The sequence below is a fragment of the Pseudomonadota bacterium genome (genome assembly GCA_016927275.1).
GTDB lineage: Bacteria > UBA10199 > UBA10199 > 2-02-FULL-44-16 > JAAZCA01 > JAFGMW01.
The window spans coordinates 1-52,560 of record JAFGMW010000094.1 but is presented as its reverse complement, the minus strand read 5'-3'; the positions used below and the strand labels follow the sequence as shown (position 1 = coordinate 52,560).

Below are 52,560 nucleotides of genomic sequence, written 5' to 3'. Positions count from 1 at the left end.
TGCTGAGGTCCTCTGCCATTTCGACCGACTGCTTGTAGCAATTCAGCTTTTCGTGAAACATTTTAAACCTCCCTTGAGTTGGTTTTTTGCGTTGCCCTCCACCCTCTTTGAGAGGGCAACGAAAAAACCAACTTCACAGGAGGAGTTATGAATCACGAAAAGCTGGATTGCTTCAGGCAGTTGATGGCGCTGGCAGAGGACCTTGCAAAGAGGGTCGCCAAGTGGCCGAGGGGAAACGGGTTCCTGGCCGATCAGCTCAACCGGGCGATGTCATCGGCTGTCCTAAACCTCGCCGAGGGCAACGGCAAACGTGCGTACGGCCGGGAGCGCCGCCGCTTCTTTCAAATCGCGCTCGGGTCGCTCGCCGAAACCAGCGCAGCGCTCGATCTGGCGCGCGCCTTCGGGCTCATGCCCGCAGTCCAACAGGAAGCCCTCAAATCGCGCCTCAAGCTCGCCTACGTCAAGATCGAGGCTCTTCCATGAGCCCCGATTTTTTCTCTCAGCTCAGAGCTCTGAGCTCTCAATCTGTTCTCTCAATCTGGATCTGTGATCTGAGCTCGCAGTTGAACTGCGATGGTGAGGCGATGGTAAAGCGATGGAAAGACGATGATGCTGCGATGGTACTGCGATTATTTTCCTCTGAGCCTGCTAAATTCCGCAGTTAGTTTAGGCACTACCTCAAACAGATCCCCCACCAATCCGTAGTCCGCGATGCGGAAGATCGGGGCGTTGGGATCGGAGTTGATCGCGAGAATCTTTTCCGAGGTCTGCATGCCCACCAGATGCTGGATCGCGCCGGAGATGCCGATCGCGATGTAGAGCTTCGGGCAGACCGTGCGGCCGGTCTGGCCCACCTGGTGCGCGTATGGAACCCAGCCCTCGTCGACCACGGTGCGCGAGGCTCCGACAGCGGCCCCCAGGACCTCCGCCAGGTCGCGGACGAGCCTGAAGTCCTCACGCTTTCCGAGCCCCCTGCCGCCGGCCACGACGATCTCCGCATCAGCTATGTTCCCGGCACCCTTGAGCTCCATCACGGTCCTGACGATTTCGATGTCGGATGAGAGGACCTTCTCAGGGGGATGCTCCTCGACGAGCTCGCCTTTTCTCGCAGGATCGGAGGGCAGGATCTTCATCACGTGGGGCCTCACCGTAGCCATCTGCGGACGTGAGCACGTGCACATGATCTGCGCCATGATGTTGCCGCCGAACGCCGGGCGGACCTGGACGAGGTTGCCGTCGTCGTCTATCGAGAGCTTCGTGCAGTCGGCGGTCAACCCTGTGCCGAGCATCGCCGCCACCCTGGGTATGAACGAGCGACCCTGAGCCGTGGCCCCCGCCAGCACGACCTCCGGCCTGTGGCGCGCCACCAGCCAGACCAGCGCAGACGCGTATGCGTCGTCGCGGAATGCCGAGAGCCTGGGCGAATCGATCGCGTAGACCCTGTCCGCGCCGTGAGCGAACAGCAGGCCGGCACACGAGGCGGCGCCTCCCCCCATCACGACGGCGGAAAGGCCGCACCCGCACGCGTCGGCGAGCCCCCGGCCGCAGCCGAGCAGCTCGAACGAGACGCGGTGCAGGCTGCCGGCCCTGCGCTCGCAGTAGACCCACACCCCGCTGTGGCCCGAGAGGCTGGCGCGGTCGCAGACCTTCGGCTTGTCGAAGACGATCGCGTCGACCGGGCAGACCTTCGCGCAGGCCCCGCAGAGGATGCAGGTCTCGTAGTCGATGACCGCCTTGCCGGCGTGCATCTCAATGGCCTCGACCGGGCACTCGTGCACGCAGATGCCGCAGCCGGTGCACTTCGCCTTTATGACCTCGATGCCCATATCTCCGAGAGGTCGGGCGCAAGGGCCCTGACCGCCTTTCCTATGTTCTCGTCCGTCGCCGGCACAGGACGCGCCCCTTCCCTGTGGGCCGGCGCGAATATGCGGTCCACCCAGGTGGGCGAGCCGTCGAGGCCTATCGCCGCCTCGTCGCAGCCGATGTCCTCCGGCCCCCAGACCGGTATCTGCGCGCGGCGCGCCCTCACCTTCCCGGAGAAGGAGGCGTAGCGCGGGACGTTCGCCTCCTTCACGACCGATATGAGGCAGGGCAGCCGCGTCTCCACCACCTCGTGGCCCTCCTCGGTGATGCGCCAGGCAACGATCCGCTCCTTCGATATCTCGGCTATCCTGTTCACGAAGATTATCTGCGGGATTCCGAGCCTCACCGCTATGCCCGGCCCCACCTGCGCGGTGTCGCCGTCCGCCGCCTGCTTGCCGCAGACCACGATGTCGAACTTGCCGATCCTCTTGATCGCCTGGGAGAGCGCGTAGCTCGTCGCCAACGTGTCGCTGCCCGCGAAGGCGCGGTGCGAGATCAGCGCCGCGTCGTCGGCGCCCATGGCCAGCGCCTCCTCCAGCGCGGCCCGCGCCTGCGGCGGTCCCATCGTGATGACGGTCACCCTGCCGCTGCCGAACCTCTCCTTGATGCGCAGCCCCTCCTCTATCGCGAAGGCGTCGAAGGGGTTGAGCACGGCGCGGACGCCGTCGCGCACCAGCGTCTTGGTCTGCGGATCGACCTTCACGTCGGTGGTGTCGGGCACCTGTTTCACGCAGACCACGATCTCCATCACATCCCCTTGTAGTTGGGCCCGCCGCCGCCCTCGGGCGGGGTCCAGGTGACTATCCTGTAGGGGTCCTTCACGTCGCAGGTCTTGCAGTGCAGGCAGTTGGCCGGATTGAGGTGCAGCCTCTTTACGCCGTCCGCCTCCTCCACCATCTCGAAGACGTTGGCGGGGCAGAACCGCTGGCAGGGGTTTCCGTACTCGGTCCTGCATATCCCGTTGCAGATGGAGATGTCCTCTATCTTCAGGTGGCAGGGCTGGTCCTCCTCGTGCTTGGTGCCGGAGGCGAAGACGCAGGTCAGCTTGTCGAAGGTGATCCTGTTGTCCGGCTTGAACTCAGCGGGCGAATCGCCCCCTCTGCCCGACATCTTGCGCATGCAGAGCGCGTCCTCCGCCACCCTGAAGCGGCGGACGATCCCCCTCCCGCAGGTGACGAACTGGAGCGCGGCGTGGATCATGCCCGGTATCAGCCCGCGGTGAAAGCCCTGGTGGAAGTTGCGGGCGCGCCACATCGCCTTTCCCACCCAGCTCTTCTTGAGCCTGGCCTCGTACGAGGAGAGCATCGACTCCGAGGGGTCGTCGGCGGCCAGCGCCTCGCAGATCGTCTCCGCGGCGCACATCCCCGACTTCATCGCGAGGTCGATCCCCTTGAGCTTCATGGCGTCGAGTATCCCCGCCGCCTCGCCCGCGATTATGAAACCGTCGCCGTACGGGCGCGGCATGGCGAACCACCCGCCCTCCGCGATCGTCTTCGCGCCGTACGAGACGAGCCTCCCCCCCTCGAGCGTGCGCGAGACGTACGGATGCTCCTTGAGGCGCTGCAGGAGCTCGAACGGGTGGATGGAGCCCCTCCTGTAGTCGAGCCCGACCACCAGCCCCACCGCGACGAGCCTGTCGCGAACGTGGTAGATGAAGCTGCCGCCGAAGGTGTCGAGTGCGAGCGGCCAGCCCATGGTGTTTATGACCGTGCCCTTGTGGAAACGATCCTCTCGGACCTCCCAGAGCTCCTTGAGCCCCACCGCGTAACCCTGCGGGGTGCAGCCTGCGTCGAGCCCCTTTGCGGCGACGAGCCGCTTGGTGAGATGCCCGCGCGCCCCCTCTCCAAGCACCACGACCCTGGCCCCCACGTCGGTCGGCGGCAGGGCGTTTTGCTTCGGGCGGCCCTCCTTGTCGAACCCCTTGCCCTTGAGCCTCACGCCTATGACCGCGCCGCGCGAGTCGAAGATCAGCTCGTCGGCCGCCTCCCCCGTGAAGATCTCCACCCCCTCGCGCTCCGCCTGCCTTCCAAGCCACTTCACGAACTCCGCGAGCGACATCAGGTACTTGCCGCGGTTGGACATGGGAGGGGGGACGATGGGCACCGGGATCCGGCGGCGCTCGGTGAGAAACGAGAGAGACTCGTGCCTGACCCTGGGGCCGAGCGGGGGATCGAGGTCGCGAAAGTCAGGCAGGAGCTCATCGAGGGCGCGCGCGTCGAATGTGGCGCCGGAGAGGCTCTGGTCGCCGAGGTTCGGCGCCTTCTCGATCACGGCCACCGATATGCCGGAGAGCGCCGGATTGGATTTCGCCAGCCTCTTGAGCATGAGCGCCCCGGCGAGCGAGGCGGGGCCTGCGCCAACGAATATCGCGTCGAACGAGATGTGCATGAAATCCTATAGGCCACTCAAGTGCCCACTAAGTCAAGGGATTCCATCGCCAGACCGGCCTTGTTAAAGAACGTTGTCTTCTGCTATTCTGCACAGATCATGGAGTACGACAGGCCGACCGAGATCTACAAAATCGACCCGGACAAAGGCCCTGGCCGCAGGATACTGGGCATGCGCAGGGGCGCATTCATCGCCATTGCGGCCGGCCTGGCCCTCATCGCCGCCATCGTCTTCATAAGGCAGAGCTTCATGGGGGACACCCGCGAGGAAGCGGCCTCTCAGGCCAGGGACAAGGTGCGCCGGAGGGACATCTCCGCGCTCATCGAAGCGGCGATGCAGAACCCGAACTCGGCCGGAGCGCGCTACGACCTTGCGAAGGCCCTTGCCGATGCCGGAAGGCACGAGGAGGCGATAGAGGAGTACAAGAAGGCGCTCAACCTCGACCGCAAGTTTGAGAGGGCACACATGGGCATGGGCCTCTCCTACGAGGAGCTCGGCCTGTTCGACGACGCGATCAAGGCGTACCGTGAGGCGCTGCGGACGAATTCCGGCAACGCCGAGGCGCAATATCGCATGGGTGTCTCGCTGGCCAACCTCGGCCGGGACAAGGAGGCGATCTCCTACTTCGCCCGGGCCATAACCATGGACCCCACCTACGCTGGCAGACCCAGCGCCCCGGAGACAGCGGCGAGGGGCACGCCGGAATCGAGGCCCGGGGATACCGGCGAAGCGGCAGCCCCGGAGGCGGGCCCCGAGGCCCCGCCGCCTGAAGCGGAGACCGAAGGGGAGGAGGAGACAGCACCCCCCGTCACGGGCAGGCTTGAGGACGAGTTCGCGATGCCGAAAGATGTGATGGACCAGTTCGGAGAGTCGATCCTCTACAGCTCCGATTCAGCGGCGGTGAACATCGGGCTCGGCACCCTGTTCAACTCCCTGGGACAATACCCGATGGCCATACAGTCGTTCGCAAAGGCGGTCGAGCTAGAGCCCGCAAACGCGGCGGCCCACCTGGGGCTGGGGCTCGCCCACCTCGGCGCCGGCGACCGGCCCGCCGCGGTCGCGCAGTACAACATCCTCACGGCCCTGGACCCCGCGAGCGCGGCAAAACTCCTGGATGCGCTGAATAAATAAATGGCCATCTCTTAAAAAAAAACAGGGGTTTTGCGCTCCCAACGGGACTCGAACCCGTGTCTTAGCCTTGAGAGGGCTATGTCCTAAACCGCTAGACGATGGGAGCGCAAAACCCCTTAATTGAGCCGCAGGCACTAGCAAATTCACCCTGGTGAGGCAAGCCCTTATTCTCTTGTATTTATGCGAATATGGGTTATCTAGGGGCCATGAGCATCGCCGGGAACATGCCGGCCCTGCTGCTTGTGGGGCCAACCGGTTCCGGGAAATCGCCACTCGGGGCGATGCTGGAAAAGCGCACAGGATGGGTCCATTTCGACTTCGGCCACGAGCTGCGCGCGGTCGTGCGCGGCGCTGCGGACCACGGCCTCACGGACGAAGAGGTCGAGTACGTCTCCGGGCTCATCTCCAGGCACGAGCTCTTCCCCGACGAGGCGTTCCCGATCGTCAAGAAGATCGTGGGCTCGTTCGTGAAGAAGAACGGCGGGGCGCCGGGCGTGATACTCAACGGCCTGCCCAGGCACCTGGGCCAGGCCCGAGACATCGCGGACCTGGTGGAGGTGAAGAAGGTGGCGGTGCTCAACTGCACCCCGCGCGAGGCGGCGGCCAGGGTTGCCCGCCGCTCCATGGGCCTCACGGGCGACCACTTCGGCAGGCCGGACGACACGCACGAGGCGGTCCTCAAGAAGCTCGGCACTTTCGCAAACGAGACGGTCCCGATGATCGAGCACTACCGCAGCGCAGGCACAAACATCATCGACGTCATAGTGGAGAGCGGCACCACCGAGGCGGGCATCGCCTCGCAGATACTGGAATGGTTCTGATCAGATCCCGCTCGCTATCAGCCCGCCTATGATCGCGCCGTAGATCGTGGACATGAAGGGGTTCTTCGTTATCGGGCAGACGCCGGTCGAACAGCCGATCAGCCTGTACATAACGATGTAACCGAAGGCCGCGCCTGCGATCGCGCCTATCGCCAGCCTCAGCGCCATTTTTGGTCCTTTCTTCACTTGCCCCGCCTCGCGGACCTCTTGTGGAACAGCAGGAGCACTCCGCATATTATGAGGGCGGCGGGCAGAAGAGGGAGGTTTATCGCGTATATCTCACCCACCCCGGCCAACACGAAGACCGTGCCGATGATGAGCCAGAACATCGAGACCGTGACCCCAGCGACAAGCCTCACCACGGCGCCGCCCAGTATTATCGCCCCGACCCCCAGCGCGCCCATCCCGCGGGGGATCGTCTTGAAGAGAAGGATGGCGCCGATCCAGATGAAGAAGAGCCCCCAGCAGACCGCGTCGATGCGCGCGCCCGCCGCGCTCCTTGTGTGAAGCGCCCTCTCGTCGTTTTCCATGGCCACCTCCGGCAGGACGAAGCTACCAGAGGCCGCGGCCCAGTCAAGGCCGAAGGCGGGCGATGGGGCTTGCGCGATCGGCCCCTGTCGCATAAGAAGCCCTGTCAAAGGGACAGGATCGCATGAGGCTCTCGACCGCAACTGTCATATCGCTGATCGCCCACGTGGCGCTCCTTGCCGCGCTCGCAGCGGCCTGGGGGTTCTTCGCAGCCGCGCCGTCGGCAGGGCCCGGCGATGCGGTGAGCGTCTGGATCGAGGCCCCCGAGGGATCGAGGGCTCGGGCGCAGGGCGCAGCATCCCCGAATGCGCGCCCCTCCCCTCGAGACGCGATGGCCGATCCCGCGTCACCGGCGGGGCCAGAGGACCGGAGCAAGGGCGGCGCGCACGCGGCATCCGATGGCGCGGGCGGCGGAGAGGCGGTCGGCGTTGCCGGGGCGGAGGGCGGCAGGGGAAAGGGCGGCGACGCGCTGCTCGCGAAGATATGGCGGAGGATCGACTCTGCGAAATACTACCCGGCGGCCGCGCGCCGCCGCGGGATATCGGGCGAGCCGAGGGTCACCTTCCAGATAGGCGAGGACGGGGGCGTGGTATGGGCCAGGCTCGCCGGCTCCTCAGGCGAGGCGATGCTCGACGAGGCGGCGGTCGCGACGGTCAGGCGCGCGGCCCCTCTGCCCTACTACCCTGCGCCGATAACGCTGGCGGTGAAGTACTCGATGGATGAATGAAGGAGGAAGAGGGATCTCAGGGCAGCACGGAGCATCGCCAAGACGGGACGCTTCGACGGCGCTTTTCTCGCTATCCCTCGTCGCCTCAGACGCCGGCTCCTCGGGGGCTTTCGTCGGCCGGAAAATTATAGGGCTGCTGAACCCGGCCTCCCTGCCTGCCGGCAGGCAGGCTCGAGCCACGCTGCGAAAAGCGCCGTCGAAGCGTCCCGTCTGCAGGCTTCAAAGGATTGCCCAAGCAGCGCCAGGGATAAAATGACATCTGCATTCGACAAGCTCAGCATCGGCAGCCTTCGGCTGAGAAACAACCTGATCGCAGCGCCGCTGGCCGGCCTGTCGTCGCTTCCCTACCGGATGCTCGCGATGGAGTGCGGCTGCGCGCTCGCCATCTCCGAGATGGTGGCCGCCGAGGGCGTGGTGAGGGCGCAGGAGAAGACGCGCCGCTACTTCGCCAACGACGCCTCCGTTCGCCCCTTCGGCCTCCAGATCTTCGGCGCGCGTCCCGCCGCGGTATTCGACGCCATAAGGGCGCTCGAGGGCGAGGCGTTCGACCTCGTCGACATCAACATGGGCTGCCCTGTGAAGAAGGTGGTCTCAAAGGGCGCAGGCGCGGCCCTCATGAAGACGCCCGCGCTCGCGGCGGAGATCGTATCCGCAGCGAGAAAGGCGACGGGGCTCCCCGTCACCGTGAAGATGCGCTCGGGCTGGGACGAGTGCTCGATCAACTGCGCCGAGATCGCGCGCATCGCCGAGGCGGAGGGCGCAGACGCGGTGTTCGTGCACGCGAGGACCCGCTCCCAGCTCTACTCCGGCCGTGCGGACTGGGGCGTGATAGCCACGGTGAAGGAAGCGGTCTCGATACCGGTGATCGGAAACGGCGATGTGCGCACGCGCGAAGACGCCCTTCGCATGATCTCGGAGACCGGCTGCGACGGCGTGATGATCGGCCGCGCCGCGATCGGCAACCCGTGGATATTCAGGGGCATCCTGGAGCCCGGCTACGCCGGCCCATCGGCCCCGGAGCGCGGGGTCCAGGCGGCGCGCCACCTCGAGATGCTCTGCTCGTTCGTGGGCGAAAAGAGGGGCGTCATGATGATGCGCCAGGTGCTGCCGTGGTACGGGAAGGGAATGCACGGGGTGCGAAGATTCCTCAATCAGGCCAACGGGATCACAGATGCATCCGATCTAAAACAACTGATCTCACACTTCTTCGCTTCTAGCTTCTAGCTTCTGCCTTACCCAGCATCTCAAACAGCGCCGGCATCGATATCCCGATCACGTTCGTGAAGCAGCCCTCCACCCGATTCACGAGGCACGCGCCCTTTCCCTGGATGGCGTAGGCGCCGGCCCTGCCCTGCCACTCGCCGGAAGCGATGTACCAGTCGATCATCCCGGCCGGCATCTTTACGAACTCGACCTTCGTCACCGTGACCTTCGCGTCGAGGGTCGCGGCCGCGAGATCCCTCACCGCGATCGCGCTCGCCACCTCGTGCGCGCGGCCGGAGAGCTTGCGCAGTATCGCGCGGGCATGCGCCTCGTCCGATGGCTTTCCTATTATCTCCCCTCCGAGCCCTATCGCCGTGTCCACGGCGACGACTACGCAGTCGAGCGAGGGTGGAACTGCCGCCTCCGCCTTGGCGCGGGCCAGCCTCTCCACATAGGCGAATAAGCCCTCGCCCGGGAGCGCCGCCTCGTCGATCGAGACGATCTGGGTGTCGAACTCAAACCCCGCGTCGGCCACGAGCCTGCGCCTGGCCGGTGAGGCGGTGGCCAGGAGCAGCGGCCTTCTGAAATCGATCAGCGCCATGAGCGGATAATGCCTGCTGGAGGCGACGAGCGCAAGGGGCTGGAGGAGAGCGCCAAAACACCTCAAATCACTTGGCATATGGCTCATCTTGAAATATCTATCAGTTTCTATGGGGGGCAAGGGCAAATACGTCTTATTCGCCGCTGCGCTGATCGCGACTGCGGCGCTCACCACCGTCGCATTTCACCTCTTCAACCAGGCTGGCATAGACTACGCAAAGGGCCACAGATTCATCGAACAGAGGATGCCCCAGGAAGCGCTCCCCTACCTCGCAAAGGCGGTCTCCCTGCGGCCAGGCTTCAGGAAGGCCCTTCAGGAGCTGGGGCTTGCCGCGCTCTGGACAGGAAACTACGGCGTGGCACGGAAGATCTTCGAGGCGCTCCTTGCCGTCGACCCTCACAACCGCTTCGCGGTCAGGGGGCTGGCCGACATAATGGCCTGGACAGGGCAGCGCGAGGAGGCGATCGAGGCGTATAGGCAGATACTCTCCAGGCATCCGAAGGATTTCCCGACCATGCGCTCCCTCGCCGACGCCCTCTACTGGGAAAAACGTTACGACGAGGCAATACCGCTTTATCGCTCGTACCTCATCTTCGAGCCGACCCATCAGGAGGCGATCTCCAATCTGGCCCACTCGCTCGCAAAGGCGGGGCAAGAGGATGAGGCGAGGGAGCTCCTGGCCGATCTCGATAGGCGCTTCCCGGATGATCCGCGGGCCCTCAAGGCGATAGGCAGATACCATCTCGAGGGCAGTCAGTTCGACAAGGCCGAGACCTACTACCGCCGGGCGCTCCGGATCGACCCCTCGGACCTGGAAGCGCGCGTGAGGCTCGCCGACTGCATGGTAGGCGGGGGCGACTGGGAAGCGGCGCTGGCGCAGATGGACGAGGCGGTGTCGATCAGGCCGGACGACGCAGGCGTGAGGGTTGCGCGCGCCAACGTGATCCTGTGGTCGGGCGACTTCGAGGCGGCCCGCGCCGCCTTCTCCGAGATCCTGGAGCGATGGCCTAACGACGCGTCCGCGGTCGCAGGTATGGCCAACTCCCTGCAGTGGCAGGGAAAGATTGCCGATGCGATCCCTTATCTTGAAAAGCTGGTCGAGTGGGACTACGCGGGCACAAAGAGCGCACTTGAGCTTGCCGCCGCGTATGCTGCGGTGGGCAGAAACGAGGATGCGGCAGCGATCTACCGGGAGACCCTCACGCACGAGGCCCCCTCTCCGGAGGAGATGGCGGAGGCCTCGCAGGCGTTCTTCGCCATCGGCGACGCTCAGAAGGCGAAAGAGCTGGCAACGGCGACGATGGAGAAAGATCCCGAAAACCTCGCGGCCGGCATGGTCCTGTTCAACCTGGCGCTCCGAGAGAGGAACCTCGCCCGCGCCGAGGAGATAATAAGGGGCCTGGTGGCTGCATATCCCGGGAACTCGGCGCTCAGGGAGAAATTGGCGCAGGTGCTCACCTGGAGGGGCAAACCGGCCGAAGCGGAGAGGCAGTACAGGATACTGCTGGGGAAGTGACGCATGACGAGACGATTCAACAGTAGATCGGCCCTGGCCGCATCGGCTCTGATGCTCTTCTGCGCCCTCTGGTCCGCCTCATCCTGGGCCGGCCACAGGGAGAGCCTGCTGGGGCTCGCGCGCGTGCTCTCCCACCAGAAGAAGTACGAGGAGTCGCGCGCGCGCTACGACGAATATCTGGCCAGATACCCGGGCGACATGCAGGCGCATCTCGAGGCGGGCGAGCTGGCATTCTGGTCCGGAGACTACGACGCCGCGCTGGCGCATTACGAAAAAGTGCTGTCCGACAAAAGGCTCGGGCCAAAGGCCGAATCAAAGGCGGCAGAGGTGCTGCTCATCAAAGGGGAGTTCAAGCGCTCTCAGGAGCTGTATGCCAGAGTCCTCGAGAGCGACCCCTCAGACATCGACGCCAGGGTCAGGGTCGCGGAGCTCCTCTCGTACGAGAAGCGCTACGGCGAGTCAGTCGCGCAGTACGACGCTGCGATCGAGCAGGAGCCGGGCAACCTTCGCGCCATGCGCGGCCGCGCCGACGTCCTCTCCTGGGCAGGCCGCTACGACGAATCGATCGCCGCATACGACGGGATCCTCGAGGCCGATTACGATCCGGACGCGGCAAGGCAGAAGGCGCGCGTGCTGGGCTGGGCCAAGCGCTACGGCGAGTCGCTCGCCGCATACCGCGAGGCGGCAGACAGGACCGGGATGGAGGCCATAGGGCTCGAGGGGCGGGCCAAGGACGCATTTTGGAACTCGTGGCCGATCGACGCGATCTCGCTCTACCGGGAGCTCCTCGAGATCGAGCCTGGCAACGCGGAGGCGCGCTTCGATCTCGGCCAGACGGAGGGCTATGAGCGCATGTGGCCCGAGGCCTCATCCGATTTCTCGACCATGCTGGACGAGATGCCCGGCCACTTCAGGGCGCGCGACAGCCTCTCGCGTGCAGAGACCCTCTGGAAGAAACGGGTGCTCATCCCGGAATTCCACTGGTTCAGGGCAAAGAGCGGCTCCAGGGACACCGACATCGATCGCTACACAGCGGGCCTCTCCTTCAGGCAGCCCATCGGCTCTTCGCTCGGAATAGATGCCGGCTACTATTTCGACCTCTTCAGGTTCGAGAACGCCGGCTCCATACCGAGGAGCCAGGGCAAGATAGGCCTCGACTTCTCCCTGGGCCCAAGGTTCTGGGGCGAGGGGCTCTATCTGCCCACCGGATATCCCTCGGACTCTAGGATGAGCCACCTCTGGAGCGGGAGGGCCTCGGTCAGGGCGCTGGATCAGCTGGTCCTCACAGCGTTCACAGAGCGCGACGACCTCTACAACCAGAGGATCGTCTTCGACAAGAGGCTGCGCCAGACAGACGTCGGAGGGCAGATCGAATCGAGGCTCCACCGCAGGGTGACCGCATACGCCGGTTACCGCTATCGGATGGTGAGCGACTCAAACAGGCAGAACTCGGCAGGGGTGGAGGGGCTGTTCTATTTTTCCTACGAGCCCAGGAGGCTCACCCTGGACCTTCGGTTCGACTGGCAGGACTGGAAGAGAACGGTCACCGACTACTGGTCGCCGGAGAATTTCTGGCACATGTCCGCGACGCTGCACTGGAGGCACTATCTCAATCCTGACGGCATGTACTACGGGGCGCTCAACACATACTACGGCTTCAAGTACCGCTTCCAGATCGACAGGGACAAGAGGCCCTTCAACGGAGGGGCCTTCGAGTTCCACCGCGACTGGAGCCATAGTCTCGAGACGGGAGTCGAGGCGTTCGGCAACTACAGCAGCGTCTACTGGGACCTGGGGGCCATGGCCTCCATGGCGATACGATTTTAGCTCCGGGCTGAAAGGATTCGGGTGAAAAAGCTTCTCACATCGCTCGCATTCCTGGCCGCTATGATTGCGATCATAGTCTATGCGATAGTGCGCATCGCGTTCACGATGATCCTTGCGCCGGAGCACGTCTGGACCGAGCAGCTCTTCGCAGGCATGCTGCTGGCCGGGGAGATGTTCATCCTCGTGCACGCCCTTGGCTACGCGGCTGCGCTCCTTCGGAGCTCGACCGGCAGACAGGCGGATCTCGGCCGACACCACCCCCTCACATTTCCCCCCCCGGCGGTCGCGGTGCTGGTGGCCGCAAGGCACGAGCCGAAGGAGGTGCTGGAGCAGACCTTCCGGAGCCTGGTCAATTTGAGCTACCCGAACAAGACGGTCTATTTCCTGGACGACTCCTCCGACGAAAAATACATGCGCGAGGCCGAGGAGCTGTGCGAAAAGTTCAACCTTACGCTCTTCAGGCGCAGCGAGCGCCGCGGCGCGAAGGCCGGGATAGTGAACGACTGCCTGAGTGCCCTGGACCAGAGATATGTCGCCATATTCGACGCCGACCAGCGCCCGATCCAGGGTTTCCTCACCACGATCATACCGATGCTCGAATCGGACGAGGGGCTGGCATTCGTCCAGACCCCCCAGTACTACTCGAACATGGAGGAGAGCCACGTTGCAAAGGGCGCCACGTATCAGCAGTCGGTATTCTACGAATACATCTGCGAAGCCAAGGGCTCGAACCAGTCCATGTTCTGCTGCGGGACCAACGTGGCGTTCAGGCGCGAGGCGCTGCTCTCGGTCGGGGGATTCGACGAGAGCGTGGTGACTGAGGACTTCGCCACCTCGCTCAAGCTCCACACAGCCGGGTGGAGATCGCTCTATTACAACCACGTGAGCACGTTCGGCATGGGGCCTCAGATGCTGGCCGCCTACTTCAAGCAGCAGGATCGCTGGGCCCGGGGCACCGTGGGCGTGCTGCGCAGGGTGGTCGCGCAATTCATAAGGAGCCCGGCCAGCCTCTCGATCGGACAGTGGTGGGAGTACCTGCTCTCCAGCAGCTATTACCTCATCGGGCTGGCATTTCTCTTCCTCATGGCGTGCCCGATCGCATACATCTTCTTCAACGTGCCCTCGTTCTTCATCCACATGGACATCTACTTCAGCGTGTTCATCCCCTACATCACCCTCTCGCTGGCGGTGTTCTTCTTCACCCTGAGGGCGCGGAGCTACAGGCTGAAACAGCTCTTCATCGGCCAGCTGCTCACGTACATATCGATCCCCGTCTACGTCAGGGCCACTCTCCTCGGCCTCGCCGGAGTGCAGGGAAAGTTCGGCATCACGCTCAAGGGCAAGGGCACGCGGATGTCGTTCCTCTCGCTCTGGCCGCAGATCGTCATCATGTTTCTCAACTTCGCGGCGCTCGCATGGGGTATAAACAGGTTCTTTTATGAGCGCGACCTCTCTGTGCTGGTCAACTGCTTCTGGGTGACCTATCATTTCCTGGTGATGAACGCGATCTTCTACTTCAACGAGGAACTGCATCTCGAAGTGGATGGGGCGGCTTCATGAAGACGACCTCCCTCATCCTCCTCGCGTCGCTGGCCCTCGCCTCGTGCGTCAAGGGAGGATCGTGCACATGCGGGCGGCAGGGCCTTGACGTCCGTGGCGCAGCCCTCATGGACGACTCGACGCTCTGGGACCCGGCCAGGGTCGCGCCGGACATGGACTCCATCGAGGAGCGCGACTGGGCCTTCACCGCGCTGGGCGGAATGAACACGGCCAGGCTCGCCGTGAAGGCGGACTATTTCATGGGCCACGAAGGCGAGGTGAGGGAGCAGGGCTTCGAATTCCTGGAGAGACAGCTGGCATTCGCTGAGAAATACCGCTTGCGGGTGGTCCTGGACATGCACATCCCACCCGGTGGAGCGATCCAGGACTACCGGGTGACGCCGGGGAGCGAGGCCTTCTGGCATGATGAGGCGCTGAAGTTAAGATTCGTCGCGACATGGGCCGAGATCGCGCGAAGGTTTGCAAAGGACCGCAGGATATGGGCCTTCGAGTTAATGAACGAACCCTCGGGCGGGCCCGATCAGTACTGGGAGCTGATGGAGGATACGATCGAGGCGATACGCGCGGTCGATCCCGTTCACCTCATAATCCTGCAGCCCGACAGGGACTGGAGGGTCCGCAAGCTCCGGGATGACAAGCTCGCCTTCAGCTTCCACTTCTACAGCCCAATTGAATTCACGCACCAGGGGGTCGCGGACAACCCGCGATTCAGGGACATCTCCGGAGTCCGCTACCCCGGAGAGGCCGCGGACCACAGCGGCGAGAAACACTTCTATGGCCCGGGCGTTATAATGGAGGAACTCTCCTATGCGGCGGGCGTCGCGCGCAAGACAGGCGTTCCCGTGATCATAGGCGAGTTCGGCCTGTCGACAGCGGCCGACGAGGAGAGCGCAGGCCGATGGATCGCGGACGTGCTGGGAGCGGGCCGGGAGCTGGGACTTGACGGCTACCTCTATTGGCGCGAGATATACAGGGGAGGGGCCGACATATCAAAGGCTGGCCATGCGACCATGGCTGTGATAGACGATGGGTCATACGAGAGCAGCGCACAGTTTTTCGGGATCAGGCCCAGCCTCGCTGCCGAGGATCCCGGATTCGATTTTGCCGGTTTCTACCGAGAGTTCGGAGGGGGGAGATGAAAAAGAGAGATCTTCTGAATTTCATCGACAAGGCGATCGAGGTGGAGGACAAGATGGCCGAGCACATGGCGGACAACGTGGCATCTGCGCTGCAGTGGTACGAATGCACCGAGCCGGAGCGGAGGAATATCAAGGCCATGCTCTCCATGATATCCTCAGAGTCCAGGTCTCACAGCCAGACCCTCTCCGCCCTCAGACTCAAGATCGAAAACGACGGCAAGGAAGAGTACTGATGGGAGAAAAGATATGTTCACTTCACAGGACTTTTTGAACTTCTTCACGGAGATGGAGTCGACCGAGAGGAACATGAGCGACATGTACTCCGCGCTGCTCCGCTCCATATCCGACCCCGAGGTCAGGCAGGTCATATCATCCCTCTACGAGGCCGAGGTGAAGCACTCGAGGGTGGTCGGCGAGATCCGTCGGATGACAATCGACAAATCGCTCAAGACCGGCTGACGGCCGCAATCGCGCCGGCTTCCCCTTCCCTTTTGCACCATCACATGGACGGCAGAGCGTTTCAGTTGACCTGCGAAAGGCCCCGCGATAGGCTCTGCCGCCCTCCGCGAAGTGCGGGGATCCAAAGGAGCCGGACATGAAATTCGAACTCGGACCCAGGCGCGGCATATACATCGACATCGCAGCGGAGATGAAAAACTCGCCTCCCCCGCTCCCCGAGAGGGATCTCGCCGCGTTCGAGGAGTTCGATCTCATCTATCGCACCCTCTGCGCCCTTCTCTACAACTACGTGCCCATGTCGGGCCATCCGGGAGGCTCCATATCGTCGGGCCGCTTCGTTGCGGCGCTGCTCTTCGACGGGATGGACTACGACCTGTCGGACCCCGACAGGGACGACGCGGACGTCGTATCCTACGCCGCGGGCCACAAGGCGCTCGGGCTCTACGCGATGTGGGCGCTGCGCAACGAGATCGCGCGCACAGCGGCGCCGGAGCTGCTCCCCAGGGACGAGCGCCGGCAGCTCCGCATCGAGGACCTGCTCGGTTTCAGAAGGAACCCCATCACCGACACCCCTCTGTTCAGAAGGCACAAGTCAAAGCACCTCGACGGCCACCCCACCCCCGCGACCCCGTTCGTGAGGCTCTCCACCGGCGCCTCGGGCGTGGGCGTGGCGAGCTCCGTCGGGCTCGCCTTCGCCGCGGCGGACTACTACGGAAGCCGCGCCCCCAGAATCCACATCGTGGAGGGCGAGGGGGGGCTGACGCCGGGCCGCTCGGCAGAGTCGCTCGCCGCGGCCGGGACCTCGTCGATCGCCAACGCGGTCCTCCATGTGGACTGGAACCAGTCCTCCATCGATTCGGACCGGGTCTGCCGCGAAGGCGACAAGCCGGGCGACTACGTCCAGTGGACACCTGCCGAGCTGTGCTATCTCAACGACTGGAACGTGATCTACGTCGACGACGGCATGGACTTCCAGCAGATCGCGTCCGCGCAGCGCAGGGCGAGGACGATAGAAAACAGGCAGCCGACCGCGATCGTCTATCGCACGGTCAAGGGGTGGAAGTACGGCATGGAGGGCAGGGCGTCGCACGGCGCGGGCCACAAGCTCTGCTCCGACGGGTTCTACAACGCGCTCGCCCAGCTCATGGGAGACGCGGCGGACAGGTTCCCGAGCTGCGCGCCCGGGGAGATCAGGTGCAAAAAGCCCGGATGCGAGAACGAGATCATGGAGGATTGCTTCTGGAACGCCCTGGGCCTCATCAGGGGCGAGCTGGCGAAGTGCAAATCGGCCCCGGAGGTCATCGCGCGGCGCCTGCGCGAGGCGAAGTCGAGGCTCGATGGCATCGCGCGCAGGCCCAGGAGCGGCGCGCCCGACATAGAGGCCGTGTTCACCGCCTCTGAAAACTGGACGAACGGGGTGCCCCCGGCGCTCGCGCTGAAGCCGGGACAGTCCACCACGCTCAGGGCCGAGCTGGGCAGGGTGCTCAACCACTACAACCGGCTCTCCAGGGGGGCGATCTTCGCGGCCGCGGCCGACCTCGTCGGCTCCACCAACACGAACATGGCGACCGAGGGCTTCGGGCAGGGCTACTTCAACGCCTCGACCAACGGCTCGTCACGCCTGCTCTCGATCGGCGGGATCTGCGAGGACGCGATAGGGGGGGTCGCATCGGGCATCTCCAGCTTCGGCCGGCACATGGGAGCTGCCTACTCCTACGGCGCGTTCATGGCGCCGCTCGGCCACATAGCCGCGAGGCTGCACTCCATCGCGAACCAGGCGCGGCGCGACTCGACCGGCGCCGCATACAGGCCGATGATAGTCGTGTGCGCTCACGCGGGCCTCAAGACCGGCGAGGACGGTCCCACTCACGCCGACCCGCAGGCGCTGCAGCTCTTCCAGGAGAATTTCCCCCGCGGCACGATGATCACGCTCACGCCGTGGGGCCCGGACGAGCTCTGGCCTCTGGTCTCCGCAGCACTCGCCAGGCGGCCCGCGGTCATAGCGCCGTTCGTGACCAGGCCCAACGAGGCGGTCCCGGACCGCGAGGGGCTCTCCATCGCCGACTCCCGCCTGACCGCCCAGGGCCTCTATATGCTGAGGAGACCGAAGGGCAAGGCCCAGGGAACGGTCGTGCTCCAGGGAAGCGACGTGGCCTACGAGTTCGTGAACGGGGCGCTTGCCATGCTCGACCGCGAGGGGGTGCAGCTCAACGTCTACTATGTCTCGAGCGCGGAGCTCTTCGAGATGCTTCCCCACTCGGAACAGCGGCGCGTATTCCCGGATGAGCACGCCCAGGACGCGATGGGCATCACCGGCTTCACCATGCCCACCATGTACCGCTGGGTGAAGGGGGAGTTCGGGAGGGGGATGTCGCTGTCGCCGTTCTCGAAGGGGCGCTACATGGGAAGCGGCCAGGCCTCCTTCGTGCTGGCCGAGGCGGGCCTCGACGGAGAGAGCCAGTTCAAGGCCGTGATGAAGTACCTGAAAGAAAAAGGCAGCATCAGCTCTGTGTGAACTCCCGCTGGTAGATCCGAAGCGACGCGAGGAACACGGCGAGCAGCACCGGGCCGAAGATCGCGCCTATGGGTCCGAAGGCCCTGATCCCGCCCAGCAGCGCCACGAAGAGGAGCACGGGGTGCACGTTTATCCTGCCCCGCATGACCAGCGGCCTGAGAAAGTTGTCCACACTCGAGACGATCAGCAACCCGTACAGCAGAAACGCCGCCGCAGCCTCCCATCGTCCCATGATCACGAGCGCTATGCAGGCGCCTGTGTAGATGAATGCGGCGCCGATGATGGGTATGAAGGCTACGAGCGCCGCGATCATGCCCCACATCGCCGGGTTCTGAAAGTCGGCGGCCCAGAACCCGACCCCCATGAGGATGCCCTGCACGATCGCGGTGCCGATCATTCCGAACAACAGCGCCGAGATCATCACCCTTATCTCGCGCGATATCTCCTTCTGATGCACGGCCGATATCGGCAGGATCTTCAGCATCCACGAGAATATCCTGCTCCCCTCCGCGAAGAACACGACCAGGAATATGGCGATCAGCACGAGGTTGACCGCAATGGAGGCGGTGGAGGAGAGGACCTGAGGCGAGTACTGGTACAGGAAATTGGCGATGCCCTTGAGCCCCTCTATGAGCATCTCGCGGAGGTTCACGACCAGCTCCTCGCCGCCGGGCAGCAAGGCGAGCCGCTCGTTTATCGCCACGCCGGCACCGTCGATGTATTGACCCAGGTGCCCGGCCTGGATCTGCTGGGCCAGCCTCATCGCAAATCCCACGAGCTTCACGCTGAGCATGCCCACCATCGCCGCCAGCGGGATGAGCACCACCGCGAAGCACAGCAGGGTTGCCAGCCCCGCGGCCGCGTACCGCCTGCGCCTCACGAGCCGCTCCAGCCTCTGGTACAGAGGATAGAAGATGATCGACACGATGCACGCCACGAACGCCGGGATCATGAGCGGCGATGCCATGTAAAGAAACGCGGCGACGAGCGCCATGAAGAATACGATGAATGCCGCCCGCGTGCCCTTTGGTGTCATAGCTCCCCCTTTTCAGCGGCAAAATAGCACAGCACGTGCGGCCAAGTCGAGGGTTTGACATGCGGGCCGAAACGTCCCATAAATCCGGCTCCCGGAGGAAAGATGAGAAAGAGCGCCGTCGCCATCTGCCTGTCCCTTTCGCTCTCGACCGCGGCCGCGGCCGCTCAAATCCAGTCGCGCTACTTCCTGCACGGCGACGGCAAGCTCAGCCTCGCCTCCGGCAAGGGGCCCGCCGCATTCCACGGCAGATACCGCAACCCCGACGGCACATACTCGGAAGATGCGATGAGGAGGATAAACGCGATCTTCTCCGCCCGCTGGGGCGACCCGGTCCTCGGCGTGTCGCCGAGGCTCATCGAGTTCATAGATTACCTGCAGGACCGCTTCGACCCGAACGCGCTCGTCACCATAACGTCCGGCTTCCGGAGCCCTGAGCACAACACGCGCCTGAGGGACAGGGTGGCGCTCGCGGCGAGGGCGAGCCTCCACCAGTACGGCATGGCTGCGGACCTCTGGATCAAGGGGGTGCCATCCAAGTGCATCTGGGAGGCGATCAGGGACGATGGCCTGGGTGGGGCCGGCTACTACCACGGCAGGAACGTACACGTCGACGTGGGGCCTGCCCGCTTCTGGGACGAGACATCCTCCGGCGTGGACACCGACGCCTCCCTCAACAACAGGCTCATAGGCCTGGTCGCGGACCGCGACATCTACCTTCCGGGCGAGCAGATCGAGCTCCGATTCATCCGCATGACCGCGTTCCCCATAGGCCTCAGGCCAGAGATGAGGCTCGAGGCGCAGGACAAAAAGGGGCGATGGAAAAAGGCGGAGGAGTTCTCCCCTGCGATAGCGGCCGAGGGCAAACCCTGCGTCAGCATGGCCTCGGTGAGGGACATGGCCGGGATCGGATGGCCCCTCCCTGAGCGGCTGGGGCCTGGCCGCTACCGCGCGGTCGCTTCGTTCTGCGACAACGACTACGAAGGGATGCCCTCCGAGGTCGCGAGCCCCGAATTCGAGGTGAGGGCAAGATGAGAAGATGCCGGACCGCAGCGTGCGGCATCCTCTGGATGGTCTCGGCGCAGCTGCTCTTCGCCGCGAGCTGGGCGGTGATCAAAACCCTGGGCAGATCCCTTCCCGTTATGGAGCTCGTGTTCTTCAGGGGGCTGGCCTCCGTCATCATAATAACGTCGTACATGAAGCTGAGGGGCATGAGCCTCAGGGGCCAAAACCACACGGCGCTGTTTTTGCGCGCCCTGTTCGGCTTCGTGGCCATGGCCCTGTCCTTCTACTCCATGACAAAGATGAAGATCGGAGACGCCTCCACCCTCTTCAACACCCTGCCCATCTTCGTGGCCCTGCTCGCGCCAGCGTTCCTGGGCGAGAGGTTTTCCCTCGGCAAGCTCGCGCTCGTGGTCGTCGCATTCGGGGGGATCGGCCTCATCCTCAAGCCCGACACCTCGCTCTTCGAGGGGGCGGCCGCCTACGCACTCATGGCCGGTTTCCTCGGCGCGCTGGCGATGCTGTGCGTGCGCAGGATGGCAGCCTCCGACTCCTCGCTCGTCATCACCCTCTACTTCACGGGGTTCACCGCGCTCTGCTCGGCGCCGTTCGCGTTCAGCCGATTCAAGGCGCCGACGCTCGAGCAGTGGGGGTTGATCGCCTTCATAGGGGTCGCGCTGACGTTCGGGCAGATACTGATGGTGCACGCGTACAAGCTCGGGAACGCCTCCACGATCGCGCCGTTCAGCTACGCATCGGTGATCGCCGCCTACTTCCTGGGCCTTCTGCTCTTCAGCGAGGTCCCCGACCTGTGGTCGGCCATGGGCGCGGCCCTGGTCGTGGGCAGCGGCATAGGGATCATGTTCACAGCGCCCACCACTGAGGAACGAGAGGAGATGCGCTCCGCAAAGGTGACCTAGCGGTCCGCATCTCAGTATTCCCGTTGATTATCAAGAGATTATTGCGGCCAATCACCTCCTTTACATCGGCGCGCCCCTGTGAACGATATACGCCGATAATCGTAATCCACACCATGGAGGGAAGCTATGGACTGCAGGAAATTCATCGAAGAGCAGATAGGCGTCATCAGGAACGATGTGGGAGACGGGGTCGCGATCAATGCCCTCTCGGGCGGGGTCGACTCCTCGGTGCTGACCGTGCTCGCGCACCGGGCGCTGGGCGACCGCCTCAAGACCGTGTTCGTCGACAACGCGCTCATGCGCGAGGGGGAGCCGCAGGCGGTGGTCGAGACCTTCGCAGAGATGAACATCCCCGTGAGGCTCGTGGACAGCCGCAGGGAGTTCCTCGCGGCGCTCAAGGGGCTCACCGATCCGGAGGAGAAGCGCTGCGCGATAACAGCGACCTTCTACAAGGACGTGTTCGGAAGGCTCGTGAAGGAGAGCGGGGCCAAGTACCTGCTGCACGGGACCATCCTCACCGACATCGAGGAGACCGTGGCGGGCATCAAGCGCCAGCACAACATCCTGGAGCAGCTCGGCATCGACCCCGAGAGGGAGTATGGATACAGGGTGATCGAGCCTCTCAAGGCGCTGCGCAAGGACGGGGTGCGCGAGGTGGGAAAGGCCCTGGGGCTCCCGGAGCCGGTGTTTGCGCGCATCCCGTTCCCGGGGCCGGCGCTCGCGGCCAGGATCGTGGGCGAGGTGACCAAGGAGAGGCTCGCGGTGGTCAGGCGCGCGACGACCATAGTGGAGAATGAGCTCAAGGACACCGGCGCGTTCCAGTACCTGGCTGCGCTGCTCACCGACAAGGCCACGGGAATACGCAACGGAAGGCGCGAGTACGGCGACATCGTCGTCGTGCGCTGCATTGAGAGCAGGGACGCGAGGGAGGCGACCGCCACGAGGCTGCCGTGGGAGAAGCTCGAGAGGATCTGCAGGGCGATAGTCGACATCCCGGGCGTCAACCGCTGCCTCTACGACCTCACGCCCAAGCCGCCAGCGACCGTCGAGTACATCTGAAGCGGCACTGCGACACATGCACGGACAGAGGATCCCCCGGCGTCGCCGGGGGATCTTTTGCATGTACTTCGAATAAATATCTCCGCCCGCGCATTATAATGCGAAAAAGTTCTTCAAAATGCATATTCGTCATTTCCCGGCGGTGTCGTCCTTGACTTCGGCCTTCAAAGTGCGATAAATGCTGCGTCTGCTGTCAGACCCTTTACGGAACCTGTGCACGCCGCAAAGCCGTGAGGTCGACATGATGGCTCGACCGAAGAAACCGTATCGCCAGCTTGATATCGGGATCGCGACAGCGATTTTTTTCACGTTCATCTGATCCCAAGAGACGCAGAAAGACAGGCCGCGAGGCCTGTTTTTTTTCTTAGTTATCTCAACGACGGGGGAGTGGAGCGGTGTCGGGAGGATTGAATGTCCCTTCCTGTCAGATTCGTCCCTCCTGTCTTTTCCGCCGTGTTCACCACGCGCGGGAACATCCCTGTCCCCTCAGCACATACCACCTTCTCATCGGGCGACATGGTTCGCGACGCGTTCGCCATCCCCTCCGAAGACGTCCACGCCCGCAGGCTCGAGATGAGGATTGCGGGGATCTCCGAAGCTCCGAGGTTCGAGCTCGCCCTCATGAAGAAGAGGTTCGAGCAGGCCCGCCAGGCCCGAAGCTCGGGCAATCTCGAGGATGCGTTTCGGAACTACCGGGAAACGCTCATCGCCCTGGAGAGCCCATTCGAGCACCTCAAGGACGACGCCCCTCTCTACCGCCACATCCCGTCAGGCGACGGCCTCTTCAAGGAGGCGCTCTTCGAGACCGCGGTCCTCTCGGGTCCCGAAGAGGTCCCGGAGATGCTCAACCGCCTCACCCGATTCATCGAGGAGATCAGGGAATCGGAGGGCACCCTCTCGGACATTGCGCGCGCCACAATGATCAAGGCGTACAAGATCATGCAGCACACCATGTCCGCAGGCCAGCCCAAGGGCGCCCTCCTCAAGGAGGCGTACGAGATGGTCCAGCGCGTCCGCTCAGATGCGGGCGCAGGCGACGATCCCGATACCTCCTTCTACGCCGGGCTCCTGTCCGTTGAGCTTCTGGCGCGCTCGATCGCAATGGCGCACAACCGGCGCGACTTCCACGAGCGCAACCTGCTCATAGAGCGACAGAGGGAGACGATAAAGGATGTGCTCTCAGATCACCTCACCGACGACCGCAACGAAGCGATCGCGAGCTACATAGCGGATTCGGCCATCCTCCTTGCCAGGCTGGGGCTGTGGGGCCCCTCGCTGCGGAGTGCGCGCACCCTGACCACACGGCAGTTCGCCTGCACCGCGGGCACGAGGAGGGTGCTGACCGACCCCATGTTCGAACCGTTCATCGACAGCTCAAGGGTCCTGTCCCCCTCTGAGGTCAAGTTCCGCTCCAGCAAGGGTTCCTACATGAAGAGGCTCCAGGCCGCCCTGGCGCTCGCCCACTCGAAGGGCATAAAGGAATCTATCTTCGCGGGCCTCTTCGGCCTGGCGGCCGGATTCGGCGCATCGGCGCTCTTCGGCATGGGAGGCGAATCGACCGTGGCGGCCGCCGTCGCAGGCGCCGCCCTGTTGACCAGCATCAACCGGTTCAGGAACGGCTGGAACTCCCTGGAGGCCAGATACGCCGCAAAGACCGGGATATTCGACAGGACCGCCCCCGAGTCTGCGCTGGACGCCTCGCGCCTCATCCTCTGGGGCGGCCTCAACGCGGCCACATGGTTGCTGCCTGCTGCTGTGCTGAACTCGGGGCCGGAAAGCATCCATACATTCGGCGATACAATACAGGCGATCGTCACCGCATACTCCCAGCTGGGAGCGATGGCAGCAGACGGGTTCCATTCCATCGCCGGCCAGTCGCTGAATGCCCTGAATTCGATCACGCCTGAACAGGCTCTGCAGACCGCCTATCAAACCCTCATATCGGCGTCCGCTGCGCTGGCGGCGTCGAGCGCGCTCAGCAAAGAGCTGCGGGAATCACTGGGAAGGCTGTCGCTGCTGTTCGTGCCCGGCGCCTCGATGTTTCTGGCCGACGCGACGGCGTCGGTCGCGGGCATGCCACCGGACTGCGCGCTTGATCTGGCCTACGGCACCTATCTGAAGGCCACGGCGGCATTCCTCTCCGCCAACCTCATCTTTCCATCCCTGCGGCGCAGCCTCTCCGGATTCACCGCTGTCTTCCTGCCGGGGGGGCTGATGCTCTCGGCGGAGATCGGCATGCACATCCTCGGCCAAAATGCCGGGTCTTTTCCCGACAAATTCGACAGCTACCTATATGCTGACAGGATACAACGGGCATCGATCATCGCGGGCGGCATGCTCATGATGCAGTTGACCGCCGGCCTCGTCCCCTTGAGGCGTTCCTCACCGGCCAGGAATCCGCTCCTAGCGACTGTTTCCGCCATGAACCCGTCCAGAAACCCGCACATCTACATGTTGCCTTTGACCGCGGCCGTGGTCGGAGCCGGCATCATGTCGCCGATCGGGGGGCTGGCTCAGGGTGTCGTACGGGCCGATAGCGTCGCCGAGTGCCTCGTGCAGGGGGTGGCGATCTCGCTGGGATTGATCCCAGTGACCCTAACCGTGGGAGGACTCCTCAACGGCTTCATTCCCCTGAGGTCCAGGATCAGGGAGTCGTGGCAGGACTCCAGGGGTCTTTCGGTCCCGCGAGGCCTGCTGGAAATGGGAATGGGATATCTCGACTCGTTCAGGGTCCCCTATGTCAAAAACAGGCTCCTGAGAAAGTTCACGATGGATCTTCCGGCGGCATCGCTCCGGGCGCTCCTCGGCTGGGACACCAACAGCGGACAGCTGATAGACTCGTCGATGAGCTTCTTGTCTGGGAACGCCATGGCCACATCCACATGGCCCGAGTCTTCGGCCACGGTGTGGGAGAGGGAGGCCATCGTCCGCAACATCGGCAATCTGACTTCCGGCCTAGATCTCGCCGCAGCCGCCGGCAGGGAAGCGAAGCGCGAGGAAGAGGTGCAGAACCGGGACGATGCGATGAATGAGATGTACGCCTTTTTCAGCAAGGCGGGACAGGTTACTCACGTCCTCCACCCCTTCATGGCCCACAAGTCTCTTTCGGACAGGCTGTGGCCCGTTTACGCGGTCAGCAGATCGTTCAGGCAACCCTCCTATCCTCAGATGCCCAACGTCGACTTCTACGCTAGCCTCCATGATCTCCTGATGGATGCCAAAGACAAGGAGCTCACCGCAAAGGATCTGGGATCGCTTCTCGACTTCGTCGAGCATCAGGCCAGGGACCCGAACCGATACGAGGCGATGAGGCCGATAGTCAAGACGCTCGCCCTCTCCAGGAACAGCAGGCGGTTCGGAAAGAGTCTGCAGATTTTTTTCGAAGAGAACCAATGGATAGCCGAGGTTATGAACGTGAACCTGGAAAAATACAAGCCGTACAACGAAAGGCTCAGGAGGCTCTCCAGGAGGGCGTTCAAGAACCGCGTCAGGAAGCGATTCGACAAATACGAGCAGAGGGTGGCAAGCCACGGCAGACAGGGGCTCCTGAAGGTGCAGTTCGAAGGCCTCTTTCTGGCCGACAGCGAGGTGATGGGAAAAACGGGAGCATAGTTCCTGTTCTGATGCGACATCGGTCAGGAGGAATAAATGCACAGGCCGATAACAGCTCAAAGCATCCTGCCGGTGAATACGGCTGCATCGCCTGCATTTTTCATTTCACCGGGGTCGATCGCCGCGAACTGCCCGTACGCGCGCTCACTTGAAGACCTCGCCCGGAGTTCCCCCGCAAGGATGGCCCGCACAAGCTCCGTCACAGACGATTCGTTTGATCCGGTGGAGATGTCTTTCAGGACGCGATTTGAAAGGCGGTTCGGCGCCTCAAAGATCACAGCCGGGCAGCGATTTGCCGAAAGCGTCCGGCTTTCCCGGGAGATGAAAGCCCGAATGGAGCAGGTCCGGGATCTTATCGACAGCGCGAGAAAAGCCCGAAACGATTTTGAGTTCGATGCCGCAGCTCGCAGCTACCGTCTGGCCCTGTACGAGCTTCACACCGCTATCGACGCTGCCCCTTTTTCCACGCCGCTTTACCAGCACATAAACGACGGCGCCATACTGGTCACCGAGGCAGTCCTCGAATCGTCGAACCTGTCTGACTCTAAGTTCGCTGCGGAGAACGTGCACAGACTCGACTATTTCCTGAAAAATCCACCTGCAGGCGGCTATACCGAACTGGACCTGGTGAAGGCCAAAATACTCAAGGCCAAGAACATAGCCGGCTATACGTCCGACGCCGCGAATCCGGACATCGCGACCCTGGAGAAGCGCTGCGATGAGATGCTTGCCGAGTTCAAGACTCTGGGAGAGAGATATGCCGAAGAGCAAAAGGCGCTTGCTCAAAGTCGAGCGGAGGGCGCTCATGGGCCGCTGGAGCAGGAAAGCGAAATCCCGTGGCAACAGGCGCTCCGCGACGAAGGCGTGGCGGTCGATGACGAGATCAAGGAGCTCCATCTCTTCGCAGGAATAAGCTGCATCGAGCTCATGTCACGGCTCTTCTTCTACGCGCACCACCGCCAAGACAATGCGGCTGTCATGAAGCACATAGGATCGATCGGAGAGCTCCTGAATGATATTCAGGCAATCCATGTCCCAGAGGGCATAGACAAGATAATAGCGAAATTTGCCAGCCACACAGACGCAAAGCGCATCGAGGAATATCTGAACAGGTACAGAAATCTGGTGGCCTCATACCGATCGGCCGCAACCCGCCTCTTCCTGGGCACGGGCTACCTGATATCTGCTCTCCCTTTTTCCCGAATCGCGACGAGCGCCCCTTTCGAAATGACGTCCGGCGCACGGGAAGTGTTGAAGCATCCGGCCCTGAATGATTTTTCCGACGGAATGCGCATCTATGACGATGAGGAGCTGGGTGATCTCGGCAAAAAGGTCTCCCTCTTATCCGGGCTCATCTGCCGTTCCGTGGAAGCGGTCCGCAACGCCGGTTCGGAAGGCCTGGTCGATTCCCTCAAGGCAGGCGCCACCGGCCTCGTGGCGGGATCGCTGATCGATGCGATCCTGAGCGGTTTTGAGTGGCCCGGCATAGTGGTGGGCAGCGGCACCGCAGCAGCGGTCTATCTGATAAACATGCTGAAGCGGGGATGGGAAACGGAGCAGGCCAAAACCGCCTTCAAATACGGTCTGCCCAAAAGGGACGCGGTCGATTACATAGATGACGCGAGCAAACTGATTCTGATGTTCGAGAAATCAGCGCTCTGGTTAGTGCCGATGCTAATCATCAGCAACGGGCCCGACATAGGGACCAGTTTCGTCGACACCGCCTGTGCATTTATTGAAGGCTATGGGAATATCATAAAAAACATTCCGGGCTGGATGTCATCTCTCCACAGCAGCCTCGTCGAACCCCTGAGCATTCAGAACCTCCAGGACAATGTGCAGTCCATAGGGCACGTCCTGAGCATGGAAAGCGGCCAGTTGCCGACCTATCTCATGACAAAACTGCTGAACGCAGACTGGCTCGAGATGGTGAAGGATGCGATGAGACACCCCTCCTTTGTCGCTTTCCTCTATTTCCTCCTCCTCTTCGTGCCGAAGATCAACAGGGCGACCACAAAAACCTGGTGGCCGGTCCTGTTCAGCTTCCTTGCAATACCCGCTGCCGCATTTCTCGGAACTGCGGTTTCCAACGCTCAGATCCCGGCAGATGCATCTTTGCTCAACGCTATGCAGCCTGAGGGCATGGACCCATGGCTGGACAGGGTGATCAGGTCCTGCATATTCTACGGAGGCGCGCTGATGCTGCTGCTCAACTCAGGGCTCGCAAAGGTGGACCGGACCCTGGGGCCGCGCGTATTCCATTCGCTCACATCGCAACTCGGCATATTCGCAGGCCATGACCCGGTGGGCGCCGAAAACCTGTGGAGTCTCTTTAAGCAGTCCGTGATTTCTCTCTTCAAAGCGCTCGACCCCAGAAAGGTCGATTACAATCTCGCATTCCTGATGATCATGGTCAACGCCCTCACCTCCCCCCTCGGGAAAGTCATTCAGAGCAATCTGGACGACCCGAAGAACATCGCCCTGCTCTTCACAAGGGGCATTTTCATGACTATGGGGTTTCTCATGATAACGCTGCTCATGAGCGGCGTTCTGAAGGGGAAGATCCCCCTGGTAGAGAGAATGAAACAGGCCTGGGAGGACAGCGGCAAGGCCGGGTATCCCATTCACAGGGCAGGCCTCGAAGTCCTCCTGAGCGGCCTCGGCGCCATCTTTACGTCATCTTATTCATCGAATAGAATTTTCAGGTCATTCATCTACGACCCCCTCGGCTCCTCGCTCAGGTATTATCTGGGATGGGACACCAACGAAGGGGTGGCCGCAATGGAGCTGGTCAACAACATCGGCGGCAACGGATCCGCCACAGCCACGTGGAACGAGATAAGCGGGACCAGTTGGGAGCGCGATCCGATCCTTCAGGATATGAGTGATGTCGAAGTCAAAATTTACGGCATAACGCAAAAGGTCAAGGACGGTGAGATGACCGCAGAGGAAGGCAACAAGGAGATCTCGGAAAAACTCGATGCGCTGAGGGACAAATTAAAGATCTCCGGCCAGTCCATGCATCTCGGCCATCTTTTCATGGACCATGCCGAAGCCTCGGACCTCCTGTGGCCCGCACGGTCCTGCACCAGGGCGTTCAGTCCCCCCGTCTTCCCTCACATCGTGAACACCTATTTTTACCAGAACATCTATCAGATCATCATGGACGATTATGACGACCTCCTAGACGGCAAGGCGATCGACGAGGTTGAAGAGGGCAGAAGGGTAAAGTGGGAGATCGAAAACGAGGAGAGGATCGCCAGAAGCAAGAAACCCAAAAAGTTCAAGGAGAAGAAGAAAAAGGGCCGGGACAATCGAAAGCTCACGGAAGGCGAACTCGACGTGCTCTTCCACCTCATAAGGATGGACGCGCCATCGGCAGACAACAGCGCGCACCTGAAACCGCTGTTGGAGGTGCTGGTCCTCGCCAGGGGGAGCGAGAGGTTCGGCGGCATGATAAGCGATTTCCTCAAGTATAACTCGTGGATCCTGCAGCTCCTCGACATCGATCCGAATGAAGTCGAGAAGAGGGCGGGAATAACGGATGAGTCCGGCATGAGACATCCCATGCGCAGAGTGGTAATCAAACGCGTGAGGCGCGCCCTGAAAACCTCTTTCGCGGCCTATGAGAAGCGGATAAAGAGCCACGGGCGCCAGCCTGACTTCGACATCGTCTTCAACGAGATATTCAACATCGATCCTGTCGATTTCTCCGTCCCGGAGACCGAAGAGCAGCCGGATGCGGATGTCGCCGACGAGGCGAACTCCAATGAGCACTCCTGACTGCGCGCTGAGACTCGATCGTCCATCCACGGGCTGCCTTCCTGAACAGGCGGCCGCTTGCCCCCCATCTCCCGGCTTGTCTTTTCATTCCGCAGCTGATAGCCCTCCGGCGGTGCAGCGAAAGCTGGGCGCGCACCGGCGACCAGGTGAACCCCGAGCGGCGATCCAGCGGCTCGCAGTTCTACATCACGCTGAAGCCGACCCCGTTCCTCGACGGGGGCTATACGGTCTTCGGCCGGACGATCTCCGGCATGGACGTCGTGGAGAATATCCGCAGGGGCGACACGATCGAGTCGATAGAGGTCAAGGCCGAATAGGCGCCTACTCCGCGTCCCGGCCGCCGCTGCCGCCGCCGATGCGCCTGTGAGCGGTTCTTCACGATGCAGCCCGGGACTGCAGAAACGTCTTATACATCTTCTCCACGTTCCTGCGGGAGACGAAATCGTGGTGCCTGAAGCCGCCGCCGAAGGTCTTCGGGATGTGCATCAATTCATGGATGATCGTCATGTCCTGGTCGGCCTCGGTGAGGCGCTCGAAGCGCTCGAGGAACTCGATCGCATACCAGGCCTTCACCTCCATGGCCAGCTGCATGATCTTCGGCAGGGCATGGCATCTGGCTATGACCCTTTTGGTCTTGCTCCCCACGCTCCTGAAACAGACGACCCGGTTGCAATCGACATGCGCAAGACCCAGCCTGCGCACGATCTCGCACATCCTCTTTTGCAGGTCCAATGCGATCGAATATTGCATATTTTAACGCCCCGCCGATATCGTCCGATGACCCATGCAGGAATCTCCCCCGGCCCCTTCCCCGCCGCTACCGGACCTGGGATGGCTGCTGCTTTGGCGCGGGTGCGGGCTGCCCGCCGCCGTAGCACCACCCCATCGCATCCATGAAAGCCGGGAACTGTTTTTTCGTCCCGGACCTGTCGGTGGCGAGCGCGGTGTTGTCGCTCGCGTTGAGGATGAGGCAGCCGGTCTCCGACATGAAGAAGTAGCGCTTTTTGTTGTCCGGGCTGTACTCCACGTGCACGATGTCGTAGCCGGTGCCGGCGAAGAGCCCTGCGACGCCCGGGAACTGGCCGATGCACTCCACGAGCGACCTGTTGCCCGGCGCGGGCTGCTGCGTGCAGGTGAAGCCGTTGGCAGAGACGACCTCGATCGCCTGAGCGGGGCCCGAGGCTACGACCATCAACGCTGCAGCCAAAAGAGCAAAGACGATGCGCATTCAGACCTCCTTCGAAAAGAACCTCGTACGCACCCGCTTACAACAAGATCAACGGCAGATAAAGCAAATACCTGTCCCGTTGCCATATTACCCCGTTTCCTGTATCAACCGGCGCATGGCACACGGGGATACAGAGAGGGGGCTCGAAAAAGCGACTCTCGCGGGCGGCTGCTTCTGGGGCGTGGAGGAGATCCTCCGCAGCGTCCCGGGTGTGGTGGGCACGCGGGTGGGCTACACCGGCGGGGGAATCGCCCGACCGACCTACGAGATGGTCAAGCGGGGCGACACGGGACACGCCGAGGCGGTGGAGGTCACGTTCGATCCAGCCAGGATCGGCTACGACGAGATACTCGACTATTTCTTCCGCCTCCACGACCCCACGACCACGGACAGGCAGGGAAACGACATCGGCACCCAGTACCGCTCCGCGATATTCTACCACTCCGAGGCGCAGAGGCGGGCGGCCGTCAGCGCCATGGAGAGGGCCGGCAGGTCGGCCAGATGGGGCGGGAGAACGATCGTCACGCAGATCGCACAGGCAGAGCCCTTCTACGAGGCGGAAGGGTATCACCAGAAATACCTGCAGAAGAATCCGGGGGGCTACTCCTGCCACTACCTGCGGGACTGAATTCCGGTCGTCGCCGGAGCGTCCTAACGGATCATGATGAGAAGCATCTTCTGGTCGGTGACGGCCCTGCGGGCCCTGATCGCGCTGCCCGCGATGATAATGGACGGTTTCTTCGGCACGGAGGACATGTGAACTCACATATTGTTTCCGAACAATTGAGTCCCGGGAGACGTATTCTTTCCCCTCAATCGTGCGAGAAGCTCTTGATGATGTAGCCGCCGGATTTTTCGTCCAGCTCCAGAGCCAGGAGCTTTCGCGCCTGGGCCTCCTCGAGCAGCCTGCCGAAGCTGCGAAAGCCGTGATAGCTCTCGTTGAAGCCCGGCTTGCGCCTCTTCAGAGCCTGCTTGACCATCGAGCCCCAGACCTTCTCCTCCTCGCCCCGCTCGGCGAAGAGCGCCTCGACGGTCTCCATGACCAGGTCCAGCGCCTCCTGGCGCTTCTCCGCCTCGCCGGGGCCTGCGCCTGCGCCCGCTCCCGCGCCTGCCGGCCTGCGCGCCGTCTTCCCGATCGCTGTCCTGCTGCGCCTGGCCTTGTCCTGCCTGGCGGCGCCTCGCACCAGATCGTCGTAGAAGATGAACTCGTCGCAGTTCGATATGAGGAGGTCCGATGTGGAGTTCTTCACGCCAACGCCGATCACGACCTTGTTGTTCTCCCTGAGCTTGCTCACCAGCGCGGAGAAGTCGGAGTCGCCGCTGACGATCACGAACGTGTCGACGTGCGACTTCGTGTAGCAGAGGTCCAGGGCGTCGACCACCATGCGGATGTCGGCGGAGTTCTTTCCGGACTGGCGAACGTGCGGGATCTCGATCAGCTCGAACGCCGCCTCGTGCATCGGTTTCTTGAAATCCTTGTACCTCTCCCAGTCGCAATAGGCCTTCTTGACGACGATGTTGCCCTTGAGGAGCAGCCGCTCCAGCACCTTCCTGATGTCGAAGGCCTCGTACTTGGCCTCACGCACGCCGAGCGCCACGTTCTCGAAGTCGCAGAATATCACCATGCTGCTGGTCTGGCCTTTTTCGCCCATATATCCTCCCGATGACCGGCATTTCACACATTTGACGCGGAAAATGCAATCCCATCCAGACCTCTCCTGGGACAAAAATAATTCCCCTGATCAGGCAAAGACGCCTTGACTGAAGCCCACTGCGGATGAATAATGCAGATATACACAATATAAATGCGTCGGATGCGGGCCGGCGGTCGTGCGCCCGAAGGGAGGGATCGTGGGCATAACAAAGAGATTCGGTCCTGTGGTGTTCTGGATCGCAGGCATGGCGCTGCTGTCCGTGGCTTTCTTCGTCGCCTCGGGGCGATCGGCCGGGGCGGCGATCATAAATGTTCCAGCAGAGCACAGGAGCATCCAAGAGGCCATCGACGCCGCCGCGCCAGGCGACACGATAAATGTCGCGGCTGGAACGTATCACGAGAACATCACGGTGGACAAGCCGCTCACCCTTTCCGGCGCCGATGCGGCCGCCACCATTATCGACGGGGGATCGAGTGGGGTGGTGGTGCAGATCACAGCCGACGATGTCACTCTTTCCGGCTTCACGGTGCAAAATTCGGGATCGACTCCAATGGATGCGGACGTCTTGCTCGGCTCTTTTGGCGACCCTGTTGGTGTCACCGGGTGCACGGTCGCAGGCAATCTGATAACCGGCGACGCCAGCGGCGTCGTGATAATAGCGGGCTCGGGCAATTCCATATTTTCAAACGATATCGATAACAGCCTTTACGGCGTCGCGCTGGCAGGTTCTTCGGGCAACACCATTGAGTCGAACACCGTTTGCAGCAGCGGGCTTGACGCCATTGCGCTGGATAATGCCGCGGCCGCGGGGGGTGCGATAGCCGAAAGCTCAACCGGAAACCGCATAAAGACCAACACCGTCACTTCCAATCGCGACGGTATTTTCATCGGGGAAAATTGCCACGGCAACTTTGTCACCGATGGCAACGTCATCTCAAACGCAGCGAGCATAGGCATAAATTTATGGCGACCGAGTTCGCAAACCATCACAGGCAACACAATCAGGAACTCACTGACCGGCATCAGGCTGCTCGGCTCCTCAAATAATACAATCACGGGCAATGCCATCTCCAGCAACAGCGCAGAGGGCATCAAGGCCGACGCAAGCTGGCAGGCGGGCACATGGTACCCGTCGGAGAACAATGATATATCCTCTAATAATTTTACAGGCAACGCCCTAGGCATAAACGCTACGGAACCGCACCAGACGTCGGTCGACGCCACCAACAACTGGTGGGGCTGTGCCGCAGGGCCCGGATACGCCGGGTGCGACCCAGTCTCGGCCAATGTGACCTTCGACCCCTTCTGGGCTGCGCCCTATCCGGTCTCCGTCGATCTGATGCCCTCATCCAAGACCGTCTATCCGGGGGCGACGCAGCAGTACGCGACGACCGGCACCCTCCTCGACGGGACGACGGCCGACGTGATCCTCGAATGCGAATTCAAGAGCAAGGAAACGGCGGTCGCGACGATCGACAGTGATTCGGGCCTTGCGACTGCGATAGCGGCCGGCAGCACCGCCATCAGCGCACTCTGTTTCCACGGCGGCTTTGAACCGCCGCGCGCTACGCTCAACGTCGCCCTGCCCGACCAGCCGATCGCCGACGCAGGCAAGGATCAGACCATCGTCGTGGGGGAGACGGCGATCCTCGACGGCAGCGCATCCTCCGATCCGGCGGGACTGCCCCTCTCGTACCTGTGGGACGAGCGGATTTCAAACCCCGAGAAGGGCCTGCTCACCGACCGCCGTTCCGTCAACCCTTCGGTGAAACCTACGATTGCAGGCCAGTACGCCTTTACGCTGGTCGTTGACAACGGCTACCTGGACAGCCCGAGCGCCTCCGTCCGCGTCACCGCGGTCTCCCCGCAGGGGCCGATGGCAGACGCTGGCCCCGACGGCGTCTCCTTCGCAGGTGATGCGATCACCCTAGACGGCGGGGGTTCCACCGATCCCGAAGGCCGCACGCTTTCCTATCTCTGGAAGGAGTCGTCCGCCAATCCGATGACCGGCCTAATCGCGAATCCGAGGGCCAAGTCCATCTCCGTGACGCTTCCGGTCGGGGGCAATTACGCCTTCACGCTCGCGGTCAGCAACGGCGCGGTCGAGAGCGCCCCCGACGGCGTCCTGCGCTACGTCGCCAAGGCGGATGCCGGCGAGCTGGTGCCCGCAGCCACCGGTGGGGTGGTGGGCGTTGCGAACGCCGCGGACCCGCTCAACGGCCTGAAGCTCGAGATCCCCGCGGGCGCGCTCGTCGAGGACACCGAAATCCGGATGGGGGTCATCGACGCCCCTCCGGAGCTGGATCCCACCATCGGCGCCACGACAGGCGTCGCAATCGCGTTCAGCCCGAGCGGACTGCAATTCGAAAAGCCTGTCACGGCCTACATACCCGTCAGCCTTCAGGACATGGAGGCGGCCGGATGGGACCTGGAGCGGATCTTCGTGTTTGCGTACGATGCCGATGCTCAGAAATGGACGGCGATCCCGGCGCGCTTCATCGTAAAAGTCGACGAAACACATTACCTGGTTATGGTGGAGATATCCCACTTCTCAATCTACCAGGCGGGCCATGCCGCCGGGGAGAGCACGGGCGGAGGCTGCGGGCTGATAGCAGGCCCCCGCAGCGCCGGTCCGGCGACTTCGGAGTTCATTTCCCGGCCAGGAGCGAGCATCCGCCGCTCACCCTCCCTGCCGCCCACGCCGTGAAGGCGGCCCACGCCTCCTCGCCGCAGGAGCCGATGGAGACGAGGCACGGAGTGCACGCGCCCGTCGTGATGAACTGGAGATCGCAGTCGGCCACATCGCCTTCCCGATATTCCCCGGCCGTGGTGTTGCCGGCGAGCGAGACCGCCTGGCCGCCGATCGCGCCGTCGTAGGTGAAGCTGACGGTCCCGTCGGGATCAACCTGCGTCACCGTGCACACGCCTGGGAACTTCTCGTATTCGCAGAGACCTCCGACCTTTGTCTGCGCACAGGCCGACGTTGCGAGGAGCATGATCACGAGGAACGATAGACTGCGCATTTTACACCTCACTGATCGAACCTGCTTCATAGTTATCAAGTCGAGCACCATGAAGCAGGTTCATCGTGTCCGGCGCACGTCCTCAAACACCGCCCTGGACCTGAAGACGAAGAGCGAGCGGAGCTTGTCCCAGAACTCCCCCCCGAGCACGAAGAAGCTTGCGACGAACACCGCGTCGAGCGTGAGGTTCACCGCGATCCTGTGGCGGGAGTACTCGGCGAAGAGGGATTCGCTGTAGCTGATGAAGAGGCTCAGCATGAGCGGCAGGCTGAACATCACGAGTCCTGCGATGTAGCGCGGCCTGGAGACCCGCGGCGGCGCGACGACCTTTTTGAAGAGGCCCAGCACCCTGCCCTTGAGCAGCTGGTAGCCCTCCTTGCCCGCTATTGCGATCGCGGCCACTGTGAAGAGCTCGGGGATGCCGAAGAGGAGCAGACCCGATATTACGGTCGCAGGCCCCTCCGGGATCGGGAGCCACAGGACAAGCGGGATGAAGAGCGGACAGACGCACGCAATGATGAGGCACGCCCCTGCGAGTATTATCCTTCGTCTGGATATGCCCTGCATCTCGCCCCCTTTCACGACCGATTATATTCATATCGTGGAAAAAAACCATGCCCACGGGAAGAAATCCGTGCAGAGGTCAGTAGGACCTCCTTTTGAGGGCGAGGAGTATGTCCCTGAACCGCTCGATCTGCTCCGGCGCGTATGCCGGCCTGCTGCTCGCGACTATGAAGCGGGCGATCCAGACGCCGTTGTCCGTGTAGTGGACCTTCCTCCGGCCGTGACGGCCGAGCAGCGGGGACCTGATCGTGGGATCTGCATCCGCGTCCCAGGGGATCTCCTCGTAGACAGGCTCTGTTACGGAGGTGTTGATCTCGAGGCCCGGCGGTCTCATGGACCTGCCCGTGTCGCAGACGATCGGCACGACCTCCACATCGTCCTCTCCGGTCTCCCGGCGGAGCGTCTCCTCTATCGCCGACGCGGCCTCGCCCACCTCGCTCAGGGCCGAGTCGATCCTGGCCCCCTTGACATGATCCCACGCGTGGGGCCTCTGGTTCTTGGTCTCCAGGCTCGCCACTATCCTCGGATGAAGCAGTATGTGATCCGGCCTCCGGAAGCTCTCGCGGCCGTCCTGCTCCCTGAACGGGACATCCACTGAGTGTATCAGGCAGCACTCTTCGTTTTTCAGCTCCCTCACGAGCTCGCTGACGAGGATAAGCTCGCCCACGGCACCCTTCTTCTTCTTCCGGCCCAGGGGGGCGAGAGCTGTGTCGCCCACGAGGCTGTCCAGGTACTTACTCACATCCCTGCTGTCGCGGAAGAGGCCGTACGGCGGCTGAGCGCCGTGGTTGCTCATGCCCAGCATATCGCAGAGGTCCTCGAAGCTGTCGGGATTCCGGATGACGGTCATGCCCCCTGCGAGCAGCATCTCAGGCCGGCCCCTGGCGCCGGGGAGCACTACCTCCTGCGCAGCTATCGAAGGCGCCTCAAGGGGCAGCGCGTGCGCAAGATCGGGGTCCGCGATGAGCTGCGGCCACGAGGCCCTGGGCGCGGAGAGCCCCTCGCCTGCGCACGGCATGTCGCCTACTGGAAGGTCGAATGCGACGAACGGATTGGACAGACGCTCGATGAAGCGCCTCTCGATCTGGGCGAGGCGGGCGGTGGCTGCGTAACATGCGTCGCCGTAATCGACGACAGCCGGTCCCGGCCCGGCGGCGATGCGCGGTATGCCCGACACGAGGCTGGCGCACGGGGCAGCTGGCGCCGATCGGGCGGGCGTCGGACAAAGAGCCGGTGAAAAGAATCTCAATGCGCCTTCTGTCTTCAGGACAACGGCCTGAGTCGTATTTCTTTCCCCTTTTTCGCACGGCACGATTCGGCGGTGCAATCCGGAGGGTTCATCTCCGATATATCGGCCACGCCGGACATGTCGGGATACCTGGAATAGACCGGGCTGCGATCGGGATCGTTGGGGTCAGCAACCGGCCTCACGAATATGTACATGGGGTCGAAGGTCATCCCGTATCTCTCCTGCACCTGAGGCGCGCGGCCGAGCGCGTAAAGCTCCGCCGAGAGGTCCATCGCCGTGAGGTGCCCCCTGTACTTCGGATACGGCGGCGTGACCCCGATGAGCGCCATCATGGTCTGGATGTCGTTTATCGCCCTGGGATTCTCCGCGCAGAACTCAGCCCAGAGGCGGGCCAGTCGTTTGCACTTATTTTTTGAAAATATCCTTGTCGGGATTGGCGCCGTTTTCGCGCTCAATATTCCATGGAGTTCCGGCTTGTCAGCCTTCCATCTTCTCAAGAGCGCTGCATAGGGCCTCGTCTTCTCCCTGTAGGCCGCAAGATATTCCCCCTCCGCGCCCGCCATCACACCGGGCAGGACCGCCTCTATGAATCCGGCGAGAAGATCCTCGCCCTGGTTTTCACCGCCCGCCATGATCCTGCCCACGATCCTGCCGTAGCGGTCCCATATGTCCAGCGAGTCGCAGAGCGCGGGCACCTTTTTCGCCACGCGCGTGTACGCGGGCCCGAGCCTGACGCCGATGTCCGCAAAGTGCGCGCCGAAGCCCGCCGTAACGATACCGGAGATCTTTCCCAGATAGACGATGCGCGCCTGGACGAGACGACCCAACGCATCCATGTCGGCCGGGTCGACCGCGTGCTCCTCACCCAGATATCTCGATATGTACGCCACCCCTCTCCTCAGCTTTTCGCTCGGATTGGACTCGGGCGTGTCTATCCCGTCCATCCTCACGCTGACCTTGGAATCCACCCACCCGTCCCCCTGTTTGAAACTCACTATCTTTGCGGTATCCCCGTCGGCAAAGGGCTTGTCCGGATTCAACCGGACCTCAACGGGCCGGACCTCTCCGTCGCGCCTGAAGAAGCTCGCGCCGTTGAAGAACCGCTCTTCCAGCACGGCCCAGGTCCTCCTCCAGAGAGGGGATCTGGCCGCCTTGCCGAAGCGCATCATCTTGCCGACCCGAAACGCCAGCGACGAGGTCACCATGCCGTCCCTGTATCCGAAGCGCGAACCCGCGGCATGCAACCGATTGGAGTCCTCGTCGTCCAGCTCCTGGAAAGGTCTGCCCGCCGCTATCGCCGACGCCATACTCCTGCCGGCGTTCTTGAAAAGCTTCTCCGCCTCAATCGGCAGTTTCAGCCCTGCGAATGGAATGACTGCGGGCGTCGGGAAAAATGCGCGCTGATAGAAAGCCGGTGTCGGAACCGTTGTTAGAGTCATTCAGTCCTCCCTAGCCTCATTATCGATGCCCCGCCGGATTTGTTGCCTGATTTCTTAAGGCACCCCCGCCTGACGGCAAATATTGACTTTTCCTGCATTTCGTGTTAATCACTATCCACCCCGGGGGGTTGAAAGGAGGGGTTATGGCAACCACGATAAGCACCATTCCTCCGCCTGCGCTGACTCCTGCAATCGCTGCTCCGATCGCCACAACAAGCGCCGCCGCAATTGCCGCACGTGTAAACGGCACGCTTCCCGGCTTGCCGCCCACCGCACCGCCCGCCGCACTGCCCGGCTTGCCTCCTGAAGCGCAGCAGGCACGGCCGCCCGACGACTCCGGACCGGACGACGACCCTTTCGCCGCGTACGTGTGGGAAAAAGAGAACGAGGTGACGAGCTTCGGGCACGTCCGACAGATAAGCCTCCCCGGCCTCCCTCCGAACGCGCAGTCGCTCAAGGGCGAATGGGTGCACGTCACCGGGCAGACGCGACTGCGGGGAAATTTCCTGCGCCCTCCCTACGTGGACAAGACCTCCCGCCTCACGAGCGACCCGTTCGACCAGGTCCAGTGCTACCATTCGCTCACGAGCCTCATACTCTATCTCAAGGACAAGCTAGGCTTCGATATGGCCAGGATCATCTCGGCGATCAAGCCCATATATGCCCACGTCAACGCGGCCCGCGACGTCAACGCGTGGTTCGATCCGAGGACCGGCCATCTCACGTTCGGCACCGGCGACAAATCGAGGTTCGGCGCCTGGCACCTGGCCGAGGACGCCGACATCGTCCGCCACGAGTGCGGGCACGCGATCCTGCACTGCATGAACCCTGAGCTCGCCTCCTGGTACGCCGGCGACGGCGGCGCGATCCACGAGGGATTCGCCGACTCGATCGCGGCATTCTACGCGAACAACCCGGTGATAAGCGAGGACTTCCTCCCCAACACGGGTGAGCAGTACGGGACCGACAGGGGCCTCCGCAACGTCAACAACGACCTCAGGTACAACGAGGTCGATTCGGAGGTGCACAGCCTGGGCCAGGTCTACGGCGGCTTCTGGTGGGGCGTGCGCAAGGCGCTGGAGCCGATGCTGGGGAACGGGAGGGATGCCGCGGACGTCGCGATGTCCATCCTCATGAACCACGGGGCCCACTACGCCACGAACATGCCGACCCCCAAGGACTTCTTCGAGGCCGCGCTCGCCGGCGCAAAAATCTACCTCGAGGGATCTAAGCGCGAGCTGGAATACAAGAAGGTCGCCAGGGCGATAACCGAGGAGGCGAAGAGGCGCGGTTTCCTGGACGAGGCGGTGCACAAGCGCGGCATGCGCCGGCGCTTCTCCGAGGAGTTCGGCCGCCTGCTAACCGAGGCGCCGGAGCCCTTCGCGTTCGTGCGCGAGAACTCGGTCGGAAACCTGGCCGGGTCTCGAGAATTCTATCAGCAGTTCCTCGTCCTGGAAAAGCGGCACTTCGTGAGGATGCTGGGCTCGGGGCTCATCGTATTCAAGGACGGCTCGGGGGCGGCCAGGAGCTTCTCCGCGAGCGACATGAGGCAAAGCGTGGACGTGGACCCGGCGATAAAATACGGCCGTCCCAACGCCCTGAAGACCATCAAGATGGCGGCCAAGAGCAACCTGGACGAGAGCGACAAGAGGCTGGACGAGCTGGACCGCCAGGGTCTGTGGGCAGGCGGCGAAAAGGAGAAGAAGGAGAAGATCACCAGGGCCGAGGCACTCAGGCGCCTCGACGAGGTCGCATTCGAGGAGGCGATGGGACAGGAGGACCACAGGAGCCTGTCCCTCGTCCTCATGCCCGAGGAGCCCGGCAGCTCCACCCCTGAAAGGCAGAACCTGCACTGGGCCATCCAGCTGGGGCTGACCGTATTCTTCGTCAACGCGAAGAGCGGCGCCGTCGTGGCCAGGAAGATAGCGATGTGGGATAGTTGACGGCGGCTTTCTCAGCCGGTCCGCACAAAGCGCCTGCGTCGATACCGTATTTCTCCGCTCACATGAACGTGTAGGTGTCGGCGTTTACCGCAATCGACTGGATCGTCATGGCGCGGAAGTTCTGGTTGACCGAGTCGCCCATTATGAACAGGAGCGCGGCCATCGGCGTCGCGCGGGGCATCCCGCCGTCGCCGGTCGATCCGTTCCAGAGCACAGCCGTCGCCGGCATCGACGTCAGCGGCAAGCCCGCGAATCCGCCGAGGTGGCTCGGGAGGTTGCCGCAGCTCGCCTTGGGCCCTCCCACCATCTTGAAGACCGCGTCCGCGGGATCCAGCGTTATCGTAGAGAAAGAGCCGTCGGCCGGGAGCGTGAAGTCGGCCAGCGAATCGGAATCAACGACCACGATCCCGTCGTTCGCGGTCCACGCGCCGTCGCCGTCGCAGTCGACCTGGATGTTGAAGTAGAAGAAGGAGCTGCCGCGGTCCTGCCGCGCGACGATCGATATGGATTGGAGATCGCTCACCGCCAGGCCGTCGTACGCATTGAGGCCGAGCAGCGCCTTGTTGCCGGTGCCGGCTCCGTTGAAGGCGCCGGCGAGCGTGCCGGCGGCGGTGGTGTCGGCGGCCTGCATCATGAGGCCCTCGGTGGTTGAGAAGAATGTGATCGCGTTGACCCCGTCGAGCCAGACGCCCGACGGCAGGGCCGCGCTCGCGCCGTCCCGCCCGTCGGTTCCGTCGGCGCCGTCGGCGCCGTCCTCGCCGGCCTGGCCCTGGGGCCCCTGAACCACCTCAGGGGCCGGTTCCGTGACAGCCGTTACGTCGCCGGTGCCGTCATCCCCGTATCCGTTGATTAGTCCGCCGCCCCCGCATCCCGCTGCAAAGAGCATCATTGCAATGATCCCGGCCGCAAAGCCCCTATTCATAAACCCTCCCTTCCGGTCGCCTGGAACCTATCAGAATCCACCGGCACCGCAAGGGTGTTGAATCTACCGGAGCGGTTGCGCTCAGGACAGGCCGGCGATAACCTCCCTGGCAGGCGAATTTCCCACTTTCCGCCCTTTTCGTACAACGGCCTTGTAAATCCATGCGATCATTACTATAGAACATGCGCATCCGGGGGGGAGATACGCTGCCCCGGCATCCCAGACCTGCCGGGGCGCCTGAAAAAGGGAGGCCCCATGAAGGCTGCCAGAATCAGGTTCCTCGTCGCAATCCCGATATTGCTGATCCTCTACCTCGGCTGCGGAGGGTCCGGAACCTCCCCTGACGCCGGCACGCCTGACCCTGACGAATCGGGGAATCAGCAGCTCGTTAAGATAATGGGCGCCGTGACAGGCTCGGAGGGGATCGGAGCACCGGACGTCGAGCTCACGTTCTTCTCAGACCCTGTCGTGGCTGTCACGGACGCGGAGGGCGTCTTCACCGCGGTCCTCGCCGTGGGCACACACTCGCTTGAGGTCGCCATCGACGGAGCGATAACGTTCACCGGCACCGTCACCGTCGTCGCCACCGATCTGTTCGACGAGGCGGGCAACATGCTGGGGACCTTCACCCTGGAGATGGAGGACGCGGCCGACAACGCCTACTGCGGCGCCCTGCAGTTCATCGACTCGGTGGCCAGCAGCCAGGTTTCCACCCTGTACGGCATCGTAGAGGGAGGGCTCGGCAACGAGATCACGAGCCAGGGCATAAACCCGACCGTGCTCATAGTCGGCAACGGGGAGATGACCGCCAACTTCACGGGCGACGGAAGGCTCAACGCCCTGTGGTTCCCCTCCGTCGGCGCCTACAACCACATCCCCTATCTGTCGATGGCGGCGGAGTGGATGAAACCCTTCCAGGGCTCGTTCGGAGGAGTGCGCGCGAACGGATCATACCACTGGTTCAGCGACCCGGCCCGCTGGTCCGTTGACGTGAGATACGAGGGCACCTCGATCTCAAAGGGCGCACCGGTGGCGCAGATAACCTACTCCGGGCTCGGGCCCTGCGCAGGGACCACGATCGTCGAAAAGGCCTTCGTGCCGTGGGAATCGTTTGAAAGCGACTCCGAGAGGGCCAACATGCTGGTGCGCGATTTCCAGGTCGCGGCAGGCGACCTGTGCGGCGGGGCCTCCGATCCGGCCACGAGGCTGGCCGTCTACTCCCGCTACAACGTCAACGTCCACTACCCCTTTTTCAGGGAGTGGAAGTTCAACGAGCAGACCCAGGCCTGCGCATCGAACCGCCTCACGTGGACGAGATCGGAGGCGCCGGCGTATGCGATAGCGATGACGGCTATCGGCTCGGGCGGGGAGCGCCTGGCGATGACCTGCGACAACGAAATCTCTTCGCTCGAGGAGGTAAGAAGGCTCTACCCCTCCGCCGAGTGCAACCCCACGAGCGTCAAACCCGGTCTGGCAGAATGGCCGATCCCGTCGGACGGGAGGGTGGCGGTCATCACGGCCGGATGCGATTCCGAAACCACCTGCGCCGCGGCGCTGGATTCGGCGGCCGGAGCAGGGTCCGACGCCATGAAGGCCGCGACCCTGGACCATTGGCTGTATGACTACCTGTGGACCTCCAACATCCCGGAAGACAGCCCTTACCTGGTGCCGCTGATAACGCTCAGGATGCTGGCGGACCGGCGCACCGGTGCGATAATCGCGGCCCCCAGCCACGAGCCCACCTACTACTTCTCGTGGCCGCGCGACGGGGTGTTTCAGGCCGCGGCCCACATCATGGCCGGCCACGAGGAGATCGCGGAGAAGTTCTTCTCCGAATTCCTCTTCAATAGGGCGCAGAGGCAGGACGGAAAGTGGGTGCAGGCCTACTCCAGCCTGACCGGAGAGCCCCTCGAGTTCCTGGGCTACTCTTTCCTGGAAGAGGACCAGATGCCAACGGTCCTGTGGGGCCTGTGGCTGTACTGGAAGAGGACGGGGGTCCTGCCCTCCGGCATAGGCGCATCGGACATAACCGACCTCGCCGACTACGTGCTGAGCAGGATCTGCGCAGACGGCCTGATCTCGCCCAGCCTCGACTGGCACGAAAATCCCTTAAAGGACATAGGCCAGTCCCTCTACACGAACGCCGCGGCGCACGCGGGGCTCCTGGCAGCGGCCGAGATGATCGACGCCGCCGCCCCGTCGAAGGCGGACGGCTACCGCGAGGCAGCGGCTCGGATCAAGGACGCCGTAACGTCCCAGCTCTGCAGCTCCGGCGACTGCCATGCGCGGAGGAAGTACGGAGCCGACGCCTACGACATCGCGCAGCTGGCGATCGCATGCTCGGTCAGCGGGCTGACGGAGTTCAGCGACGAGGACGGAGAGATGATCATGGCCTTCTCGATGCCCTTCAACCTCTTTCCGCTGGACGACCCGTTGGTGCAATCTTTTTACTGGCGCACCGCCGCGACCCACTCCGACCTCGACTCCTTTTCGGCGGACAGCTCGCTCTGGGTCCCGCGCTATCTATATTCGGCCCTCTATGCGGCACGCGTGGTGCACCCGGAGTTCGGGGCCCAGGACGAAGCCTTCCGCACCTCCATGCTCTACAAGCCGTATGTATATCTCGGAGGCATATACTATATGCTGACGCCTCAGCAGTATTTCAAGGACGAGCACTGGGGGGATGCTGCAAACGATCCGGAGGGCCAGGGCGGAGCCGCCCGGCCGCTTGGCTGGTCCCAGGCCATGGGGCTGCTGGCGGGGCTGGAGCGCAGCGGTTACCACATGCCCCTGATAGGGGCGGAGGACCCGGCGCTGCTCGACTCGTTCCTGGACGATTTCGCGTCCGGTCTGGACAAATGGAACATCGTTGCAGCTGACAATTCCGGCCCTATTCCGGCGGACCAGCTGCCCGCGATCTACACTTTCTACGGCAGACCGAAGCCGTCGTACGACAACGGCGAGATCGGCGGCTGCAAAACAGGGGCGTACACGAAGGACGCGTTCGACTACTCGGAAGGCCTCAACATCTCAGCGGACATCTACATACAGAGCAGCGGAGAGGCGACCTTCGGGATACTCGAGGGCCATCCCGAGACGAACCCCTACGAGACAAAGGGGTGCTACTACGATTACGGAGTCTGGATAAGATATGCCCCTTCTTCGGTAACATATGGTTACCGCAAGGACAACCTGGGCTGGTTTTCCGCGAACCACACCGGTTCATATCCCGCCGGTGCGTGGCACAACTTCAGGATCGAGATCACGCCGGATCAACGGATCAATTTCTATGTCGACAATGTTCTGAAGCAACAATCTTCTTCTGGAGACCGGCTTGCCGAGCGATACATAGGCAACCCGATAGGGCTCGGCGGCGAGTCCCCGTCACCCGCCCGCGTGCTGATAGACAACGTGAAGGTCTGGAAGTAAAAAATAGCGTTGCAATAGTCGCTGACCCTGCCGCAGGCGAGCTTCTCGGCCTGGCGCCGGCCCCCTTCCCGTACTGCAGCCGCCACAGCTTGGGAGCTGGATCCCTCGAGAGTTCCGGTCGGCATCGCAAACACACGGGCCCTTGAATATCGAATGCTTGCACCTGCGGCGCCCTGCTGTTTTTTTCTGTTTTTCGCGGTTTTTTTGATTCCGCGCTAGCGCTCCTCCGCCTCGCGGAAATAGGGGGTGCAGCCGACGTTCTCCTCGTAATGCTGGCCGGGCGGACAGATCGTTCGCCCGCGCGCCGGCGTCCGGGGGGCGCCCGGAGCAGGCGCGGGTGCCGCGGGTGCGTGCGCCGCAGGCCCGGCCTTTTGCTGCCCGGACGGGAACGCGGGCCCGGGCTCGTCGGAGCGGGTCTGGACGAACGTGATCGGCTGGCTGAATTTTCCGGAGGCGGTCGTCCAGCTCCCGGAGAGCGTCCTGCTGTTCGTCCTGCGGAGCGTCATCGTGCCGTCCTCCCAGCCCTCAGGCCTGAATCCGGTGTAAGAGTAGTTGAACTTCACGACATCGCCGGAGACCGTGCCGCTCCCGGTCCAGGTGACGGTCTTCCCTTCCCACTGGAAGGTGTTCGTGATCGTCATCGCGCTGCCGCTGTGCACGATCCGCGCTGCGCTCTTGACCGACGGATCGCTCCAGTCGCCGGAGAGCGAGCCTGCCCCGCCGGGGCCGGCCGCGGCCACGGCAGGTGGAGGTGGAGGCGGCGCCGCGTCCTGGAGATCGAAGCTCACCGTCGCCGTCGTACCTAGCCCGCCGTCCGGTGCCTCGACCGTATACGTTCCGGGGCCGAGCCGCAGGCCGGCCAGGCTCCCCGCGAGGACCTGCTCCTTCCCCTCGTAAGTCCTGACGAAGTAGTAGATGACGTTGCCCGCAGGCCCCTTCAGGCGAACCCCGGCACGCGTGGCATGCCCGGTTCCGGCGCAAGGCAGCCAGCCGGTGTCTACGGAGGCCTGGATGCTGACCGCCACCTTGCCCGGCGGCACCGTGAAGCTCCCCGTTCGGTAGCTGCACCCCTCGCCGATGCCGGCGGTGGCGCTCCCCGCGAAGGCCCCGGCGGGTAAAAGCAACAACATGATCAGCACCGCAACCGGTAAAAGTCTCATGCGCCCCTCCTCTTCTGCCTTCGGCCCTTCACGGCTTCGGCATTTTCAATCGCTTACAGACCGGGAAAAGTCCCCCTTTTACAAGGGCGAACGCCACTCCCTTCATCGCCCCACCATAGTAGTGCATCCGCTCGATCAACGCAATCTCGTCTCCCCAGCGCAGTTAATAAAGGAGTGAGGAGAATCAAGTCATTAAGTCAGACAAAGCAAAATGGTCGAGGGTGCGGCCTTTCAGATGACCGGCACAAACGGCAGGACGGTCAAGCGCAAAGGAGGGTCTTCCTCTGACGCCACCTCCGGTTATCTCCGCTCCGCCCGGAGCTTCGTCGGGCATCAGAACGACAACGACATATCGAAGGCAGGCGTCAGCGCCATCTTCGACGGATCTGAAATATCGTGCTGCATTGTCAAAGACACGCCCGCGCCGAAGGGATCGAGGATCATGCGGTGGATGTTCAGCGAGTATCCGAAGAAGCCGCCCTCACCCATTGCGGAGGAATCCGCGTCGCCGGCCGCTCTGAAGTTGTAGCCGGCGCTCAGCGCAAGGCCTGCCGAGTTCGAACCGGCCTCGACGCCCAGCTCGAAACCGCCTCCAAGCTCGACCATGTGATGGGAGACGCGGGTCGAGTATCCGACGCCCGCTTCCGGCCGGAGGTAAAAAATCGAATCACCTATGAAAGTCGTCCAGCCCAGATCGAATCCCAGCCTGGTGTCAAGCCTGTCCGGATCCGCAAGATCATGCCGTAGCCCTGTCGTCAGTCGGTAGGAATCGGGCACCAGCAACGCAGCAAGCGTATAAAGCGTGAGCGAGGCGGGCATTGCCATATCGTCGCGCCGCGTCTCGTCGCGCAGGTAGCCCAGTGATTTCACCAGGTGCTTCCGGGCCTTCGGAATATCGCCCGTATCGAACATGATCATGCCTGCGATGAAGTTCGGCGAAAAACGGGAGATTTCCCAGGGAAGAGACCGCGACAGTTCGAGCGCCCGATCGATGTCGGCCCTGGCCTTTTCCGAGTCGCCCAGCATAAAATGGGAAAAGGCGCGGTAGTAGCGGGCGCGCGCGTAGTTCGGATACAACTCGATTGCCCTGTTGAAATCCTCAACCGCCTCCCGATGCCTTTTCGCGTCGGCCTTTATATTCCCGAGCGTATTATGTGTCGCTGCGAAATCAGGCCTGAGGCGCAGGGCCTCTTCACAGTCGCTTATGGCGCCTTCGATGTCGCCCCTTCTCGACTTTTCGATCGATCTCGCCGCAAGGGATACCGGCACCAGATCTTCGCCGCTCAGCTTGATCATAAACCCGGATCTTTTGGCTGTCTCCCAGTCGATGCCGTGTGCCTCCATGTAAACTTCGTCAGGCATTTCGTTCGCGTAGTCAACGTTGATCGCGTCGCCTCTGCCGTCGTCATATTTCAGGAAGGCATGGTTCGGGACACGGACAAGATATTCCGGAAGACCGACAGTGTGGCCCACGATCAGGTGAAGGAGGGAGCCGGTATCGCAGTCTACGCTCCTCCTGCTCAAATTCCCGAGGAAAGAATCGTCGCCGCGCTGCTCTTCCATGCTGAACTGCATGCCCTCGACCATGATGCTGTACAGATGGCAATAGCCGATTTCCCTGGCTGTGAGAGGTCTGGCCCGCCATCGGCTGAGCTCATCGAACACCTCCATGAAGCGCGCGCGCACCTGCAGGACATTGTCATATGCGAGCTGGATATCGTCCTCGCTTACTATTTCCGACTCGACAGACGTGATATTGTAGATGGGATTGTCGGGCTCGAAGATTTCATTGTACTTGTAATAATATCTGAACGCCGCATCCAGGCCCTTGAGCTCTTCCCTGTTTGTCAGAAGAAAGCCCCGCCATTCCCCCGGGGTCACGCTTCCGTCCCCGTCGGCATCGGTCCGCTCCGAGCTTTCGATCGTGCCGTCGCAGTTGAGATCGACACCCGAAGAGAGCGCGGAAACATCGTAGCGCGGCGCCATGCCTTTCTTTATCCAGTAAAGTTCCGTCATCTCGTCGCTCCGTCCCAGCCTGACGATCGAAAGGGGACCGTTTGCATGGGGGAGATCACTCTTCGTCTTCCACGTACCTGAGCATCAGCTCCTGTAAGTATTGCGGCTGACCCTCGATCACCGAGAAGCGCCTCACTTTTCCATCGCCCATTCTCACCTCCGGAACCGCCTCGAGGATCACTATATATCTTTTCGGCTGTCGGAGACCTTTGTTGCGCCCTTTCTTTATCCTGTGGATATGGCGAGCTTGAAAAGCCGCCGGCCGAAAACGAGATATAAAGCAATAAAATCAGGCAGTTAGCGGCTCTCGAGGGCGGTGGAGAGTCGGCGCGAACACAGCGCGGTGATATGCACGGGCGCAGTTATATGGTAGGGTAGCGAAAGGTCGGCAGCCGCCGATCCCTAACGAAGGGAGGCTTGCGATGAAGGCGATGACCGCCGTGTTGCTGGTGATGGCAGCGACCCTGTTGACGGCCGGCTGCCCCAGCTCAGGCCAGCTCGAGTTCCCGGGCCCCCTTCCTGAATCGGGCACGGTTTATCCCGAAGGCGAAGTGGCGGTGCCGGAGGAGCCGGCGGCCGCGTGCGGCACCGAAGACCTGATCGGGATCGCGAGCGGATCGCTCGGGACGAAGACATGCACCCTGTGTCAGCCGTGCACCTTCTCCCTGGCTGCGGAGGGCGGCAGCGGCGAGCACTCGTGGGCCTTCACCGGCCTGCCCCCGGGTCTTTCGAACACCGGCGGTGACGTGGCCGGCGTGCCGACGGAACTCTTCGAAGGCCAGGTGGCCTTCGTGGTCACGGACGTCTCATGCCCCACGAATCACTTCGTCGGCACATTCCAGGTGAAGGTCGGTGATATCCCTGCCGAGAACAAGGTGAAGATCGCAGTTCTTGACTCCACTCCGATGTGTCTGACGTACAGCGAATATTACACCCCGCCGACATGTGAGATCCCCCTCACAGCGACCGGCTGCAGCAGAGACGGGATCTGCCCTTACATCTGGGAAATGAGCGGGCTGCCGGAGGGACTTGCCTATGATCCGGCTACGGGGCTCATAAGCGGCAAGCCGCCGGTGTCTGCAAAGGGCCTGCACACGGTCAACATAAGGGTACGGGAGACGAGCTGCGAGAAGAATGCAGCGGAGGGGACGATTCAGATCGATGTCGTTCAACCCATTTGATCAGGGTCAGGATATGGCGCTCGATTTCAGAGCGCAATCTCTGTTTTTCGGCGCTCGCAAAAAAAAAGGAGGAGGGGATATGAAGAAGAATCCTGTTCGGCTGGTGCTGGTCGCGATCATCATCGCAGCGGGGGCGATCTGCGGGTGTTCAAAGGCGCTGACGCCGGTTTCTGAGATCCACATCGACGGCATGCCGCTGGACAGCAGGTCCGAGATCCTTTCAAAACTAAACACGCCGATAGAGAACGACGCGACGGTCCAGGTCCCTGGCAGACAGGAGAGCATAATCGTCAACGTGTTTCCGACTGACGAGAACGGAAAGGTGAAACCCGGCGCGAGCCCGGAGGTCATCATGGCCAGGGACACGGACTTCTTCAAGCTCGACAACACGATGAGCAAAAAGGAGCTGGCCAGCGGCAACTACCTCATGAACATCGTGTTCGGCGGGAAGACGGAGAGAGTGGCATTCGTAGTAAAATAGCAGAACCCGGATGACGGAAACCCGAGAGAAGTCAGACGGGGCGGCGGCTTCTGTTTCGCTGCGGCTCGCCGACATGATTTCTCAATTCCGCAAATCAAATCAGACAGAGCGAAATAGTCAGGGGCGCAGCGAAACGCTGCACCCTAAAAAATCATCCTAATGATTCTCGTAACTTACCCACCGGGAAACGTCCCCTTTGTCCCTTTGTCCCTTTGTCGTGTCTCCGGAAAGCCGGAAAATAGCGGCTTTTTCGACAATTTCGAAATATTGCGCAACTCGGCCTGGATGCAGACGATAACCATTATGCGGAGGCCAGATGGGCAAACGAATAAAGCGAGTCGAGCCGCAGCCGATCGAGTATACGACCTACACCTTCAATCCCAGGTACAATGGCCAGGTAACGGATGGCTTCGACCCCGAATGCCTGGAGGAAACCAGCGCAGGTCCTGTGGACGAGGAATTGATCGACCATATCGAGCAGTGCTTTCCTGGCTCGGTCGGCGACTCAGACGGAGATAGCTACAGGGAAATGGACAGATATGCAGTGGAGATCGCGGCGCAGGAACTCGGGATTCGCAATCCGCTTCCACTTGCGCCGCTCTTTCTCGACGATCCGAACGACGGTCCTGGCCCGGAGATGATGAAACAGCTGGTCGATATGGAATACGGAGAAAAAGCAAGCGCCCTTTCATACCTGCCTGGAACTCCTCCGGTCCAGATGAGCATTGCCATAAAAGACCTCGACTTTGAAAAGGCGAGGCTTGCATTTCAAGCCTCCGCTGCGTCGTCCGACGATCCGCTGAAGAAATTCGAGAAAATGCTCGGGTTCTTCCTGGACAGCGTCGGCGTTCACGCGGAAAAAGAATCACGTTCACTCATCGGACTGCCCGATGAGGCGAGCCTTGACCAGCCCAGCGGTTTCTCAGTCGATGCCAGGGGCAGGCTCAGGATAGACTGCAAGATCTTTGCAGAGATAGCACACCGAGTGCTCAAGGGGATACCGGGCCTCAAATTCCATCACATAGTCCTCATAAATGAGGATCGGCCGTGCAGGCTGGATCGTGGTCGCAATTCGACGATGACACTCGGCGGAAAAAGCGAAGGACCAACGGGCCACATGCTCCTGTGGGTCGCCGACGACAAAGGGGGAAGCCTCATAATCGACAACGATTCGGTCAGACACATGGAATCCACAGAAGTGCGAACGCTGATCAAGATGACCTACGGCAGAGAGTTCACCAGGGCCTTGAGAAGGGAGATCGGCGACCAGGGCCGTTGGCAGGTCATATTCAGCAGAGAGCCCAGGCGGGACTGCACGGAAGTGTACACAATACCCAATTTTTTTTGATCAATCGATACACGAATAAATGTTCGTCTTAAAAACATGAGGGCAACTGTCACACACAAGCCGGCAACCGCAGGGCAGCCGATCAGGGTCGCGGTCGTGGGCGACTCGAGGACATGCGCGCAGGAATCGCTCTATCCGCTGCTGCTCGACGAATACCTCGACAGCAGCCGCATAGAGGTGACTCCCGAGTGCCGCAGCGGCGAGACCAACGGCGGCCTGCTCGGGCTGGACGAGATCTACGGCGTGAGGGAAAGGCGTCTCGACGAGATAGTCGAGCGGGGCTACGACGAGGTGATTCTGGACGTGGGTGTGAACGACATGGCCTCGGGCAGGACCGCCGAGGACATGGAGAGGAAGCTCGTGGAGATCTGCGGCGAGCTGGCATCATCGGGCGTTTCGCGGATAATCATGCTGGAGGCCACGCCGTGGCGCGGTTTCAAGAAGTGGACCGACGCGAAGGGCATGGAGACCCTTTCGTTCAACAGGATGCTGGCCGATCTCTCGACGCGCCTCACGGAGGAGTACGCCCGAAGGCGGCTGCCCACCGAAGTGGAGCTTGTCCGACTGTACGACGCGATGGAGAACCCCTGTGAACCGGGCGAGCTCGAGTTTCCCACCCTTTACCCTGACATGATCGACTGGCTCCACCCTAGCATCGAAGGCCTCGAGGTCATGGCCGAGCAGATAGTGGAGCAGGCCTTCCTGGCCTTTGCGAACGAGCGGTTCAGATCCATCGACCGGGAGCTCGAATCGATATTCCGCACGATCCGCTACGAGCGTAGCGCTGAGAGTCAGTGAAGCGAAAAAACGTCAGACGGAGCAACGATAACTTTTCAATATCATTGATGTATCGCCCGCTCACCCTCACGGCTAAGCCCGCGTGCGCCCAGGCCGGATTCAGGCGCCCTGTCGCCGGGATTCACTGTTGCAGTCTTTCCCGCCTCCCGCATGAATTCGTGTGTCTCCAGGTCATACCGCACGAAGTCGTCTCCATTGCGCTGACGGTCAGGAAGAAGCCATTGAAGCCTGAATAGCCGCGAATGATAAATCTTCGACATGTTAGGGTATCCGGTCGCTCCGTCTGACGGTTTCACCGGGTTATCTAGGCGCTGAACCTTGCTCCGTCTTATAGGTTTTTTTGTCGGTCCTTATTCGAACAGGCGCCCGTACTTGCCGTAACCCTCCTTCTCCAGGTCTTTGAGCGGGATGAAGCGCAGGGCAGCGGAGTTTATGCA

General features: G+C 62.3%; 43 protein-coding genes and 1 tRNA gene. 26 read left to right on the top strand and 18 right to left on the bottom strand.

All coding sequences use genetic code 11. From position 1 onward, the window contains the following. Positions 1-147: 147 nt before the first annotated feature. Positions 148-483, top strand: a complete 336-nt coding sequence (locus JXA24_06450) for a four helix bundle protein (protein MBN1283392.1) — start codon at positions 148-150, stop codon at positions 481-483. 146 nt (positions 484-629) lie between these two features. On the opposite strand, the gene JXA24_06445 is transcribed toward JXA24_06450, so the two are convergent. Genes JXA24_06445 through JXA24_06435 form a run of 3 tightly spaced genes read right to left on the bottom strand, consistent with a single transcriptional unit; the run spans position 630 to position 4,251 of the window. Next, entirely contained in the window at positions 630-1,826 is a 1,197-nt protein-coding gene (locus JXA24_06445; protein MBN1283391.1) for an electron transfer flavoprotein subunit alpha, read from the bottom strand. Then, positions 1,808-2,611, bottom strand: a complete 804-nt coding sequence (locus tag JXA24_06440; protein MBN1283390.1) for an electron transfer flavoprotein subunit beta/FixA family protein — start codon at positions 2,609-2,611, stop codon at positions 1,808-1,810. Before JXA24_06440 ends, JXA24_06445 begins: the two co-directional genes overlap by 19 nt. Continuing rightward, a complete protein-coding gene (locus JXA24_06435) occupies positions 2,611-4,251 on the bottom strand; it encodes an electron transfer flavoprotein-ubiquinone oxidoreductase (protein MBN1283389.1) in 1,641 nt (546 codons plus the stop codon). Before JXA24_06435 ends, JXA24_06440 begins: the two co-directional genes overlap by 1 nt. Before the next feature lie 60 nt (positions 4,252-4,311). On the opposite strand from JXA24_06435, the gene JXA24_06430 reads away from it, so the two are divergent. Continuing rightward, positions 4,312-5,382, top strand: a complete 1,071-nt coding sequence (locus JXA24_06430; GenBank protein MBN1283388.1) for a tetratricopeptide repeat protein — start codon at positions 4,312-4,314, stop codon at positions 5,380-5,382. A 33-nt stretch (positions 5,383-5,415) separates the two neighbouring features. Here the strand turns inward: JXA24_06430 and JXA24_06425 are convergent. After that, positions 5,416-5,488: transfer RNA gene (locus JXA24_06425), tRNA-Glu, on the bottom strand. An 82-nt stretch (positions 5,489-5,570) separates the two neighbouring features. Here JXA24_06425 and JXA24_06420 point away from each other — a divergent pair. After that, positions 5,571-6,203 carry a nucleoside monophosphate kinase gene (locus JXA24_06420; protein MBN1283387.1) on the top strand — a complete coding sequence of 211 codons (633 nt, stop codon included), beginning with the start codon at positions 5,571-5,573 and terminating at the stop codon, positions 6,201-6,203. Here JXA24_06420 and JXA24_06415 read toward each other — a convergent pair whose 3' ends face one another. Continuing rightward, positions 6,204-6,371, bottom strand: coding sequence for a YtxH domain-containing protein (locus tag JXA24_06415; GenBank protein MBN1283386.1), 168 nt, complete (start codon positions 6,369-6,371; stop codon positions 6,204-6,206). Between the two features lie 14 nt (positions 6,372-6,385). After that, on the bottom strand, positions 6,386-6,826 hold the full coding sequence (locus tag JXA24_06410; protein ID MBN1283385.1) for a hypothetical protein: 441 nt from the start codon (positions 6,824-6,826) through the stop codon (positions 6,386-6,388). Positions 6,827-6,855: 29 nt separating this feature from the next. Between JXA24_06410 and JXA24_06405 the strand changes: the two genes are divergently transcribed. Together JXA24_06405 and dusB are read left to right on the top strand one after the other, a co-directional pair. Then, on the top strand, positions 6,856-7,458 hold the full coding sequence (locus tag JXA24_06405; protein ID MBN1283384.1) for a TonB family protein: 603 nt from the start codon (positions 6,856-6,858) through the stop codon (positions 7,456-7,458). Positions 7,459-7,710: 252 nt separating this feature from the next. Further along, positions 7,711-8,682, top strand: coding sequence for a tRNA dihydrouridine synthase DusB (gene dusB, locus JXA24_06400; GenBank protein ID MBN1283383.1), 972 nt, complete (start codon positions 7,711-7,713; stop codon positions 8,680-8,682). Here dusB and maf read toward each other — a convergent pair. Next, positions 8,672-9,340 carry a septum formation protein Maf gene (gene maf, locus JXA24_06395; GenBank protein ID MBN1283382.1) on the bottom strand — a complete coding sequence of 223 codons (669 nt, stop codon included), beginning with the start codon at positions 9,338-9,340 and terminating at the stop codon, positions 8,672-8,674. The two genes, dusB and maf, sit on opposite strands and share 11 nt — an antisense overlap. A 31-nt stretch (positions 9,341-9,371) precedes the next feature. On the opposite strand from maf, the gene JXA24_06390 reads away from it, so the two are divergent. The 7 genes from JXA24_06390 (at position 9,372) to JXA24_06360 (ending at position 18,278) form a co-directional block, all read left to right on the top strand. Continuing rightward, positions 9,372-10,778 (top strand): tetratricopeptide repeat protein, encoded by a 1,407-nt coding sequence (locus tag JXA24_06390; protein ID MBN1283381.1) that lies wholly within the window; start codon positions 9,372-9,374, stop codon positions 10,776-10,778. Positions 10,779-10,781: 3 nt separating this feature from the next. Further along, positions 10,782-12,605 carry a tetratricopeptide repeat protein gene (locus JXA24_06385; GenBank protein ID MBN1283380.1) on the top strand — a complete coding sequence of 608 codons (1,824 nt, stop codon included), beginning with the start codon at positions 10,782-10,784 and terminating at the stop codon, positions 12,603-12,605. Positions 12,606-12,626: 21 nt separating this feature from the next. Then, positions 12,627-14,165: a glycosyltransferase gene (locus JXA24_06380; GenBank protein ID MBN1283379.1), complete on the top strand. Its 1,539-nt coding sequence runs from the start codon at positions 12,627-12,629 to the stop codon at positions 14,163-14,165. Next, positions 14,162-15,304: a cellulase family glycosylhydrolase gene (locus JXA24_06375; GenBank protein ID MBN1283378.1), complete on the top strand. Its 1,143-nt coding sequence runs from the start codon at positions 14,162-14,164 to the stop codon at positions 15,302-15,304. The genes JXA24_06380 and JXA24_06375 overlap by 4 nt, the downstream gene beginning before the upstream one ends. Continuing rightward, positions 15,301-15,537: a hypothetical protein gene (locus tag JXA24_06370; GenBank protein MBN1283377.1), complete on the top strand. Its 237-nt coding sequence runs from the start codon at positions 15,301-15,303 to the stop codon at positions 15,535-15,537. The genes JXA24_06375 and JXA24_06370 overlap by 4 nt, the downstream gene beginning before the upstream one ends. Positions 15,538-15,550: 13 nt before the next feature. Beyond that, on the top strand, positions 15,551-15,763 hold the full coding sequence (locus JXA24_06365) for a hypothetical protein (protein ID MBN1283376.1): 213 nt from the start codon (positions 15,551-15,553) through the stop codon (positions 15,761-15,763). A 136-nt stretch (positions 15,764-15,899) separates the two neighbouring features. Next, positions 15,900-18,278: a hypothetical protein gene (locus JXA24_06360; GenBank protein ID MBN1283375.1), complete on the top strand. Its 2,379-nt coding sequence runs from the start codon at positions 15,900-15,902 to the stop codon at positions 18,276-18,278. On the opposite strand, the gene JXA24_06355 is transcribed toward JXA24_06360, so the two are convergent. Continuing rightward, entirely contained in the window at positions 18,265-19,314 is a 1,050-nt protein-coding gene (locus JXA24_06355; protein ID MBN1283374.1) for an AI-2E family transporter, read from the bottom strand. The two genes, JXA24_06360 and JXA24_06355, sit on opposite strands and share 14 nt — an antisense overlap. A gap of 102 nt (positions 19,315-19,416) precedes the next feature. Between JXA24_06355 and JXA24_06350 the strand changes: the two genes are divergently transcribed. The 6 genes from JXA24_06350 (at position 19,417) to JXA24_06325 (ending at position 30,004) form a co-directional block, all read left to right on the top strand. Then, positions 19,417-20,346, top strand: coding sequence for a YcbK family protein (locus tag JXA24_06350; GenBank protein ID MBN1283373.1), 930 nt, complete (start codon positions 19,417-19,419; stop codon positions 20,344-20,346). Then, entirely contained in the window at positions 20,343-21,233 is an 891-nt protein-coding gene (locus JXA24_06345; protein ID MBN1283372.1) for a DMT family transporter, read from the top strand. The genes JXA24_06350 and JXA24_06345 overlap by 4 nt, the downstream gene beginning before the upstream one ends. Positions 21,234-21,359: 126 nt before the next feature. Then, positions 21,360-22,292, top strand: a complete 933-nt coding sequence (locus JXA24_06340) for an ExsB family transcriptional regulator (GenBank protein ID MBN1283371.1) — start codon at positions 21,360-21,362, stop codon at positions 22,290-22,292. 411 nt (positions 22,293-22,703) lie between these two features. Beyond that, positions 22,704-25,904, top strand: coding sequence for a hypothetical protein (locus JXA24_06335; GenBank protein MBN1283370.1), 3,201 nt, complete (start codon positions 22,704-22,706; stop codon positions 25,902-25,904). A gap of 36 nt (positions 25,905-25,940) precedes the next feature. Further along, complete coding sequence (locus JXA24_06330) at positions 25,941-29,687, top strand: hypothetical protein (GenBank protein ID MBN1283369.1); 3,747 nt, start codon at positions 25,941-25,943, stop codon at positions 29,685-29,687. Positions 29,688-29,704: 17 nt separating this feature from the next. Beyond that, positions 29,705-30,004 (top strand): peptidylprolyl isomerase, encoded by a 300-nt coding sequence (locus JXA24_06325; protein ID MBN1283368.1) that lies wholly within the window; start codon positions 29,705-29,707, stop codon positions 30,002-30,004. Between the two features lie 58 nt (positions 30,005-30,062). On the opposite strand, the gene JXA24_06320 is transcribed toward JXA24_06325, so the two are convergent. Continuing rightward, a complete protein-coding gene (locus JXA24_06320; GenBank protein ID MBN1283367.1) occupies positions 30,063-30,437 on the bottom strand; it encodes a metallopeptidase in 375 nt (124 codons plus the stop codon). A gap of 67 nt (positions 30,438-30,504) precedes the next feature. Then, positions 30,505-30,915: a hypothetical protein gene (locus JXA24_06315; protein ID MBN1283366.1), complete on the bottom strand. Its 411-nt coding sequence runs from the start codon at positions 30,913-30,915 to the stop codon at positions 30,505-30,507. Here JXA24_06315 and msrA point away from each other — a divergent pair. After that, a complete protein-coding gene (gene msrA, locus JXA24_06310) occupies positions 30,908-31,543 on the top strand; it encodes a peptide-methionine (S)-S-oxide reductase MsrA (GenBank protein MBN1283365.1) in 636 nt (211 codons plus the stop codon). The two genes, JXA24_06315 and msrA, sit on opposite strands and share 8 nt — an antisense overlap. 184 nt (positions 31,544-31,727) lie before the next feature. On the opposite strand, the gene JXA24_06305 is transcribed toward msrA, so the two are convergent. Next, a complete protein-coding gene (locus tag JXA24_06305; protein ID MBN1283364.1) occupies positions 31,728-32,567 on the bottom strand; it encodes an NYN domain-containing protein in 840 nt (279 codons plus the stop codon). A 199-nt stretch (positions 32,568-32,766) separates the two neighbouring features. Between JXA24_06305 and JXA24_06300 the strand changes: the two genes are divergently transcribed. Beyond that, complete coding sequence (locus tag JXA24_06300) at positions 32,767-35,277, top strand: right-handed parallel beta-helix repeat-containing protein (GenBank protein ID MBN1283363.1); 2,511 nt, start codon at positions 32,767-32,769, stop codon at positions 35,275-35,277. Here the strand turns inward: JXA24_06300 and JXA24_06295 are convergent. From JXA24_06295 to JXA24_06280, 4 genes are all read right to left on the bottom strand, one after another. Next, positions 35,219-35,593: a hypothetical protein gene (locus JXA24_06295; GenBank protein MBN1283362.1), complete on the bottom strand. Its 375-nt coding sequence runs from the start codon at positions 35,591-35,593 to the stop codon at positions 35,219-35,221. The two genes, JXA24_06300 and JXA24_06295, sit on opposite strands and share 59 nt — an antisense overlap. Before the next feature lie 60 nt (positions 35,594-35,653). Further along, the gene (locus JXA24_06290; protein MBN1283361.1) at positions 35,654-36,160 is read right to left on the bottom strand and encodes a hypothetical protein; all 507 of its coding nucleotides are present in this window, start codon (positions 36,158-36,160) and stop codon (positions 35,654-35,656) included. Between the two features lie 76 nt (positions 36,161-36,236). Continuing rightward, entirely contained in the window at positions 36,237-37,334 is a 1,098-nt protein-coding gene (locus JXA24_06285) for an NERD domain-containing protein (protein ID MBN1283360.1), read from the bottom strand. Positions 37,335-37,420: 86 nt separating this feature from the next. Beyond that, positions 37,421-38,713: a hypothetical protein gene (locus tag JXA24_06280; protein ID MBN1283359.1), complete on the bottom strand. Its 1,293-nt coding sequence runs from the start codon at positions 38,711-38,713 to the stop codon at positions 37,421-37,423. Positions 38,714-38,988: 275 nt separating this feature from the next. On the opposite strand from JXA24_06280, the gene JXA24_06275 reads away from it, so the two are divergent. Continuing rightward, positions 38,989-40,788 (top strand): hypothetical protein, encoded by a 1,800-nt coding sequence (locus JXA24_06275; protein MBN1283358.1) that lies wholly within the window; start codon positions 38,989-38,991, stop codon positions 40,786-40,788. A gap of 58 nt (positions 40,789-40,846) precedes the next feature. Here JXA24_06275 and JXA24_06270 read toward each other — a convergent pair whose 3' ends face one another. Continuing rightward, positions 40,847-41,710 (bottom strand): hypothetical protein, encoded by an 864-nt coding sequence (locus tag JXA24_06270; GenBank protein ID MBN1283357.1) that lies wholly within the window; start codon positions 41,708-41,710, stop codon positions 40,847-40,849. Positions 41,711-41,965: 255 nt separating this feature from the next. Between JXA24_06270 and JXA24_06265 the strand changes: the two genes are divergently transcribed. Further along, positions 41,966-45,139: a hypothetical protein gene (locus JXA24_06265; protein MBN1283356.1), complete on the top strand. Its 3,174-nt coding sequence runs from the start codon at positions 41,966-41,968 to the stop codon at positions 45,137-45,139. A 215-nt stretch (positions 45,140-45,354) separates the two neighbouring features. Here the strand turns inward: JXA24_06265 and JXA24_06260 are convergent, their stop codons facing one another. Together JXA24_06260 and JXA24_06255 are read right to left on the bottom strand one after the other, a co-directional pair. Next, positions 45,355-46,299 carry a hypothetical protein gene (locus JXA24_06260; GenBank protein MBN1283355.1) on the bottom strand — a complete coding sequence of 315 codons (945 nt, stop codon included), beginning with the start codon at positions 46,297-46,299 and terminating at the stop codon, positions 45,355-45,357. Positions 46,300-46,632: 333 nt separating this feature from the next. Continuing rightward, positions 46,633-48,180, bottom strand: coding sequence for a tetratricopeptide repeat protein (locus JXA24_06255; protein ID MBN1283354.1), 1,548 nt, complete (start codon positions 48,178-48,180; stop codon positions 46,633-46,635). A gap of 557 nt (positions 48,181-48,737) precedes the next feature. Between JXA24_06255 and JXA24_06250 the strand changes: the two genes are divergently transcribed. The 4 genes from JXA24_06250 (at position 48,738) to JXA24_06235 (ending at position 52,123) form a co-directional block, all read left to right on the top strand. Beyond that, positions 48,738-49,496 carry a putative Ig domain-containing protein gene (locus tag JXA24_06250; protein ID MBN1283353.1) on the top strand — a complete coding sequence of 253 codons (759 nt, stop codon included), beginning with the start codon at positions 48,738-48,740 and terminating at the stop codon, positions 49,494-49,496. Between the two features lie 79 nt (positions 49,497-49,575). After that, a complete protein-coding gene (locus JXA24_06245; protein ID MBN1283352.1) occupies positions 49,576-49,977 on the top strand; it encodes a hypothetical protein in 402 nt (133 codons plus the stop codon). Positions 49,978-50,293: 316 nt separating this feature from the next. Continuing rightward, positions 50,294-51,325, top strand: a complete 1,032-nt coding sequence (locus JXA24_06240; protein MBN1283351.1) for a hypothetical protein — start codon at positions 50,294-50,296, stop codon at positions 51,323-51,325. 36 nt (positions 51,326-51,361) lie between these two features. Then, complete coding sequence (locus tag JXA24_06235) at positions 51,362-52,123, top strand: SGNH/GDSL hydrolase family protein (protein ID MBN1283350.1); 762 nt, start codon at positions 51,362-51,364, stop codon at positions 52,121-52,123. Positions 52,124-52,560: the final 437 nt, after the last annotated feature.

Excerpts from the sequence above, each read along its gene's own strand:
- JXA24_06275 (MBN1283358.1), top strand. The coding sequence starts at position 38,989 with ATGGCAACCACGATAAGCACCATTCCTCCGCCTGCGCTGACTCCTGCA.
- JXA24_06295 (MBN1283362.1), bottom strand. The coding sequence starts at position 35,593 with ATGCGCAGTCTATCGTTCCTCGTGATCATGCTCCTCGCAACGTCGGCC.
- JXA24_06290 (MBN1283361.1), bottom strand. The coding sequence starts at position 36,160 with ATGCAGGGCATATCCAGACGAAGGATAATACTCGCAGGGGCGTGCCTC.
- JXA24_06450 (MBN1283392.1), top strand. The coding sequence starts at position 148 with ATGAATCACGAAAAGCTGGATTGCTTCAGGCAGTTGATGGCGCTGGCA.
- JXA24_06355 (MBN1283374.1), bottom strand. The coding sequence starts at position 19,314 with ATGACACCAAAGGGCACGCGGGCGGCATTCATCGTATTCTTCATGGCG.
- JXA24_06250 (MBN1283353.1), top strand. The coding sequence starts at position 48,738 with ATGAAGGCGATGACCGCCGTGTTGCTGGTGATGGCAGCGACCCTGTTG.
- JXA24_06440 (MBN1283390.1), bottom strand. The coding sequence starts at position 2,611 with ATGGAGATCGTGGTCTGCGTGAAACAGGTGCCCGACACCACCGACGTG.
- JXA24_06335 (MBN1283370.1), top strand. The coding sequence starts at position 22,704 with ATGTCCCTTCCTGTCAGATTCGTCCCTCCTGTCTTTTCCGCCGTGTTC.
- JXA24_06445 (MBN1283391.1), bottom strand. The coding sequence starts at position 1,826 with ATGGGCATCGAGGTCATAAAGGCGAAGTGCACCGGCTGCGGCATCTGC.
- JXA24_06405 (MBN1283384.1), top strand. The coding sequence starts at position 6,856 with ATGAGGCTCTCGACCGCAACTGTCATATCGCTGATCGCCCACGTGGCG.
- JXA24_06345 (MBN1283372.1), top strand. The coding sequence starts at position 20,343 with ATGAGAAGATGCCGGACCGCAGCGTGCGGCATCCTCTGGATGGTCTCG.
- JXA24_06410 (MBN1283385.1), bottom strand. The coding sequence starts at position 6,826 with ATGCGACAGGGGCCGATCGCGCAAGCCCCATCGCCCGCCTTCGGCCTT.
- JXA24_06420 (MBN1283387.1), top strand. The coding sequence starts at position 5,571 with ATGGGTTATCTAGGGGCCATGAGCATCGCCGGGAACATGCCGGCCCTG.
- JXA24_06240 (MBN1283351.1), top strand. The coding sequence starts at position 50,294 with ATGGGCAAACGAATAAAGCGAGTCGAGCCGCAGCCGATCGAGTATACG.
- JXA24_06350 (MBN1283373.1), top strand. The coding sequence starts at position 19,417 with ATGAGAAAGAGCGCCGTCGCCATCTGCCTGTCCCTTTCGCTCTCGACC.
- JXA24_06245 (MBN1283352.1), top strand. The coding sequence starts at position 49,576 with ATGAAGAAGAATCCTGTTCGGCTGGTGCTGGTCGCGATCATCATCGCA.
- JXA24_06370 (MBN1283377.1), top strand. The coding sequence starts at position 15,301 with ATGAAAAAGAGAGATCTTCTGAATTTCATCGACAAGGCGATCGAGGTG.
- JXA24_06305 (MBN1283364.1), bottom strand. The coding sequence starts at position 32,567 with ATGGGCGAAAAAGGCCAGACCAGCAGCATGGTGATATTCTGCGACTTC.
- maf (MBN1283382.1), bottom strand. The coding sequence starts at position 9,340 with ATGCCAAGTGATTTGAGGTGTTTTGGCGCTCTCCTCCAGCCCCTTGCG.
- JXA24_06320 (MBN1283367.1), bottom strand. The coding sequence starts at position 30,437 with ATGCAATATTCGATCGCATTGGACCTGCAAAAGAGGATGTGCGAGATC.
- JXA24_06375 (MBN1283378.1), top strand. The coding sequence starts at position 14,162 with ATGAAGACGACCTCCCTCATCCTCCTCGCGTCGCTGGCCCTCGCCTCG.
- JXA24_06280 (MBN1283359.1), bottom strand. The coding sequence starts at position 38,713 with ATGGCGTCGGCGATAGCGGCGGGCAGACCTTTCCAGGAGCTGGACGAC.
- JXA24_06270 (MBN1283357.1), bottom strand. The coding sequence starts at position 41,710 with ATGAATAGGGGCTTTGCGGCCGGGATCATTGCAATGATGCTCTTTGCA.
- JXA24_06340 (MBN1283371.1), top strand. The coding sequence starts at position 21,360 with ATGGACTGCAGGAAATTCATCGAAGAGCAGATAGGCGTCATCAGGAAC.
- JXA24_06330 (MBN1283369.1), top strand. The coding sequence starts at position 25,941 with ATGCACAGGCCGATAACAGCTCAAAGCATCCTGCCGGTGAATACGGCT.
- JXA24_06435 (MBN1283389.1), bottom strand. The coding sequence starts at position 4,251 with ATGCACATCTCGTTCGACGCGATATTCGTTGGCGCAGGCCCCGCCTCG.
- JXA24_06390 (MBN1283381.1), top strand. The coding sequence starts at position 9,372 with ATGGGGGGCAAGGGCAAATACGTCTTATTCGCCGCTGCGCTGATCGCG.
- JXA24_06415 (MBN1283386.1), bottom strand. The coding sequence starts at position 6,371 with ATGGCGCTGAGGCTGGCGATAGGCGCGATCGCAGGCGCGGCCTTCGGT.
- JXA24_06235 (MBN1283350.1), top strand. The coding sequence starts at position 51,362 with ATGAGGGCAACTGTCACACACAAGCCGGCAACCGCAGGGCAGCCGATC.
- JXA24_06315 (MBN1283366.1), bottom strand. The coding sequence starts at position 30,915 with ATGCGCATCGTCTTTGCTCTTTTGGCTGCAGCGTTGATGGTCGTAGCC.
- JXA24_06265 (MBN1283356.1), top strand. The coding sequence starts at position 41,966 with ATGAAGGCTGCCAGAATCAGGTTCCTCGTCGCAATCCCGATATTGCTG.
- JXA24_06260 (MBN1283355.1), bottom strand. The coding sequence starts at position 46,299 with ATGAGACTTTTACCGGTTGCGGTGCTGATCATGTTGTTGCTTTTACCC.
- msrA (MBN1283365.1), top strand. The coding sequence starts at position 30,908 with ATGCGCATTCAGACCTCCTTCGAAAAGAACCTCGTACGCACCCGCTTA.
- JXA24_06360 (MBN1283375.1), top strand. The coding sequence starts at position 15,900 with ATGAAATTCGAACTCGGACCCAGGCGCGGCATATACATCGACATCGCA.
- JXA24_06385 (MBN1283380.1), top strand. The coding sequence starts at position 10,782 with ATGACGAGACGATTCAACAGTAGATCGGCCCTGGCCGCATCGGCTCTG.
- JXA24_06365 (MBN1283376.1), top strand. The coding sequence starts at position 15,551 with ATGTTCACTTCACAGGACTTTTTGAACTTCTTCACGGAGATGGAGTCG.
- dusB (MBN1283383.1), top strand. The coding sequence starts at position 7,711 with ATGACATCTGCATTCGACAAGCTCAGCATCGGCAGCCTTCGGCTGAGA.